The sequence below is a fragment of the Psychrobacter sp. AOP31-B2-9 genome, assembly GCF_052378005.1.
GTDB lineage: Bacteria > Pseudomonadota > Gammaproteobacteria > Pseudomonadales > Moraxellaceae > Psychrobacter.
This window is the reverse complement of the sequence record NZ_JBQSXG010000004.1, coordinates 1-57,640: the sequence shown is the minus strand read 5'-3', so window position 1 is coordinate 57,640 and position 57,640 is coordinate 1. Positions and strand designations below refer to the sequence as shown.

Sequence of the window (57,640 nt, the reverse complement as noted above, 5' to 3'; positions counted from 1 at the left end):
AAAAATTCATTGGCTATGTGTTCCAACCATTTTTATCAGCCTGTTAGGTGTCGGGATGTCACTCTCTGTCTGGTTTACCTTAGTACTTAGCGCCTTGGTTTTATTGTTTTATATGCAATTATCTACGCCACTATTCTTAGCCATGGGTATATTCATCTTACTATGCTTATCTGTGATGGCGCTGTTACCTTTAGGCTTCAAAGTTTGGGCAGGTATATTCATTGTCGCTTGGATCGGACAGTTTGTCGGTCATAAAATCGAAGGAGAAAAGCCTTCATTCTTCAAAGATCTACAGTTTTTGTTAATTGGGCCAGCATGGGTCGCCAATAGCTTAATGAGCCGCAAAAATAGTTGATATCATTTATATTTTTTGTCTTCTTAAATACAAAAATCGCTATCCAACCAACAGTTGGATAGCGATATTCGTATTACAGTTGTCTAAATAGCGTGAAGCGTAACTTGCTGTGTCTCTTTATCTATTGACTGTCTTTCTAAGACAGCAAACAACTAGCTAGGCGCGCAAACAACTACAAAACCTCAATAAAATATACATCGGTTTAAGTCTGAATCACCGCATTATACTTCTAAGCTTTTCTCTACTGACAGTACTTTGCGACGTGCTAATGCAAGGTTAGCTTTTGATTTATCAAGTACCAAATAAATAAACAAATCTTCGTGGTTATGTGTAGGACGAATGATATGAATCTGAGATTCTAAAGTGATTAACATATCGTCAATTTCACCTTTAATACCAAGCGATCTCATGGTAGCAACTTTTGCTTTTACGACTTGTGCGTTACCTGCTGCGGCAAGCTCTAAATCAATACTACCACCAGCACCGGTCATACCTAATACCATACCTGACATGTAGTCGACAATACAGGCACCCATAGCACCATCAAGACCCATTAACTCTTGTAAAGACGCATCGATATTTGACATATTTTCTCTCATTCACTTGATTGTAATTAAAAAAGATAACGCTAAAATTGTGAGATATTTTTGTTAAAAAAATATCAATGGCTAAGTATGTTTTTCATATAAATAATGCACCACACTATTTAAAAAAACTAATATCACTTAGTAGTTGCTATTATACTACTTATGCCAGAACACCGATGTTTTTGAACTGACCGTTCACCACCTAATAACTACCGTTGAGTAGGAAAAATAAAGAATTTTATGAGTTTTTAACTATTAATCGAAGTAATTACTCTAATATGAGTGAATTTCGTACATAAATCACTATATTTAAGGCATATTCTCAACCTGAATATTAAATTTTAAATAGGTTAAACGTTGCAATTCTGCATCGAATAACTTACTAATATCTGAATATTATTTGTACAGCCCTCCTTATTTGGCTGCCATTTTTTATCACTATTTTCAAAATAAGAACATGCTCTAGTTATACCTAGCATCAACATCTAAACCACGAAAAAAAAGCACCACCCAACCATTAGTTGAGTGGTGCTTTTTATTTGGCACGTAAAGCGCGCTATACTAAATTGTCCTGAGTACCCTACCTACTCTGTGATAGCAGATATCTCTCCGATCAGTTTTTTAGTTTTATATCTTGCTTCGGCCAAGGCCATCTTATTATGCGCCACAAGCGTCAAGACACAAGGTTTTCCAATATAGTCCGTTTTTACGAATAATATATTCCCAGAGGTCGCTTCAACGATAGTAATATCACACTGTCCTTGCTTCATTTGATTCGCAGACGAGTCACTCAGTGACGATAACGTACTACTCATTGCCGCAAATTTATCCGCTTGATTGCTCAGTTCACTGACGGAAAAACAACTGATAGGAAAGCCATCTGTCGTACATAGGCTGACCAGCATAATTTCTCTATTGGCATCGCACAAGGTTTTGATGTGATGTAACAGCGCAAGTTTCGCTGGTGATTTTTCATTTGGCATAGTCATATCCAACATTAGTCTTGGTTGTTAAGAGTATTGAATAGTGATAAAAGAGATACAGCCGATTCTCTACTTCTAGGATCGGTATTGATCACTGGCGCTACCACGTTATGCTGCATTAGCATAATTCTTATTTCTTGACCCAACGTTGCAAGCTTCTCTTTATCAGCATCTTCACTGTGAGTAATACCGACAATACAAGTGGTCTGGTTTTTTTCTGGTGCAAAAAACTTTAACAGTTTATCTATGTTGGCGTAGTCTGGTGTCTCGCCATACTTAATTAAAATGAGTAAGCCCCATAAAGACTGGTTGACAAACTCCCATAAAAAAGAAAAACGCTCTTGACCTGGCACCCCATAGATACCCAAGGCCATTTCATCTGATAAGGTGATACGCCCATAATCAATGCCTACCGTGGTGTATTTCTTACCGATATCGATACTAGATTCTGCTTCTGTTTCGATAGGATTGATCTCACTTAATGTGTTGACCAACTGAGTTTTTCCGGCGCCCACTTCACCAATGATAGCTAGCTTTTGATAATTCAATTTTTTACCTCATTCCTAAGAATTTTTTGATCGCACCGTAAAACTTACTAGGTTTTTTCTTGCTGACCACTTTCTCTTCTAATGGCTCTCCGTCAGTGACGCTTAGTATGCCTGATTTCTCAAACTCTCTGACCATCTGTGTGACTTGCTGGTGTGTTCCAAACTCACCACTATCCACCAAAAAATTGAAAGGATAAGGCTTTTTGGTCAGCTTTATACATAGGTTCATAACCATTTGAGGATCACTTTCATTATTCAGATCAGGCCAGGCTATCAACCTTAAGTTCTTGCCTTGATAATATTGATCAGGAACCGCATCAATCTTTTTTATGTCAATAAAAGGCTGAATACGGTCTTTCTGCTGTTCATTAAAGATATTAAAAACTGCTCTATTGCTCTCTATAAAATTATCAAAGAAAACACCTTTATCCACAAAATTGAAGACACTAACGCTCCAATTAGGAAAGATACGCTCAGTAATGCTTTCGTTTAAAAAGACCCAAAGATCTTCGTGTCTAGGATCAGCTGCTATCTTAGCCATCAATGTGTCTATTTCCAAATCAGACCCTTCTAGTATTTGAAAATACTGGCCCTCACGGTAAGAGATGATTCCAGTAATTTGCGCTTTTGGGTTATGCTTACTAGAGGCACTAATGATGTCTGATAATCCAGTAGGCATACGTACACTATTATTACTGATAAGCGCTCTACAGATAGGTGCTCTACTAACGTATGCAATACATTTCATTTTATCACCATTTAATAAGGCATCTAAGGGTTAGCTAGATCATCGTCATACAGCCAATCCTATATAAAGCTGATACAATTTTAGCCTTGCGCAGTTTGCTATTTATCACGCTTGAACTGGCTTTTAGGTATTCAAATTATATTAAACTGACTATATATAAAAAGATTATATTCGTTATATAACATATTTAGATAACAAATATAATCTTGCTACTTGTGCTTTTCAGAAAAGCAAAAGTAACAAGAGCATTTGGATTAAAAAATTCGATTATCCAAATATAAAAAATCAAATTATATTTCTATTTTAGTGTCTACTGTTTGTACTTTACGGCGTGCTAGTGCAAGGTTGGCTTTTGATTTATCAAGTATCAAATAAATAAACAAATCTTCGTGGTTATGTGTAGGACGAATGATATGAATCTGAGACTCTAAAGTGATTAACATATCTTCAATTTCACCTGTGATACCAAGCGACTTCATGGTAGCAACTTTTGCTTTTACGACTTGAGCATTACCTGCTGCGGCAAGCTCTAGGTCAACACCGCCACCAGTCATACCAAGCACCATGCCTGACATGTAATCAACAATACAAGCGCCCATAGCGCCATCAAGCGTCATTAAATCCTGTAAACAATCATTGATATTTGACATTTTTTTCCCCTATTAACTTAGTTGTTGTTCAGTAAAGCAATGCTGTTGCAATAGTTTAATACTAAACTAAATTTGATTTATAGTTAACCAGTTCCACTTATTACTTCTTTTTAGATAAATCTAAATTTGAAAAATACCGGTCATAATAAAGTCATAAATAACTAAGCATGCTTTTTAAGATAAGCCATACATCACACTTATTACAAAACTTAACATTACTTAGTAGATTTTATTATACACATATATTAACACTAAAAACATATTTATTAGAGGCTTTCATCATCAAATCAATAATACGAGATGCAGAGAAATAGAAATACCCAAGAAGTCGCAAAAGAACTTAAATAATTATTGCTACTAATAACTATTTTTATTCAAGAAACGCTATCATTAATCATCACTATTTTTTTGTTCCAAAAGATGGCCAACAGTCATTCTTATAAAACCAAAGAACAGCGTTATATAACAGAAAAATCATAGAATAAATAAGCTAGGATAGCCATAGACAGTTCAAGATATGTCGGTTCAATTTAGAGGTAGTACAAGACAACCAAATATAAAGATATATTTAATGTTTAAAGCGAGGCTAAAGCAGTCGTACTTTTATAGTGGCGGGACAGGTATCTTAACCCTCCTATGTATTGAAGCAACTATAGCCATTAGAAGAACCATGGTCGCATACTCAACATGCTCTAGTTATTTTTAATATTTCATGCACAAAAAAAAGCCTCACTGTTAAGTGAGGCTTTTTAGAATTTGGAGCGGGAAAAGAGATTCGAACTCTCGACCCCAACCTTGGCAAGGTTATGCTCTACCACTGAGCTATTCCCGCTAATTATCAAGTTATAATAGTTAACTACTACGTCTCGATAGGATGGCTATTTTAGCAAAAATTCTGAGTGTGTCAACACCTTTTTCAGTATTTATTTCTAATAAATTTACCGACGTTATTTTCTTACTATATAATATCAACTAAGCATTTGATTTAATGACAAATACCTACCGTAAGAGAGTAAAAATAATTTTACGGTAATAAAAGTAGTCTAAGACTATCTAATCAAAAAAGTACTAAATAACATGTATCGCCATCACTTGATTCTGTTTTTGAAGAGAACAAGGCATAAATATTACGTCTTTCTCCTAATTTCATGCTTATACATGGCTGTTTTGCTTACAATCATACCTTGTATTGTTACTTTTTCTACATTGGTTTTGCTGCATTCACATTATTATACTTAGATGGAGCTTGTGTCTTAAATTCGCTCGCTAATCATCTAAATAAGCTAAAAACTAAGACACGCCCTAATAACAGTTCAAGTGATTTTTTATAATTGAGGCAGAACAACATATGTTAGCCAATTATCGATAATTAACTGACTTTCGACTTATGCTACCTCCCCATACTTTGTTCAACTTTTCCTTTTATCATTTACAGCGAGGATGTTTTTATGAAAAAACTACTGACTACTACCGTCATGGCAGTATCATTATCAACATTGACTTTAGCCGGTTGTACTAGCACAACTAATACAGGTACCATTGGAGTTGATCGTCAGCAGCTGTTATTAGTTTCTAGTGAGCAAGTTTTAGAATTGTCAGCACAAAGCTATGCTAATACGATACAAGAAGCCAAGTCGAGTGGCGTACTAGATACCGACTCTGCACAACTCAATCGCCTAAAAATTATTGCCAATCGTTTGATTGGTCAGGTTGGTGTCTACCGCACAGATGCGGCAGCGTGGGATTGGGAAGTACATACCATCAAATCCGATGAGCTAAATGCTTTTGTGGTACCTGGTGGTAAGATTATGTTTTATTCAGGGATTATTGATCGCTTGAGCCTAACTGATGATGAGATTGCCGCGATTATGGGACATGAGATGTCACATGCACTACGAGAGCACTCACGTGAGCGTCTCTCTCGTGAATATGCAACGCAAACAAGTATCGGTGTGGCTGCCAGTATATTTGGTTTATCACAAGGACAAACCGAGTTAGCAGGTACTGCCGGTAATTTAGGCTTAAGCTTACCTCATAGCCGTACTCAAGAGTCTGAAGCCGACCAGATTGGTCTTGAGCTGATGGCGCGTGCAGGTTATAACCCACAAGCAGCAGTTAGTTTGTGGCAAAAAATGCAGAAGGCAAGCGAAGGCGAGCCGCCACAGTTTTTAAGCACTCACCCATCTAGTAGCAATCGTATTTCTCAGCTGCAGTCCCTAATGCCTAAAGTGATGCCACTGTATGAAAAGGCTCGTCGTTAATTTATTATGTCGTTGTAGACTCTGTACACTAAGTCAATACGAATTACGCTTTAAGAGCAGAGTGCACCTATCTATTGTGCCCTGCTCTTTTTCTTTTTTAACAAGATATGCTATTACTCAAAAGCCTTGTGGTTTATTAGGGCGTGTTGAACATTCAAATGTGGTGCTGGCAGTGACTATTTTTTAGACAATATGCAGTGAAGTTTTTGATGCCTAGTCATTCTAGGTGAAACAATTTCGCCATGTATTGGCAAAAAAGAGTACTGCCCTCCACTCGAGCATAGCTCTCGCCTTGCAAACGGGCAAAGCAGAGCTTTGCTGGATCCGTTCTCAAGGCTGATGCTAAAATCACCCCAAACGTCGTTACAAGCCTAGTTAAGGTCTCGACATTATCGTCGGCTTGCGCCTAGTTTGGTGCAATTTTAGCGATCAGCAGCCCTAATATTTGAATGTTCAACACGCCCTACTATATTTTTGACAACTTGATTCAAGTAATGATTGAACATGACAGCAGGACCTACAAATTAATAGCCCACTGTTCAAATAATGACGTCTGCTATAATACATACAATATATTATTCACATACTGCTAATGGCTATTAGGGCTTTATCCTCAACTTAATCTATAACTATCTCACTAGTCTAAAAGTGAGAGCACACTCTACGTAAAATATATAAAAGGACTGCTATGAGTACCACACCAATCGCTGATGCGCTCAATACTGAGCTACAATCTTTACAGCCAAAATATTTAGAATTGATAAATGAATCGATGGATCATGCTGGCTATTTTGATGGCAAAGAAAGCCATTTTAAGCTCACTATTGTCAGTGATGTTTTTGAAGGTAAACGATTAGTCGCACGCCATCAGTTAGTATATGAACAGGTTAATTCACTGCTAACATCACAAGGTGGTCAAGTACATGCATTGGCTATCCATGCCTATACACCAATCGAGTGGCAAGGACAAAGTCCTAATAGCCCATCATGTGCCGGACAAAGTAAAAAATAAAAAACCAAATAGATATTAGGGTCTGTTGAACGTTCAACAGACCCTATTTGAGCGACATTTTTTAGACGATAATTGAATTCTATAAACCAGCTAAGCACATGCCACTTTAAGGAAAACGATATTCAATGAAACATTTACATATGCTCATCGCCTTGCTGATCATTGTGCTATTCTTATATCAAAGTTATTTGGTATTAAGCGCGAATAGACGAGCACCACGTCCAGTTAAGATAATCTCTCATATGCTCTATGCCTTTTTGATTGTATCAGGGGCTGTCATGCTAATGCAGCTAATGAGTGTTAATGCGCCTGTACAGTGGGTGTTCGCCAAAATAATTTTACTTTTTGCAGCTATTAGCTCTAGTGTAAAAGCTTTTAAGAATCACTCCACACCCAATCAACAGAAAGCAGGTATTCTCATTGCTGGTATCGCATATCTAGGTATTATAGTACTTGCCTTTGCAAAACCTGGTAACTTATTTTAATAGCTCTTTAGCATGACGACATGCTCTATGTTTTTAAAAACAGCTATACTGCTAAAAGCATTTGACGCGTGTTGAGCATTCGACCATGGCACTGAAGAGTGCTATTTGTGAACATTCAATGCGCCCTATATGTGATAGTCGATATACTTTCAATATCTTAATTATGTTATCTTTGCTATCTTAAATGAATATAACTACAACCATTTAGCCTCATGGAGCTACGATGAAAACTCTTGCGACAGCGACACTACTTGCGATTACTGGCATTTTCGGGCTCTCAGGCTGTGCTTCTACTGGCAATGTAACGCCGCAGTATGTGCCACCAAGCACTTATCAAAGCTACGACTGCCAAGCACTTAACCAAGAATATGCTCGTGTCAATCGTTATGTAGATGCGGCACTTAATGAGCAATCAACTCTATCTAGTACTGGTGTGGGTATCGGTGTCTCGGCAGGTAGTTGGGGCATTTCTCCTAACATCAGCTTTGGTTTGGGTAAAAGCGAAAACACCAAAGCACGCGATGCAAAATTATCGCGTCTCTACGGTGAGCGTGATGCGATTGTGCAATCTGCCCGTCTTCAAAACTGTGACTTTGTCGATGGTATCAAGATTTATGGCGAGTAATATTCAAAGTAGTATCACTGATGGTTCACATTGAACTTAGCCTTATATTATCATCACTATAAAAAAGCCAATACGCGATAAGCATATTGGCTTTTTTGTATTTATATGAGGATGCTAGCAGAAAGAATGGCGTTTTATGCTAAGCGTTTTGTGTTAGGCCTTTAAACTCCGCACCCACTGGACAATTTGATCACTTGGCAACGCACCTGATTGGCGTGCTATTTCTCTGCCATGTTTAAAAGCCACCATGGTTGGCAAACTTCTAATATTATATGGTGCAGCGGCTTGTTCGTATTTATCCGTCTGCAATTTTGCAAATACTACTTGTGGTAATTGACTGGCCGCCACTTTAAACTGCGGTGCCATCATAATACATGGCTGACACCAACTTGCCCAAAAATCAACGATAGTCAATACGTCATTCTTTCGAATGACTTTATTCGTAGTTTGCGCGTTCAGTTCTTGAGGGCTAGCCGTCAGTAGTGGCTGACCACATTTACCACACTTCGGCGCCGCATCTAGTTTTACTGCTGGTACACGGTTAGTCGCTTGGCAGTGTGGACATACCAAATGATAGTCTTGCATCTTTTTTTCACTCATATGATGACTCCTATACTGAGCATATATGTTTTGAACACAGCAACTTTGATCGACACGCTTGACCTGTTTATTACTTTATCATGAAATCACCTAATAAGTGAGTCATGTTAACGTTTACAAGTATTGGCACCCAGCATTTTGTATAGTGGGCAGAAACGGAACAATCCCGTCAATAGTGGCACTAAACCAACCACACCCCACCAACTTTGATAATAAAAACCAACCGCAATGATGACGACACCAGCGATAATACGAAGTGTACGATCGGTACTACCAACATTGATACCCATGATGATCTCCTTAACAAGACTAAAAAAACAACCGTTACGATAAGCATTCAGTTGACAATCAATCGTGTTTGAATACGACAAACAGATATGATGACAACTGACGCTCACCTTGTACTTACATAAGATTTCAGTTCTTACTTACGCTTATATCCGTTCATTGTCCAAGAACATTAATTGGTACTTTCAAATAACGAGTACCATTGTCTTCTGCCTTTGGAAAATGACCTGCATCAATATTGACTTGTACTGACGGAACAATCAGACGTGGCATTTCAAGAGTGGCATCACGGCGCTCACGCATTTGTACAAACTCTGCTTCATTGATACCATCTTTTACATGGATATTGCCCATCTTTTGCGCAGCAACGGTAGTGGTTGGGCAATGCTTGCGACCTTTGCTCGGATAGTCATGGCACAGATACATAATCGTATCTTCAGGCAGTGCAAGCAGCTTTTGAATTGAGTGATACAAAGTTTTAGCATCTCCACCTGGGAAGTCACAGCGAGCCGTGCCCACATCAGGTGCAAACAAGGTATCGCCAACAAAGACCACCGTTTTTTCATTGTCAGCAGCAATATAAGCCATATCAGCCGGTGTGTGACCTGGCACATACATAACGGTAATGGTGATGTCGCCAAGCATGAAGCTCTCACCATCATCCGTTAAAATATCAAACTGACTGGCATCAGTCCGAAAGCTGGTGTCAAAGTTAAAAATTTGCTTAAATATTTTTTGTACTTCGGTGATATGCTGGCCTATGACGAGTTGCCCACTAAGTAACTCTTTTACGTGAGCAGCAGCTGATATATGATCTGCATGGGCATGGGTTTCTATGATATAGCTCAGTTTCCAACCATGCTCACGCACAAACTCAATCACTCCATCAACGCTAGTAGTACCAGTACGTCCTGACTTGGCATCAAAATCTAATACTGGATCGATGATGGCACATACTTGATTTTGAACGTCTGCGAGTACGTGAGTATAGGTTTCTGTATCGCTGTGTAAGAAAGAATGTACTTGCATGGCTACCTCTTTTCTTTTAGATGAATATTTTATTTTTTTATAAATTCTTAAGTATAATATGTGCTTGGTTATCGTATTTACCATTACATACTGACTTGCTATGTATGCTAATATAGCAATTGCCTAACAATTTATCAATTTATATAATGTAAATAAACATAACTTGATATGTCTTACAATATCATTGATAATTAAGTATGTTTATTCATAAATCTTAAACTTCACCATTTATACTCTATATAAGGAGCTCGCTCTGAATACCTCAGTACTGAGCACATCGAACATTAGCGCTAGCGAAAATATCTCGCCTAGTGAAACAGACCTTGTACCTTCAGACCTTGCTGAGCAAATGCAACAAGCCTCTATGCAAGCTAGTCAGTTACTAAAGTCACTCTCACATCCTGATCGCTTGTTACTCCTATGTCAGCTAACTCAAGGAGAATACTGCGTCAGTGAGCTTGAGAAACTGGTTGGCGTTGGGCAGCCAAGCTTGTCACAGCAGCTAGGAATCCTACGCAAGGATAAGCTCGTTTCAACACGCCGTGAAGGTAAACAAATCTACTATAGCATCGCCAGTGATGATGCTTTAGCAGTACTAGACCTACTTTATCAACGCTTTTGTGCCAAAATAGACAGATAGCTTGTACACTAGGGCGTGTCTTCAATTCATTCGATAGTTATCTCAATGGGCTAAAAATGGCTGCATCTTGTTAAACATCGTCAAATAGTTGGTTAATATCCCGATATTATCTGCGCTATTTTCCTTGTTTAACGGCAATTTATCTCATTTTTATCACCATTTTTGAAATGAAGACACGCCCTAAGTACCTAGATGTAGTTAACTTTTTTCTTATGATGACGACCTATTGTTATGCCTTCTATTGCCGCTCGTCTGATACCTGCTTGGCTACGCCAATACAAGCTATCTGCGCTGCCGACTGACGTCATCGCAGGGTTGGTAGTTGGTGTGCTTGTCATTCCACAAAGTTTGGGCTATGCAGTGTTGGCAGGACTGCCACCCGTTTATGGCCTATATGCGGCTATCGTTCCTGTCATTGTCTATGCGTGGATAGGCTCAAGTAACGTCCAAGCGATAGGGCCTGTGGCTATCACAGCAATCATGACAGCCAGCAGTCTACATCCCTACGCATCAGATGGCGCTCAGCAATATGTATTGATGGCCAGCTTACTGTCATTAATGGTGGGGGCGATGTTATGGTTAGCAGGTCGGCTCAAGCTTGGCTGGATTATGCAATTTATCAGTCGGGGTGTTTCTGCTGGTTTTATCAGTGGTGCTGCGGTGCTTATTTTTGTTAGTCAGCTTAAATACTTGACTGCTATCCCTATCTCAGGGAACGGATTATTCGGTTATTTATCGAGTATGCAACTATATTTCCATCAACTACATCCGCTAACCTTGCTTATCGGCATCATCGCTTTTACTTTACTCATTGCTAATCGTTATGGCAGTAAATGGGTATGGAAATCTTGGTTACCACTAGCTTATGCCAAATGGGCAGAACGTTTGTTTCCGCTTATCCTGCTTGGTATAACGATTATCTTAAGTATCAGCTTACATTGGCATACGAGCGGTGTGGCAACGATTGGTAGTATTCCGCAAGGGCTACCCAATTTCACGCTTCCCTATGTACCAAACTTTGATGTCGCACTGAACCTATTACCTAGCGCAGGACTGATGGCACTGATTGTATTTGTATCAAGTAGTTCAGTGGCGAGCAATTATGCGCGCTTACGCGGTGAGACCTTTGATGCCAACCGCGAGCTAACTGGACTGGGTGCTGCTAATATCGCGGGTGGATTTTTTCAGAGTTTTGCTGTCGCCGGCGGCTTTTCACGCACCGCAATCAATGCTGATTCAGGTGCCAAAACGCCTGTCGCTAGTCTAGTGACTGTGATAGTTATGCTGGCCGCTTTGATCGCTTTTGGCAATACTTTATCACCACTTCCTTATGCCATATTAGGCGCGACCATCATGGCCTCTATCATCGGCCTCATTGATATATCAACCTTAAAGTCAGCATGGCAACGTGACCGTATCGATGCGGCTAGCTTTATGGCAGCCTTTGCTGGTGTTTTAATGTTTGGACTAAATACTGGCTTAGTGATTGGTTTGATGGTGTCTTTTGCTAGCTTGATTTGGCAGTCAAGTAAACCGCACGTGGCCATCGTCGGGCAGTTAGCAGGTACAGGACACTTTCGTAATATCAATCGTCATGATGTGGTGACATTCGACAATTTATTGATGCTGCGTACCGATGAAAGCTTGTTTTTTGGTAACAGCGAAGCCGTTCATCGGCGGGTAATACAAGCGACCCAACAGTACCCACAAGCTCATGAGATTATCCTCATTATGTCAGCAGTCAATCATATTGATTTGACTGGACAAGAGATGCTGATCAGCCTTAATAAAGAGCTTCTCAGCCAAAATAAGCACTTAAATTTTAGCTTTATTAAAGGCCCTGTGATGGATATCATTGAACATACCCCTGTGATCACTCACCTCTCAGGCTATGTTTATTTGAGTACCATGGATGCAGTAGAGGCTCTAAAAGATAGTTAATTCTAGCTATACTAAAAGCTGTGTTATGCTAACGCCTAAAAGTACAGTCTAAATGACAACTTTAAAAAACATTCTATATTCAAATGCCTTTTAATATCTGCGACCGAAGTAATTTATGACCGATAACTTAACCATTTATAAGCAAATTTATCCAAGCCAATGTAACAAAATTGCCGAGCTTGGCTACCGCTCTGTGCTTAATATCCGTCCTGATGCTGAGACGGAGACGCAGCCCAATAGCTGCGACTTTGTCCATGCAACTGCAGATGCCAACTTGACCTATCATCATCTGCCGTTTGATGATGAGCGACTAAGTCTGCTAACTATAGAGCAATTTGCCGAGTTTTATCACTCTATGCCCAAGCCCATACTCATGTTTTGTGGTACTGGCGCACGTGCCAAGCTGCTGTATCAAAGTGCATTAATGCAAGGCCTGTTATAGTTGGTTCAAGATAATACTGTAATACCCTTTACACAGTACCTCTTTAGAAAGTTACACATTCAGCTTAGGCTTAGCACTGTACTCAAATAATAAACCTATCACCTACTTATATAGAAAATAATAAGGAATTCTTATGAGCCATCAAGTTAACTTCACTGGACAAATCACTCCTGACCAAGTAGCCATGATTGCCGAAAACGGTTTCAAAACCATTATTAACAATCGCCCAGATGGTGAAGAGGCAAACCAACCGACCAGTGCTGAGATTGAAGCGGCGGCTAAAGAAGCAGGCCTTGCTTATAAAGAGGTTTCTTTTGCAGGTAGTGAGCTGAACCAAAACCATGTCGAAACCTTTGCTGACTTTTTCAATCAAGCTGAGCAGCCAATATTGATGTTTTGTCGTACAGGCAACCGCTCAAACGGTATCTATGAAGCCGCCAAGCAGATGGATTTGTTAGACGACTGAGTGATCACTCATAGATTGTAAATAGTTATCACACACTATCGATAATTGCGCCCGTCCAAAATTTGGATGGGCGTTTGCCGTTATGACCATTTCGATAATAACCTCTGGCAATTTTGGTAAGACAAAAGGCAATGGATTATTAGCTTTTGTTAAGGCTGTCATCTGACCCAAGCTGCTTTTAGCCACCACAGTTATCCCTTGCCCTGTCAGTATTAAACTACTTATTGCACCAACGCTATTCGCGCTACAGACCACTTGACTAGCAACATTGATTTGGCTCAACCCTTGGATAGCTGCATGATGAAAATGGCAGCTTTCATCAAATAAAATTAAAGGCACACTAGCATTATTGTCATAGCTTTTTGCCAAGCGACTCGTATTGCCATCAAATGCCCAGACACCATTGTCTTGCTGCAAGAAATGCCCTGCCTCTTTAGCGGATGAACGTGAGACGATAGCCGCGTCCAAGACACCTGTGCTTAATAGCTCACGTAAGCGAATTGAATTGTGACAATGAATATGCACGGGTAAATTAGGTACGCATGCCTTAATATATTGGATAACTTTAGGCAAAACTACTTGTGCGTAATCATCAGGACATCCTAATTGTAAAGGTCTAATAATCTGTTTGCTCTGCTGCATTTGTCTTAATGCATCATCATGTAAGCTAATGATATGACGCGCATAGCCGAGCAAAAACTTACCGTCTTCAGTTAATTCAAGCACACGTCCTGATTTAGTAAATAATGACTTATCTACCTGTTCAGCCAATTTTTGCATTTTTTGGCTAACGGCACTTTGACTACGGTGCACCTGCTCGGCTGCCTGCGTATAACTGCCTGTCTCTACCACTGCGATAAAACAACGTAATACCTCTATGTCCATTCGCCAATCCTTTGCCTGTCGATATCTTGTATATATCAGAGAGTAGCACATTGTCATTTTTAATAAACAAAACTAATGCTGCGAATCTCTTATAGGTACTGTTAATATTTTGCGTTGGCCACTTACGGTTCGTGAAGACATAATAAAATTTCATTCAGCAGATTATAGGGAATTGATATGCAAAAACCTCTACTCATTATCGGTAATAAAAACTATTCGTCATGGTCATTGCGGGCTTGGCTATTGCTAAAAGCCTTTGACGTTGATTTTGATGAGCAATTGATTGAGCTTTTTGATGACTCTGCCCGTCCTATTCTCGATGAGCATGCGCCAACGGGAAAGGTTCCTATTTTGGTTTATGGTGAAAGTGCTGCAAAAGTCACTGTTTGGGATACCCTAGCCATCGCCATTCATGCCAATGACTATCTAACAGATATAGATATTTGGACCGGATTAAGCAAATCTGACGCTAACGCACAGAATAACAATCAACACCGAATCAACAGTGCCTACTGCCAGAGTATCGTCGCTGAAATGCATTCAGGGCTAATGGGTATTCGTAATGAGATGCCAATGAACATCCGAGCCACAGCAAAGATACAACCGAGTCGTGCTTGCTTAGCTGACCTCGCTCGCATTGAGAATATTTTTGCCGATTGCTTAACAGCTCGCTCAACAGACAGCTACTTGTTTGGTCAATTCACCGCTGCTGACGCTTTTTTTGCCCCTGTGGTTCTACGTTTGCAAACGTATGCTGACGCCTCGACCATAGAGTTAAAACCAACAACCAAACAGTACTGCGAGACGATGCTAAAAAACCCTCATATACAAGCGTGGCGCAAAGCTGCACTAACAGAAACCCGCATCATTGACGAAGATGAAGCTGGTCAGATAGTCTCATTGGTTGGGGACTTGGCCGATTAAACTTAGATGAAACATAGATCAAGCCCATATCAAACTTAAGGTCAAAGGTTTACTAAATTTTTAATAACACTTAAGATAATAGAGACACAAGGAATGTGTCTCTATTTAAAAAGCCGTTTATGGCTTTTAATTCAACAAGGAATGTTTTATGAGCGGTACTGCTCTAGCTTTACTCCCCTTGGCGCTTGCCTACATTATGTTTACCTTAGGGACAGGGCTAAAACCCAGTGACTTTAAGGTTATCATCAATTATCCCAAAGCTTTTTTGATAGGCCTGATTAATCAGGTTATTTTTGTACCTTTGATTGCTTTAGCGGTGGTCTTAGTGATGGCGCCGCCACCAGAGATTGCCTTTGGTATTATGCTGATTAGCTTTTGTCCAGGCGGTGTCACGAGCAATATGCTCACTTACTATGCCAAGGGCAATGTCGCACTATCAGTCGCCCTCACTGGCGTGGTCAGCCTGTTATCTGTCATTACCTTGCCTATTCTAATCACCTTAGCGTTTAACCACTTTATGCAAGACCAAACGGGATCTATTAGCGCGGTAAAGATTGGCGCTGTCATGTTTTTGTTGACGACGTTACCCGTGACTCTTGGTATGCTAGCTCGCTATAAATTCACTGATTTTATGGTACGCAGAAGTAGCATTCTAAATGGCTTGGCCAGTATCTTTTTTGTGCTGATAGTCTTCGCTGCGATCGCGTCTAATTGGGAGTTGCTGAAATCACAATTGACATCTATGGGGCTTGAACTGGTTCTTATTATTATGGCTTTATTTATATTTAGTATTTTGACCTCTAAATTATTAAAGCTGAGCTGGTTTGACACCAAAACCATCTCTATAGAGACGAGCATTCAGAACAGTACCACGGCGATTACTTTAGCACCTATCATTATGGGAACAGCCGTTGGTCTGCCTGCTATCGCTTTACCCGCGGCGGTATATGGGGTATTGATGTATGTGGTTGCGCTGCCAGTTATTGCGTTGATTCGGAATAAGAACTGATTTTAGTAAACATAAAAAAACCACCTCAAAAGAGGTGGCTTCTTAGATTAAGCTTAGCACTGTAGAATTTAGATTTGAGCAGCCTATTGCATCACTAAGTACTCGAACGCTGCTAATGCTGCTTTACTACCCTCACCCATCGCAATATTAATCTGCTTGAATGGCACAGTCGTTACATCACCACAAGCGAAGATACCTTTGCGATCGGTACGGCAGCGCTCATCAATCTCAATCTCACCGAAACGGTTTAAATCAACAAAACCTTTAACAAATTCAGTATTCGGTACTAGACCAATTTGTACAAACACTGCGGCTAAGTCTACTTCTTTAGTCTCACCAGAGTTGCGATCTTCGTAGACAACAGAGCTAACTTTACCGTCTGTGGCTTTGATCTCTTTCGTAGCCGCGCTGGTAATGATATCAATGTTGGCCTTTTCTTTGGCTTTATTGATCAGCACTTGGTCAGCTTTTAGATCATCGGCAAACTCAAATACCGTGACATGTTTTACGATACCTGATAAATCAATGGCAGCTTCGATACCAGAATTACCACCACCAACGACTGATACGTCTTTACCTTTAAAGAACGGACCATCACAGTGAGCACAGAACGCCACGCCTTTACCGATGTTCTCTTCTTCACCTGGTACGCCAAGCTTACGCCATTGGGCACCAGTGGCTAGGATAATACTGCGAGTCTCAAACGTCTCACCAGTGTTCAGATGAATACGATAGTTCTCATCTTCAGTTTCGCCGATTTCTTTTACGCTCACATGCTCTTTTAGGGTGATATTGTACTCATGCAAGTGCTTCACAAAGTTATTTGATAGCTCGGTACCGTTGGTTAGTGGTACTGAAATCAAGTTTTCGATGTCTTGCGTGTCTTTAACCTGCCCACCGATACGGTCAGCAACCATAGTGACTTTTAAGCCTTTACGAGCGGTATAAATCGCAGCCGCTACCCCTGCAGGACCAGCACCGATGATAGTTACATCTTGCTGCTCTAGTTGCTCAGCATCATCTTCATCAGCATCGCTTAATAAATCAGGAAACTGCTCTTGCAATTTCTCAATCAATTTGCCCGTATCAATCTTACCATTGGCAAACGGTTTACCGTTCAAGAATACCGCTGGAACACCTTGAATGTTATTGGCATCAACTTGTTCTTGGAACAATGCACCATCGATCATCTCGTTACTGATGTCATCGTTTAGTAGCGCAAACTGATTCAGCGCTTGCACGACATCTGGGCAGCTATGGCAAGAGAGCGATACATAGGTCTGAAACTGTAGCGGCTTGTTAAAACGTTTGACTAGCTTTTGGATACCTTCGTCTAGTTTTAACGTGTGACCGCCCGCTTGCAAAATTGCCAAAATCAGTGAAGTAAACTCATGACCACCAGGAATCCCGCTAAAGACGATACCCGTGTCAATCAACTCGTCATCAGCATGGCCGCGAACTGCAAAACTGATCGGGCTAGGTAGACTGTCATCGTTCGCTGTCGCATCAAAATTAATTTTATCTGTCGTACCAGCGATTTTAGTCAAAAAATCAATCAATTCGGCACGCTTACTATGCTCACCGCTACCCAATACAAAGGTAATAGGACGAGTCATATTTTCGCTGTAGCTCTTAATCGCGTCTAATAAACTTTGGTCTATCATGTTTGTTCCTTATTATTACTGAATATGTAACGGCAACTACTATATTGCACGTTTAAATAGGATTTATTTACTGCTAATAGTTTGACCTAAAATGTTGTAAGCAAGAGACTTATGCCCTTTGATGTCTCTATTATCATAGCTTTCAGGATTTCGGGCAAGCTGAGAAATTCAAACCTCATGTTTTATAAAACAAATCGTAAACCATGGTTAATATCTAATTATTAAACCATTAACAATGTGATAGTCATGGTACATAGTCCATTTTTTCGCTACAATCAAGTTAAGCAAATAAGAAAAATTCCTATTTGTCTCATTGCAGTTTGGCTTTTATGTGAACTTATTAAAGCGCTTTCTGCTAGTGCTGAACCTTATCACTATTGCATCAACTCATGATTTGGTTGAGTGAAAATCACGTCTCAAAATCATAAAAATCTTAACGATAATGCGCGAATCTTATGACTAATTTGCGCTTCACAACAAGGATGAACACATGAGAAAGACTGATACATGGCAAGACAATAAAGACATCATTGCCGAACTTAAGCTAACAGATAGCCATTTTGCGAGTGTTTTTGATGAGCACGCTCAGCTCGATCAAAAAATCAATTACCTCGAAAAAGATTTGGTAAAGCATGCCAGTCGCGATGAAGAAATAGAACAAATGAAGCGTCAAAAATTACATCTCAAAGACGAGATCTATAAAATTATTGACGCGAGTAAAGCAGATGATGCCAATCAAGCATAAGTGATACTAGGCGTACATCATGATTTGACACAAATTATGATACAGATAATACAAAATTGCATAGACGTAAAAAGACCCCATCAGTAATCGCTAATGGGGTCTTTGTTTGTATGTCAGCTGATATAACAGTCACTGCCTATCAGCCAACCTACTATTCTAGTACCTTGTAGATACTCTCTAAGACTTTATGGTCTTAGATTTTACCAACTAGATCTAGACTTGGTTTTAGCGTTTCTGCGCCTTGTTCCCAAGCTGCTGGACAAACTTCGCCATCGTTTTCACGAACATACTGTGCTGCTTTTACTTTACGTAGCATGTCTTTTGCGCTACGGCCGATACCGCCAGCATGAATCTCAGCAACTTGGATTAGGCCATCTGGGTCTACTAAGAACGTACCACGTTCGGCTAGACCAGCTTCTTCAATCATAACGTTGAAGCCACGAGTGATTTTACCAGTAGGATCGCCGATCATTGGGTAGTTTACTTTACCGATAGCGTCTGAAGAATCATGCCATGCTTTGTGCGTGAAATGAGTGTCAGTAGATACTGAGTACACTTCTACGCCAAGGCCTTTTAGCTCGTCGTAGTGAGCTGCCATGTCTTCTAACTCAGTTGGGCAAACAAACGTGAAATCAGCTGGGTAAAATAGGAAGATTGCCCAGTTGCCTTTTACGTCTTCTGAAGTAACGGTTTTGAATTCACCGTTTACATACGCATCTGCTGAAAATTCTGGGATTTCTTGATTGATAATAGACGCCATGAGTGGCTCCTTTATAGTTAAGTTAATTGGAATTTTTGGTATAAGTATCTTTGTTAAGCCTTTAATAATCTGGGCTACCTGACAAACTATACGCGAATTTTATTGTTAATCCAGTTAAAAGTTTTTAATGTGATGTTTTGTTTTATTAAACTTGTTAAACTATTATCTCTATTTTTTATCATCAGTGCGCGATATGTCATTGACTATATAACCTATAGATTACATTAAGATGAAATCGAATGCAGATATCTCATTGTTGCACTGCATGAGTTAACACATATATCGCTTTAAAAGCCCATTAATAGAGAGATTTTATGATTACTTTACGTCAGCTTGAGTTTGCCTTAGCAGTGGCTAAACACCGTCATTTTAAACGTGCAGCGGAAGACTGTAATATCTCTCAGTCTGCGCTGAGCTTGGGTATAGCCGAGTTAGAAAAACAATTGGATACGCAGATTTTTGAGCGTAATAACAAACAGGTATTAATCACTCCTATCGGTGAGGACATTCTAGCGCGAGCACAGCGTGTGTTTTCTGACGTCCATGATCTAACTACACGTGCTCATAGCCATCAATCGCCGCTTGCTTATCCGATGACTGTCGGTATCATCCCAACGATTGCACCGTATTTACTACCAAAAGTATTACCAGCCTTACGAGCCAACTATCCAGAGTTCCGTATGACCATCGTCGAACAGCAGACAGAACGCTTGTTAGAACAAGTACGTTACGGTCATATTGACACCGCTATTATTGCCCTACCCTATGCAGTAGAAGGCTTACACAGTTTTGAGTTTTGGACAGAGGATTTTTTTGCAGTATTTCCAAAAGACGATGTACATGCCCAGCTTGAAACCATCAATGCAGATGAACTGACAACAGCCAATCTTATGTTACTAGGTGAAGGGCATTGCTTGACTGATCAGACACTCTCTGTTTGTCATTTTGATCGTGCACAGATGAAATCAAGCTTTTCAGATGCCAGTTTGAACACGCTTATTCAAATGGCACTTGCCAACATGGGAACGACATTGGTACCCGAGATGGCATTAGACCAGCTTCATCTACAAAACCAAAACGCTGTCGCGGTACCACTAGCAGAGCAAGGACCACATCGCCATATCGCCTTTGTCACTCGTCTAAACTATGCTCGTGTCGATGACGTCAATTTGCTTGGCAAAGTATTTAAGCAAGCGCTTGAAGAAGATGCTAATAAAAAGTAAATATGAGTGATTTGTCTCAAATAGACATTGAGTTAAGTAATCGTTTTTACTTACACCTATCTGCTATCAATAGCGATGTCACGCCAAAAAAATCACAAATACTTTGGCAGGATATTGCTGTGCGTTATGATGAGCGCCAACGCGCTTATCATAACGCACAGCATATTCAGCAGTTATTTTCTCAGTTTGAACAAGTGAAGCACCAGCTCAGTGAGCCACATATTATCGCTTTGGCAATATATTATCATGACGTCATATATGAACCAACACGCTCAGACAATGAGTTAAAAAGCGCAGAATTTGCGGTAGAAATATTAGAGCCTTACTTAAATGCTGAACAATGCCAATATATCTACGCACTGATTATGATGACCGCCTCTCATCAACTGAATAATGAGATGGGTTCTGACAAAAATAGCGATGCGGCTTATTTATTAGATATGGACTTGAGTGTTTTGGGAATGCCGTACTCAGAGTATGAGCAGTATGCAAAAGCGGTACGCGAAGAGTATGTACATGTCACTGACAAGAACTACCAAAAAGGACGGACTCACGTATTAAATCAGCTGTTGGCACACCCCACCTTGTATATGACAAACTACTACCGTAGTAGGCTAGAGGCGCAAGCTCGGGATAATATCAAGCGCGAGATTAATTCCTTACTTTGCTCGCAGCTTAATAAATAGCTCATTACCCTGCCGTGCAGGATATGAGTTGTAGCTCAGCTCCATCAATTCAATATCGAAAAGACTCTCGAAACGCTGGTGGTACTCTCTTTTTGTACCGCCAAACGGTGGCCCGCTTTTTTCAAAAGCTCTATCAAATAGCAGACCAACCAGCTTCCCGTTCGGTTTCAATAATTCTGACATTTTTTTTGCATATTCATCACGGCGTGCTGGATTTATCGCACAAAAAAACGTCTGCTCTAGCACCCAATCAAACTGATATTGCTCTGGTGATAAATTAAAGAAGTCTGCACAAATTAAATGCTCAGTTGGAAAGTCAGGATAACGCTCGGCAAATACCTCAATCGGAGCGGGCGCAAAATCAACCAAAACAACATTAGTAAAACCTTGCTCATGTAAATAGCCGACTTCGTAGGCATTACCAGCACCAGCTACTAAAATAGATTGGTTTTTTGTAGAGGTAGGTAACTGATCAATATAAGCTTTGAGAGGTGGCGAAACCTCCCCCATATCCCAACCAATACTATCTTGCTCATAACGCTGCTGCCAAAAACCAGCCTGATTCACACTTTCCATATGACATCCTTATCTATCTAGTTTCATCATTGAAACACAAACAATTATAACAGCAAAAATACACTGTTAGCCCCTACCTTGTCAGCCTTGTTTCTTTCTGACGTATACCATCAATATAGGACGTGTCATCACTAAGGTTGTGAGGCTTATAGTCTTAGCGATGATACGCCCTAGCTACCCTGTTTTACCTGCCAGCATATTATGCCAATGCTGATAGTCTGGTATTGCTGTCGCTACTGTCTGCCAAAATTCAGGGCTATGATTGGCGTGATGCAAATGACACAGCTCATGAACAATGACATACTCAGTACATTCAATAGGATAAGCAGGTAAGTAAACAGACAACCATACTCGGCGCGCGCGTGTATTACAGCTACCCCAGCGGGTATGCATTTTTTTTAGGCGTATTTCATTGGCATAGGCACCAACGATAGGTTGCCATTTATCAAACAAAGAAGGAATAACGTTAGAGAGCTGTTGCCGATAATAGGTAATTTTTTCATCGGGGCTAAGCGTAAACGACTGCACTATACCCCATAATAGTAGAGGGCTATCACCAGTCAGGGAGTCTCTTGAGGCATGCTGTTTACGCTTATATTGTTCCAATACTTGCGCGTGGTTAGCTACTGCCCACGATACACGCTGAGCCACAGCCTGTGCAATCTGTGCTGTATTCATAGATAGTGGCACAGATACCATCAGCAGATAGGGTTTCAAACGAAAATTGATATTTTTAACACGCTTTTTAGTAACCTGCAGCTCAATGCCTGCCTGCATGAGTTGTTGCTTGGCGAGTATTGATATCGATGTCGTACTCTGTAGCGCCACCTTTATCTCCCTCCGCCTCTCTCACTTATCACAACAATGCCTGCAAATGGTTATCGAAAGACATTTTATGGCGTTTACTGTCTTTAACAACACGATCAGCTAACGCCGGTTTGACAGCTGATTCTTCGTCTGGCTGGGTTTCCATTTTCAATGATGAAACCACCGTCAAAGTTGTCAGTTGCCCTTGTCCATCACTGACGATAAAACCTGATAGCTGTTTATTTACTGTCTGGCTGCCAACGGACTGACTATCGTAAGATAATACAGATGCACCTGCGCAATCTGGCAAACTAACATCATCAATAAACTGCCGAGTATTTAAGTCGTATACCGCTGCACATCCACCAATCGGTGTCGTCACACATAACAGGTTACGCTCGCTGTCCACCGCCACACTAGCGATATACTGATGAAAACGTTGCCATTGATTGTTTGGCATCATGAGCGGCTTAAAGTCAGTATCACCGCGCTGATGCGTGAGTACTAAAGGTACGTTAATATGACGCTCACCTTGGAACTGAATGCCAATCATCACCGTACCATCGTCATGCATAGCTAAATGGCGTACGCTCATCTGATTATGTTCAGGAATGACCTGTTCGAGCAATGCCCCATTATGCCGGTTTAGATACACCAGTGATGGTCGCATCGTATCCAAATTTAGCTCTTCACGAGAAGCTTGCTCAGTTTTAATACCACCATTCGCGATAACAAGTGTCTCACCATCTGGATGCATAATCAGTTCATGTGGACCGATACCATATGAGTCAAACTCTGCAACTTTTTGATAACCTTGGCTGACATCGTAGATACCAACTTTACCCGCCAAATCAATCGTATTATTTTCGGTGACATACAATAATGTGCCATCTAAGTTGTAGCAAGCATGACCATAAAAGTGACGATGAGTAGCCGCTTTGATAGCCGTCTTTACTTGACCAGTTGCTGTGTCCAATACCCATAGCTTTTCACTAGGACGACGACCCATAACGACGACATCGCGAGTTGCTTGGCTATTAGCGTCAGCTAAAGATGGCTGAACGACAATATCATGTACACGCTCTGGCATCGTTGTTTGCCACACAATTTGACGATCGGCATCAATACCAACGACACCATAGCCATCGACGCTCTCCTCATCGCTCGTTAAAGCAGCTGACTGCGGCATTGAGGCCACGCCACTTACCCAACACACTGGTCGCCCTAACATGGTCGTAGTGTGATCTGCTGAAAAATTTGGCGCTATGTCAGCACTATCGATAGGGTTGTAACCATTAAAATCCATGTCCGATGAATAGTTTTGATAAGCTTGATGCCAAACATTGGCAGTCTGATGATAGGCATACTGCAACCTTGACAATTGCTGCGTAGCGGCTGACTGTGGTGATATTAGTAATAATAGCTGTGATGTCAATTGTGACGATAGTGCCTGAAGTTGTGTACTCACTCCTACCACATAATCTTGCAAACGCGCAGATGGATAACGCTGCTTGCGATAAAGGTGGTGCACCCCAACCAAAGCTGCCGTACTAAACGCTGTCAGTGCCGACGTTTTCAGCACCTCTTTCTGAAGGTGTCTATCCAACAGACCTACACGCTTAATACCGTTTATCATGGTGGCTTCTTTTACTGTATCACCTTGTGTCTGCATTGCTTAATCACCATCTGTACTATTAAACCCGACACGAATACCAAGTGTTGGAATCAACTGACGTTTAATCAGGCGTGTTATCGTTGTCAAATGCTCATACAGTGCTTGCTGCGTGTCTTTATCTGCAGTCGCCAAGTCCTCTGGCATTTGTGCCAGTAGCGTGGTAGTTTCAGCCAGTACAGTGGATAAGTTGTTACCGACCTCACTATCATTATTGCTATTTAGCATTTCAGTCAATACTGGATCCGTCAGCGCTTTATTCAATGTGGCGAGCTTAGCATTGATAATCGCACGACTTTGGGCAGCAGTAGCAGCGGGTAGATGCCCTTTTGCTTTACCAGTTAGGCCAAGTGGTTGATCGATAGCATTAGACTTCATAGTTTCGACCAACGATAGCAAAGAGTTGAACCATTGATTTAACCCTTCATCACTATCAGCCACTTTATCGATTGCCAATAGTTCAGTTGAGTTCTGCTGCCAGTTTTTCTCAATCTCTTTTAAACGTGTGCTCAAAGCACTGCTTGCACTGATGACATAAGCACATTGGCCAGCGTCTAAACTATCATTGGCATATAGTGCTTCTTCTAGCCCTGGAACGCCTTGGACAATCGCACTTTCGTTAGCGAGCTGCTCAGGAGTCAACTTGGGATTAGCAGCGATTAGATCTGCCACGCCACTATGTACCAAACCGCGTTCGTCGGGATAATAATTGATATACAGGTTGCTCATACTGGCAGTCGCAGGACCAAAATTGATCATCTCAGCACGTGCCCATGCCTGTGCCAAAACTAGCCACTGATCGCGCAGCGCTTGTAATTCATCTCCACTGACTGACTCTGACTGACAATGGGTTTGAGCTAAATCATGCAATAAATCACTTTGTTTGGTCACATCAGCATACGCTGGAATGACAATATCATTAGCCACATGAGTCAGATAAGCGGTTTCAGTATCAGTACTGATGTCTACTACATTAATTGTAGCAGTAATATCATTATTCTCTTCTGCTGAACTATTAACACTGTCTTGCGCGACCTCTTGGCTATCCGTCTCTGGTGCTTTATTTTCATCAGCAGGCTTGGCACAGCTGATAAGCAACCCAGCACTTAGGGCAGACAATGCCATTGCTAAAGCATGATTTATTTTCATAGGTTTCTCGGTATTTATATAAGTAATTGTATCTATAATAGATAAGGCAGATCATCTGATTAATATCTGCCTATTTAGGGATTAACAGCGAATAAACAACAGCATTTTTATAGAGACTGTAAGAACGCATTCAATTCAGCACGCCCTTGTTTATCAAGCTTAAGCACTTCTTTCTGTTGTTTTTCAGCTTCTCCACCATGCCATAGAACCGCTTCCATCAAAGTACGCGCACGACCATCGTGTAAAAATGTCGCTTGCGAGTCAACAGTCTGCGCCAGACCCACGCCCCATAAAGCAGGTGTGCGCCATTCATAAGAGTTGGCCAAAAACTCAACTTGCGCATCTTTAGGTGGTAGATTGCCAGCAATCGTACGATCAGCAAGACCATCACCCATATCATGCAACAACATATCGGTATAAGGATAGATCACTTGTCCATGCTGCTCAAGACGATCATCGTTAGTGTGTGGCAACTGATATCTAGGTGTATGGCAGCTTTGGCAGCCGATGTCATAAAAGCGTTTTTTTCCAGCTAAGACCAATTCATCATCAGCATTACGACGATGCGGCACGGCTAAATTACGTGTATAAAACTCAACAAACTTGGTCACTTCATCATTGACTTCTACAGGCGGTTTACCATTACCTTGCTCATCAGCACCCGTTGTTGCATTCACACAAGCCGTCTGCGTTGGCATACAGGACTCATTAGGACGGATATTTGATGTTAGTCCCATATCTTCATTAAAGGCACTTTGGTTTTGGGTAATCAGCTTGGTTTGACCTGCTTTCCAGCCAAAGCGTCCGAGTGCCTTCTCGCCAGTTTGTGGATCCATCACCCAGTTAAATTTTCCGCTAATATCACCGTCTGCCTGAGTAGCTTGTTGTTTAATAGCCTCCTCTGGAATTTGCTCGAGCAAACCAAGCCCAATCATAGGTAATGCCACACGTGGTGAAACCATTAATTCATCATCGAACTTACCATAACCTGGTTGGGTTAAGTTAAAAGTAGGATCACGCAACGTTTCGACATAGCCATCAGCAAAAGTAATTGGTTTGTCTGCCCACTGTACTGAAATTTTTGCCTCAGCAGGCACACCTTGAATACCACGGTCTTGAAGCTGACCACCATACATAGGGTGCACGACTTTTTCGATAAGAGAGTTATTTAGCTGTTGACGTTGTTCATCAGTGGTCGCAGGCATAGCAAGACGAATGAGCAAGCTATCGGCATCATCATCAGCATTCATTGGTGCATGCCCTCGACCATCTTTTATATGGCAAGACTGACAAGCAGCAACATTAAACAATGCACCTAGACCGTCGCGGCTATCAGTACTGGCAGGTGCAATGACCCAAGGCTGCTTAAAGAAGGCATTACCAATAAAAAACGACCCTTTACGTGAGGCGGTCAAGTTAGAAGAAGGTTTAGAGTAGCTCTCTGCACTACTGATACTGATACCTGTATCACCACCCTGTTTGACCTCTTGCGGATCAAATTTCACTAACTGCTGCATGGATACGCCAGCGAGCTTTTCTATCGTTTGGAGACGTTCAGGGACTAAAGCTTGAGATTTTTCATTACTTTCTGTAGCTTGCTCTTCATTAGTAGTATCGTCAGAATTACTGTCGTTCGGCTGACAAGCGCTGAGAGATAGGGCACACAAGATACCAAGGGTCAGTTTTGGTAGTACACCATTAATGATGGAAGCAGAATAAAATGAGGCAGATTTTTTGATTTTTAAAACGTTTGCGGTGTTCATAGAAAAAGTACCTTAGTTCTAGCGTAGAACCATTAAAATCGCATGCTGTAAAGTGTTTCACTTCTAATCAATAAGGTTCAGCGAAGTACCAACCTATCAAGCTATTTTAATACGGTAAAAAAACACGTTGCCAACTGTGGTCGACAACGTGTTTATTATACCTAAATTACTATGCTATGAAAATAATTCTCATTAGCTTATAACAAACTCTTCAGGCATTAATAAATAACATGTAGCTGTTGGAGTTCAGATGCTTCAACTTAAAACTGTGAGCCCGCATCAGCATCTAAATTGTCGATACCGACGGCTTTAGCAGCATTTTCAATACCAACGGTCAGCTCTTGCAAACCAGTGATACCAGCCTCAACCCATCCGCGGCGAACGTTTTGTTCTTCAGCAGAGATACCGTCTTTGCTCACCTGACCTACGGTAGCGATCATTTGATCAATCTTGATACCCTCTTTTTCACCTTTTTCTACGAGTACATCAAAGGCAGATTCTACTTTAGCAAAATCAGCAACCAATTGGTCAGCTACCGCTTTGTTGTCAGTATCAACGAGATAGTCTTTAAGACCGTAACCGCCAACTGTTTGACCATCGACTGTTTTATAGCTACCGTTAAAGACGTTTTGAATACCGCGAGCATTATTCGCATAGCTTAGATGTGTCAAATCACTAAAGCACTCATGCTCATCTTCAGTAGAACCAGTAACAAACGCGACCTGCATACGCTCAGATGCAAGCTCACCTAGTGCAAGACTGCCCATTTGATACATAATCTGGCGTAAACCATTATCATATTTACGTGCCATCAGATCGCTACGCAACGTGTTTTCACTTTCTGGCTGCCACTCGGCTTCCATCGCCGTTAGATCATCTACCAATAATTGAGCAGCGGCTGTTAAGAATTCACCACGACGCTCACATATACTGGCATCATCATTGACAGTATCACCACTAGTACATTGACCTGCTTCTGTTGCATAATCCGTCACAGGGCGGTTGCCTGCACCTTCGCTAACACCGTTTGTATCTTGACCCCATAGCATAAACTCGATAGCGTGGTAACCAGTTGTCACATTGGCTTCACTACCGCCAATCTCATTCATTTCTGCTAACAGTTCAGGAGTAATGCTACTGGTATCCTGCTCGACACTACCAACCGTAATACTGTCGCTATTGATGATATTGTTTTGACTATCGTACTCACCTTCGTAGCTGTCACTAACATAATCAATCAATGCTTCATCAAGTGGCCAAGCATTCACTTGTCCTTCCCAGCCATCAACGCTGCCAATTGCACGCTGATCATTGGCAGTGACGAAGCCTTCGTCAAAACGGAAAACTTCCGTTTGCGAGTACGGCTGACGGGCAACTTTATAGGCAGCTTTTGCTGCTTCTAGATTTTCCTGTGTTGGTGTGGCTACATATGCCTCTACTGCAGCTTGCAACAATTTGGCAGTATCTAAAGAGTCTTTATAAGCCGCATGTGCCATGTTTGCATAGCTATCCATCAATCTATCAGTATCGGCCTGCTCAGTGGTTGACAAGTCTGTAGTATCGGCAGATTCTGTACTTTGTACTTCTGCTTGGGCCTCAGTATTTGCATCTGTATTTTCTTCGGTTTGTTTGGTACAACCTGACACCATCAGTAACCCTGCAAGCGCAGCAGCTAAGGTAGTTGGTAAAATTTTACGGTTCGTTACTGTAGTAATCGTCATACATATCCTCGGAAATATAGCAAAAAAAGTTGATGTTTGTGACTCGTTATCAATGATATTAGTGTGTGTTGTCACAAGATATTCTAACGATGTATATGGTGTATTTATCATGTGCGATAAAAATATTGTATTGCAACGTTAAGAAAACTTTACAAATTATAATATAATTGATAATCATTATCAATATTTAATTTTAAATAATAATATACTTAATGATAGAACAATAAGGCAGTGCCTTAGAAATACGTTTTAAACAAATAACGATTATCAACAACTTCATATCAACCATGCTTTAGGCATATAAAACACGTTAAACCAAATCATCAAATGAAAGACATAAAAAAAGACCAGCTGAACGCTGATCTTTCTTATATTGGCATTTGATACATCTAGCCATCACATAACTATCGTTATGTAGTGAGTTAGTTTACACTCTGTGGCGCATTAACCGTTAGCTCAACACGACGGTTTTGCTGACGGCCATAATCTGTACTGTTGTCAGCTACTGGACGTGACTCTCCGTACGCTACAACATTAATACGGTTAGAAGCCACACCCTGAGCGGTTAGATAGTTTGCTACTGAGTAAGCTCGATCACGTGATAGACCCATGTTATAAGAATCTGAACCTTGGCTATCAGTGTGACCTGCGATAGTAATAGTATTTTGGTTATATTGATTCATGGTGCTAGCCAGCTTATCAAGTGTTGGCTTGAAAGATGAATTTAGCGTTGCATTGTCAAAAGAGAAAGTGATGCTACCTGGCATAACTAAATCAATATTACCTGTTGTGGGATCTTGCTCAACAGTCACACCTGTACCGGCCATTTGCTGCTCAAGCTGCTTAGCTTGACGCTCCATATAGTAGCCAACACCAGCACCTAGCGCAGCACCAATAGCGGCATCACGGCCAGTCTCTTCACCGCCAGTCGCTTTAGAGATAGCAGCACCACCAAGTGCACCCGCTAAACCACCAATTGCAGTCTTATTCAGACGTTGTTGACCATCTGCGGTAGTGGTACAACCACTAAGGACTAAACCTGATGCTACTGCTGCAATCATTAATTTATTACGCATAATATTTCCTCTGAATTTTAGATAAAAGTTTAAATAATTGTGAACAAGCCGTGCTTTTTTTAAATATTTTCTATTAGTTAGGGACTACTTTTTACAGGTGCTCTCCATTATTATGGCAATTACAATCTAACTATATGTAATATTTTGTCACAACTGTGTATGAGAAGTGCGGATGAATTTTTAGGTATTTACGCCCTTCTCATTTGTTATGACCCATCATAAGTTGCTATCGTAAGTCACGTTTACACTCTTACACTCTAATTGATTTCTGCTAAAATTACGTCACGCTATTTATCAGCGCTAAGCAATACAGTCGATTCAATTTAAAAGTAGTACGAGGCAAGCGAGGTCAACGCAGTAATGTTTTTATAGTGGAATGACTATACAAATTACCTTATCGACTAAATAATCGTCTTTAACGGTAGTTTCAGGTTTTTCTCTAGCCGTCTAAAAGCATAAACCTCTTTGAAAGCCTTTTGATAAAAGCAGTATCAGCAATGGATAACTTATAGACTCGTAAGATAGATCAAAAAGGATTTAGTATGCGCCTGACCTCTACTATTAAAAAAATACATCAAAGCACGCCTAAATTAGGAAAAGCTATCTCGCTAGCGACAGCCACAGGCGTCATTGCGGCCAATAGTTTTGGCGGCAGTATTCCTCTATGGTTGATGGGCATGGGGAAAATTATCACGGGCGCCCCTATTGCAGATAAAACCGTGATTAAAATTGCCACTCATTGGATTAGCAGTAATAATGCTTTAATTGATAATATGCTACCACGCAAAGACTGGCGTATCAATTTGCCTGACGAGGTGCATACCGATGGTAAATACTTACTCGTCAGTAATCATCAATCTTGGGTCGATACTAGCATCGTGCAGTATATTAGTGAAAAGCGCTTGCCATTAACGCGATTTTTTACCAAATTTGAGTTAATTTACATTCCAATTGTGGGGCAAGCCTTTTATTTTTTAGACTTTCCAATGATGCGTCGCCATTCAAAAGAAGCCGTGGCCAAGAACCCTTCATTAAAGGGTAAAGATATTGAAGAAGCAAAACGTGCTTGTGAGCTGTTAAAAGACAAACCTTTTACTTTGTTAAATTACTTAGAAGGTACCCGTTTTACCAAGGCTAAACATGCTCAGCAGCAATCACCTTATACTCATTTATTAAAACCACGAGCAGGTGGTTTATCGCTCGCCATAAATGCCTTAGGTGCAGATATCGATGGTATATTAGATATGACTATTGTCTATCCTGATGGTGTACCAACGTATACTGATCTGTGGAAAGGTAATATCAAGCGCTTGGGGGTTGATGTCAGATATATCGAGATACCTGACTCGTTGTTTGTCGGAATTCAAAACGGTGGCTACGAAAACGATGAAGCTGTAAAGAAGCAAATGTTTGATTGGGTTGAGCAAATATGGTACAACAAAGACCAACGGATTACCGAGATGTTGGCTGATTTTGAAACCAACCCTCAAGCCTAAAATAATTAAAAAAACAAAGTCAAAAAACTGCCACGTTATTTAAGACAGATTAAAGTCTGTTGAACATTGACGATGTTAATAGCGCTATACTGCGGCATGCCTTCAAGCTGACCATTGAGCTTTAAATAGGGTGAATTTTACCAAACTGCGTCAAACAGCTTGATCATACCTCGATATTATTTGTGCTATTCTGTTCGTTTGACTATAGTTTATTGTTTAACTACAGTTTATCCCAGTTTCATCATTATCTTCCAAATAAGAACACGCCCTATACCCACTGCTTATTTTTTATACCATTTATTATTTATAAGGTTTGACTGTGCCCGCCTCTATGACAACTACTAACCCGCAGCTCGACTCAGCACCAATATCTAATCAATCACATCACCTCTCGAACAATCAATCACCGCAACCCCACCACCCACAACCAAGTCGATTAAAACTTACTTATGATATTTTGATGATTATCATCATTAGTATCGACCTGTTGTTGATTAGTGTTGATGCAATATTGATGAGTAACTTTAGTACTCATGCCGCCGAATGGCTGACGATTGGTGAGTCATTAAGCTGGTATCAAAATACTGTGCATGTTCCATTACGTACTGCCGGTGGTTTTTTTACCATATTCTTAATCGCTGAGTTATTTGTGCGTTGGATGATTGCCATCACACAACAAACCTATTACCGATGGTTCTTTTTTCCTTTTGTACATTGGTATGAAGTATTGGGTTGTTTTCCGCAATTACGTGCGTTACGTTTGTTTCGAGCAGTGGTCATCGGACGTCGTTTATACCAATTAGGCTACCAAGTACTACCACAGTCTTGGATCGATCGGATTAAGTTCTATATTGATCTATTGCTAGAAGAGCTCTCTGACCGTGTCATCTTGACAACCATCCAGAACTTCCGGCAGGAATTGACCAATTCAGATACTCACAAATCATTTATCGAATCTACAGTTGCACGAAATCGCGATGAGATTGAAGCGGCATTATTGTCTGTACTACGTACCGAGCTGGTACCAAAACTACAGGCGTTAACGACCGATTCAGGCGGTGGTAATATATTAGCCAATGAAGTGGGTAACGCTATTGAAGAAGGTTTGGCTAATACACCTGAACTACGTCGTTACTTACGTATGATCCCCATTGCCGGTGGTCTGATTGAGTCACAGTTGCAACATGTAGGACATAATATAGGTGAAAACGTTGTTTATGCCTTAAACGAACGGCTCCTTGATCCTAAGATTCTAGATTCATTAATGGTAGAAATTGCTCGTGGTGTTGCACAAATAAATACTGATAATACAGCGCTAGATACCTTGATTTCTAGTATCATTGATGACAGTTTGACTGAGTTGGAAGCGCAGGTAAAAGTACAGCAATGGAAACATCAAGATATGCTCAACTTATAATGGTTACTTTCAAGGCTTGTCTTCATTCAAAAAATGAAGACGCAAATGAGAAAAACGGTTATCAAACGAAAAAATTAACACAGATAATAAAAATAGCACCGTGAACACAGCGACAGAATTACTTCTTGAGGATGTATATATGACAGTTTCAGATAACGATGACCAAACCTCGAATGCCGCACCAGCATTAGCTTTTTATGGAAAAATGCTAACTTTTTCACGTTTACAGTTCAATACAAATGATCTCAGCACGATTGAAGCACAGCTGAATGAGACTTTTAGTAATAAATCTAGCAACATACCTATTCTCATTGATAGCGAGATAGAGCAAGATTTATCAGCATTGGTAGCGTTGTTATGGTCGTATGGTCTTCAACCCATCGGTGTGGTAACCAGCACAATGGACTCACAGGCACGTGATCTGCACTTGGCAATATTTCCAGCCGACGGCAAACGCATTGAGCGTATCGTATCCACTAAAAAATCCGTTACGCAAAATAGCAAAGTCTCAGAAGATAGCGATACAAACGCTACTACTGACGACCAAACCACTATAATCAACGAGTCACCTACTGAGACAACGATATCTGAAGTCTCAACAGAGTCTCTAGTAAGTGACGAGCAGATGAGCAGTATGATTTATGATCAAATGCTACGTTCAGGACAAAGCCTCAACCACGTTGGTGGCGATCTGATTTTGACCAATAGCGTCAACAGTGGTGCTGAAGCAATCACTGATAACAGTCTGCATGTTTATGGTCGCGCTCAAGGTCGCTTGGTTGCAGGTGCTACCGGTGATAAAGATGCACGGATTTTTTGCCAGGTTTTCAACCCTTCATTAGTATCGGTTGCAGGGACCTATTGCCTACGAGACAATTTACCTCCGCATGTTGTGGACAAGGCTGTACAGGTCAGATTTGTAGAAGGCGAAGGATTGGTATTTACCGTGATAAATGAAGCATAAGCCGAAAAACTTTAAATAACATAGCAAGTTTATTTAACAAAACTGTTCTATGATGAATCATTGTTTATGACAATATTTATACTTTTCATGAGCATTTATTTTATTATTCATCATAGACAGTATTGACTAACAAATTTTAGGTAGCAAAGCCTTATAGCTTATATAGAAGTTGTTTGCTTGCTTTAATACAGACTCGCTATAAATTTTTGTTTATTTATGCTAGGCTAGCTTCGCAGGGAGTACATATATATAATATTATGAATAATATACAATTGTGCTCTTTTACAAAAGATATCCCATTGATTCATAGGAGTGTGCCATTGTGGCGAAGATAGTTGTAATCACTTCAGGTAAAGGTGGTGTGGGCAAAACCACAACAAGCGCCTCTTTTGCTGCTGGTTTAGCATTGCGTGGCTATAAAACAGTCGTTATCGATTTTGATGTAGGTCTACGTAATCTAGACTTGATCATGGGTTGTGAAAATCGAATTGTTTACGATTTTGTTGATGTTATTAACGGTAACGCGCGCTTGTCGCAAGCACTGGTTAAAGACAAACAGCTTGAAAACCTATACATATTACCTGCTAGCCAAACACGTGATAAAGATGCCTTAACAGATGAAGGTGTAACAGAAGTTATGGATGAGCTGTCTAAGCAGTTTGACTATATTATCTGTGACTCACCTGCTGGTATCGAACGTGGTGCGCAGTTAGCGATGTATCATGCTGATGAAGCGATTATCGTCACTAACCCTGAAATTTCTTCAGTGCGTGACTCGGATCGTATTATTGGTATTTTACAAAGCCAAACTAAAAAAGTTAAAGAGAATCAAGGCTCTGTACGTGAGCATTTGGTTATCACTCGTTATAATCCTGAGCGTGCAGCCGCTAATGAGATGATGGATATCGATACGATTTCTAACGACATCCTAAAAGTGCCTTTACTGGGAGTTATCCCTGAAAGCCATGCAGTACTTGAAGCTTCTAACCATGGTGAGCCAGTTATTCACTATACCGACTCTGTTGCCGGTCAATGTTATGATGACATTGTCGCCCGATTCTTAGGTGAAGAACGTCCACTACGTCATCTTGACGTGAAGAAAAAGAGTTTATTACAGCGCTGGTTTGGGGGTTAATAATGAGTAAGAAAAAAGGATTCTGGAGTAGCCTATTCGGCACTGACGACAGTAGTAGTAAAGGTAGCGCTAATTTAGCCACTGAACGTCTTAAAGTAATTGTTGCTAGCGAAAATCGCCTAAACAACCGCTTAACTGTTGATCGTATCGAAAAAATGAAACGTGAAATTTTAGAAGTCGTTAATAAATATGTCAACGGTGTACAGATTGATGATGTTAATATCAATCATCGCTCTGAAGACAGTTTGGATGTGCTAGAGATGAATATCAGTTTGCCTGAGCATAAAAAATAAAGTCGTAGTAATTGACTTAAATTATTATAAATTATCCTAAAAAAGCCCTAAGTAATTATACTTAGGGCTTTTTTTAGGATATATCATGATATTTTACAAGAATAAATTTTTGAAAGTACACTATTTCATACGTGCCATTAAATTGTCTTTTTTGACAAACTGATGATACAAGGCTGCACTGATATGAACAAACGTGAATGCCAGAATGGCTTGCCAAATAACATCCGTATGTAGATTATTATAGAATCTTGCCAAACTTCTATCAGGTGTGACAAACACAGGGATTTGAAACAAACCAAAAACATCAACAGGTCGGCCACCATAGACAGACATCAATAGACCGACCATTGGCATTGCTATCAACAAGGCATATAATCCAAAATGAGATAAATGAGACAATAATAATTGCCATTTAGGCATCGATATAGAGGGTGGCGCTTTAGTAACGACACGGTTAATTACCCGCGCTATCATCCAGAATAATAAACTCACACCAAAAGATTTATGCAATCCAATATAAAGGCTGTTATCAAAATTATTGTTCAAAAACATCATTGCCCAGGTGATCAATAATAAAAGTGCACTGATCCAGTGAAAAATACGGCTACTTACTGACCATTTTGATACGTTTGAATTCGTATTGCTCATACTCTACCTTGTTACCTTCATCGCTGGTTATTTACCATTAAAAATATATAAAAGACATCTACTTATTTAGCGACTAAAGACCATTAAGATGATTGAATCATTTACTTAATAATAAATATTTATATAAAAATTAGGCTATAGATCTACTAACTGATGCGCAATCTTATCCAAATCTGGTACCAAATAAGCGGTATCACCTATCATAACAGTTTGAAAAAGGTAGGATAGCACAACATTTTCATTAAAGGCTATCGCTGCTTCATCAATATTTGTGTCCTTAAATTGTTCGGGCATCTCAATGTCTTTGACCTCTGAAATACGAACTTGTAATTGGCGTAACTCACCTGCTGTTTGTAACGCTAAGCGATGTTCTGTAGTATTACCTTCTAAAACAATCATTTTCTCTGCTGTCATATCTTGTGCCAGTAAAGAAAATACAGCCACTTCCTGCTGCTGCCAAGTATAAGTTGAAGTGCGTTCGTTATAATCATCCACACTCAAAACTAAGCTGCTTGGAATTACCCAGTCAGGCTGGTCAAATGCCGGAATAATAGTAACATCCAACGTGCCGTTGGTCGTGGTCAACAAACTAACTGCTTCAAACGAATGTTTCAAAATTTGTTTCATACATCACTCACAATAAGTTAATGTGAAGAGGCTGCATTTGCCTTTTCACCAATATAATCTGTCAGTTTCTGTGCTAAAGCCGTTGGACTACCAATAAAACTACAATATCCTGAATCAATGATAGCCTGAGGCTGACTCGGACAGGCACTTACACTAGGATCCTGCGCCCACAATTGACTATTATTATCTTGAATGAGGTCCAAATATTGAGAGCCATCATTACCCATACCTGAAAATATAATATTAATAAGCTCACTACCATAAACATCGCTGGTATTTTTGAGAATCTGACCAATCGCGGGCTTATACTCGCCTTCCCAAGCTTGTTCTAAAAGAATAACTCGGCCTGTCGAGTCACACACAATTTGCTTATCAATAGGCGCAATAAGACACTTACCTGCTCGTAGCCGTTGCGACGATGTAATGACCTGACAATGCCAATCATTATGACGGTTGAGTATGCGTGGTAAGGTATCAATCATGGTTCTGTTAAAATGATGCGCCAATAAGATACAAACAGGCAGCTTGACTGATAAATTATCCAAAAACTCTTTGATCGCGCTAGGACCACCCATAGAAGCACCTAAAAACACCACATAATCCCAGTCTGTATCAATCTTATTGGGTTTGTGAACAGGCGTATCTATCAGCACTGGTAATTCAAGCATATGCGCAAGCTTACGCTTTAGCTTACGCTGCCATTTAGCATATTGTGTGGCTTCATTAAGATATGGTGCCTGACTAAAACCTACCAATACGGTTGCTGGTTTAGAAACAGTGGTTGCAGTCACAATACTTTCATCAAAGTCACTATCTATTAGCCATATATCAATAACTAAATCCGAGAGCACAGGTTTTTCTTGCAACTGCTCCCGTGACATACAGCCAACAAGGGTAAAGCCACAACTACGGACAGTATCAGAAAAGGCCATACGCTGATGATGCTCTTCTGCAACGACCATCACCTTGATATCAGCTTTGTCTTTATCCTTCAGTGCTAAAACACCTATATTATCCTTCATGAGTTAGACTGACCTTTTGACCCAGTATCTGTTGGATCTTACTAAGCAGCGCTTGTTCTTGGAAAGGCTTACCCATGTAATCATTCACTCCAATCTCTAGTGCACGCTGACGATGCTTTTCACCAGTACGTGATGTAATCATGATAATTGGGATATGCTGTAAGCGCTTATTGTATCTAACTTGGGTGGCGACCTCGAAACCATCCATACGTGGCATCTCAATATCTAGCAACATCACGTCGGGTATCATGTCTTGTAATATTTCAATAGCATCAACACCATCTTTCGCAACTGCCACGTTGAATCCTTGACGTTCTAAGAAGCGTGATGTCACTTTACGTACAGTAACCGAGTCATCAACCACTAAGACAGTAGGCTTAGACTCTAGGCTATTTTGTTTCACATCCTTAGTTTGCGGTATGTTTTTGACCATCTGTGCATTACGCATCAATGCAATCAGATCTAAGATCGGCATCACAGAGCCATCACCCATGATGGTCGCTGCAGAAATACCTAGTAGGTGCGATAACTGTTGTCCCAAAGGTTTTACAACCACTTCAATACGTGATCCTGCAATTTGATCAACTTGTAGGGCAATATTTTGTCCGGTACGGTTTTTAATGATGATGAGCGGTAAGCTTGTATTGGTGCTAACAACTAACTCATTTAGCTTATTACCTGACAGGATCTCATTTAAATAACGCACCCGATAATCAACATCTTCAAACGTCAACGTTGCATCACCTGACTGATAATAATCGTATAGCTTTTCTGGATTAATACGAACCACACGCTCAATCTGAACCAACGGTATCGCATAGTAACGATCTGCAGCACGAACGACCAAAGCATCAGATACGGCGACAGTCAAAGGTAAGCGCACAGTAAAGCGTGACCCTTTACCTAGCTCCGAGACCACTGATACTGAGCCGCCTAATTGACGAATCTCACTGATCACCACGTCCATGCCTACGCCGCGTCCAGAAATCTGTGTCACTTGTTTGCTGGTCGTCAATCCTGCATTAAAGATATATTGCATAATATCAAGGTCTGTGAGACTTCTATCATCTGCATCAATAAGGCCTTGAGAGATCGCTTTGGCACGAACAGCTTCTACATCAATTCCTCGACCATCATCTGATAACTGAATGACAATCTCACTACCCTCGCGATTGATTTCGAGAGTAATATGTCCACTACGTTCTTTACCTGCTTTTAGACGTGTTGAAGTATTTTCGATACCATGATCGACAGCATTACGAAGCATATGCTCAAGTGGAGATGTCATACGCTCTAGAATGGTTCTATCCATCTCGTCTTCAGCGTTGATAATCGTTAACTCAACAGACTTGTTCAATTCATTAGCAGTCTGGCGTACGATACGTTCAAGGCGCGGAGTCAAACGCGTAAACGGTACCATACGTGAGTGCATCAGACCATCTTGCAACTCAGTTTGCGTGCGTGATAGTTGCAATAAAAGACTTTCACTATCACGAGTCTTTTCTAATAGTGTTTGATTAATATCGATCAAATCCGATGCTGACTCTGTCAAAGATTTTGATAGCTGGTTCAAAGAGGAGTATTGATCCATTTCTAGAGGGTCAAAACCTTCATTCTGAATAAGTTCGTCATCTATTTGAGACAAGATTTGCGCTTCAAGCTCAATTTCCATTCGGCGTAACTGATCAGCCAGTCGCTGTACTGTCGTACCCATCTCTTCGAGGCTGTTAGTCAAACTACTCATGCCCATATCGATATGAGCACGGTTAATGGCGGACTCACCAGACAAGTTGATCATATGCTCAACTAAGCCCCCTGAAATACGAATCATCTCGCTATTACCAACACTCCGATCTTCTTCATTCGTATTGATAAGCATAGATGGTATTTCACTGATATCTTCTGCCAGATATTGTGAATCCTGCTTCTCTCTAGCAATCAAGAGTGTTTCACGTTGTGCTTTTAGAGATTCTTTAGGTACTTGCTTTAAGCTGTCAGGGTTTTTACTAAATTGCTGCAATGCTTCAATTAGTAATGCCGGCGTTGGCGGATTGACTTGTTGTCTAAGCACAGAAACTGCATCAGCTAACCAATCATGACTGGCAACCAGTAACTCTAATACTTTTTTAGTAGTCGGACGGCGGTTATCAACAAAGTCTTTATAAACCGATTCCATCTCATGCGCCAGATCTGCGATACCAGTAGCAGAAACCATTCGCGCACCACCTTTGATGGTATGCAGGTCACGCTGTAATGCTTGTAGTGCTGTTTTATTTCCTGTGTTTTCTAAGAATAGTTGTAGATACTTATTACGATTAGTAAGCTCTTCTGCTTCTTCTAAGAATACCGCTAATATATCAGGGTCTGGTAAACCATTAGCCCATGACTGCTTAATCATGCGATCCAGGCTTAAGCCATCTAATACTTCATCGCTACTGTTGTTCGTATTTTGGTCAACAGTGTTTTGTACCTCAGGTTCAAAATGATTTTTGGGTACAGGGACGGTCAGCTCTACCGCTTCTGGCAGGCTTTGTGCTTTTAAAAGCTGTTGTAACTGCTCAATGAGTTCTGAGGCAAAAAAAGATTTTTTATAACTCACAATATGCATCACTTGCAATGACATTGTGTCTTGCACTATCTGCATAATATCGAGCCACTGAGTGGTTGGTATTCGTCTGTTTTCTACAAAGGCTTCATAGACACTTTCAGCTTCGTGGGTCAGATCACCAATACTACGGATACCTGCCATCCGTGCGCCGCCTTTGATAGTATGCAAATGACGTTGCAACACTTTCAGTGCGTTAACATTACTAATATCCGAACGCCATTTATTGAAACTTTCGTCTAATGCAGCATCAAGCTCCTGCGCCTCTTCTAAAAAGATCTCTAAGAGTTCCGCATCAGTATCAATAGACTCAAGTTGCAACTCGGGTGCTGAGATGGCTCGAACCACAAAATCATCTTCAACTTCACGACTGTTATCTGCTTGACAAATACTCTGCAAGTCAGCAAGAACCTGTTGATCGATTTTTAATGATGTACTACCTGCCAATGCATCGAATAAGCCAACTAACTGAGCATGACCAGTATGCAAGATTGCTTGGTTATCTGCATCTCTTGCTTTTTCAGGATTGTCATTTAAGTAACCATAAGCGTTACCTAACGCATTGAGAATGGAAGTGAATTTTGGAAATTCTTGCGCTTTCTTAGCTAAATATTTTATTTGTGATAGTTGCTGCTCTATATATCCCTCAATATCAGCTATTTCAGCTTGATTAAGCGCATCATCCAGTTCCCATTGAGCATCCAATAATTCATCAATATTATTATCTAAGAGCTTCGCTATCGTTGGTTTATTATCAGATAGGACTTTAGTATCAGAAGCGATATCTTGCTCATCAAGCATCGCTTGCAATGATGCTATCTCTTGATCTTGTTGGTTTGGTATATCTTCTGCTAAGATATGTTTCGATTGAACATTTTTCTTATAGCTATTTAGATAACTATAAATCAGTGTAGATGACTTGGCTAAGGCCTCTAAGTGCTGAGCGTTCATAGCCTTATCTTGCTGTTGTAATAACTCTAAACTGTGCTCTATAGTCGCACTCACTTCACTAATGGCAGCAAGAGCTCTAGAGCCAGAAGAACCTCTTAAAGTATGAAAAGCACGGACAATATCATCCGTTACTTCAACATGAGATTCACCTTGATGTTCATCGACGAATTGGTCAACTTTTTGCAATAATCCCTCTGCTTCATCGATAAATATCTCACAAAATACTTTTTCTTCATCGCTTTGAGGTGCCAAAACAATAGAAGCCTCTGCAATCATTTCATTCACAGAATTGATTGTTTCCAGCGTAGCATCTATCCTTTCTTCGCCATTATTTTGGTTAAGGTTGTCCTCTTCTAAATCAGACGGTAACAATGATTCCTGCGTGGTTTTGGCAGCAGATGTATTTGACAATGTGTCATTATGATATAAATCAGAGTAACTGAAGTCATCACCATGCTGTTTACTATAAGCATTTGCACAGGCAATCCAGAGCGGTAACATACTAGGGTAATCTTGACGATTATTTTCGAATACTAGCAACATCGAAGGATAGGCTGCTAATACATCTCCAACCAGCTTTCTCATATCTACTGAGGCAGCGATACTATTATCCAAGATGCGATTAAGCATGTTTTCTATCGCCCAAGCCAACTCAGCAGTGTAGTTAGCACCTACCATACGGCCCGAACCTTTTAAGGTATGAAAACCGCGGCGGATATCTGCCAATCCACTTAAATCAGTTATTGACAGGCACCAGTTTTCATATAAAGGTAAGATTTCAACCAATACTTCATTGGCCTCTTCTATAAATATCTCTTTAATATCTGGATCTGCATCATTAGCATCAGCAGCCAACTGTTCTGGGGTCTGCATAAATGGTACGAGTACCGATGGAATCTCGATATCAGACAGTGATGCGCTCATATCTCTACTGTCACTGTCATCATTTATTTTTTGAGATTCATCAGTCGTGTCATTATCAGTTACTAACTCAGTATCATGAACTGTTACGCTTGCTTCTTCTTTTAAGCTACTTTCTGATGCAGAATCGACTGACTCAGGTTCAGGTAGACCTAACCCGCTATTAATTGGTTGCTGCGTCATTAAGTTATGGCTTTTTAGCATAATAATAGCAGGATCAAAGCTTGGTACTTGTTCCGCTTCAAAATCTGTGACCAATACTGGTAAAATTTTTGCCGTTTCCATTACTAGGCTGACGACATTATCGGTTACAGGTAATGTCTTATCTAACAAACGATTAAGCAGGTTTTCGATTGACCACGCCATCTCACTGATACTGAAGGCGCCAACCATACGGCCTGAACCTTTTAAGGTATGGAAACCTCTACGCACTTCGGTAAGTGGTGTAAGATCTTGCGCATCTTGCTCCCAAATGGGTAGGAAGTCCTCCAGATCAGTGATTACCTCTCCCGCCTCCTCAATAAAGATATCCCTGATATCTGCATCCATCTCAAACTCATCAGGCTTAACTTGCTCTCTTACTGCTGCTAACGCCTCACTCTCTATGTTATCAACTGCCGTGTCCTCTAGCTGTTGCGTCATCTCATCATCTTCATTAGAGTCAGTCACAGCTTCATCTTGAATATTCTGTTCACTAGCAGGGGCAATTTCACCACTATCATCGTAACGCAGTACATTGGTTGCCGCTGGTTTTTGAGTAAGAAAAGTATCATTGACCGTATCTGGTGCTGCAATATAATCATTAAGCAGCTGCGTCGCTTTGGCTGTATATTCATTTGCCTGAGTGAGTAGCTTTTGATCAAAGACTTGCTGCGCAAGGTAATCAAGTAACAACTCAATAGAGGTCAACCCTTCAGCCACTGCCTGTGTTACATCCCAACTAAGCGCCTCAATCTCATGATCCACCAATTGTGTAAATATATTAGACAGCGTGTTAATGGTTTCACGTACCTCTGGCACACCCATATCAGAAAAAGCGTCACCAATACTAGAAAAATGGGTAGCAGTAGGCAATAAATGGCTGTCTTGACGCTGTACATAATCATTGAAGCTTTGCTTGACGTCTTCTACTGCAGTACGCAGCTCACGCAAATCACTATTAGCAGTGCTCGTAACCTGATAACTGTCAGACGGTGTATCAGTATTATTAAGCGTGTCAGGCAATGTGACAAAGGAAGCTGCATCTCCTATCTTAAGAGATATTGTCTGTTCAGTATTATAAATGGCGTTATATAACTCTTGCAGCTGCCGCTCAATTTGCCACTTGCCTTGTGTAAAGCCATTCTCTGATGAGAGTACATCCTCGATATTAGTAAGAATTGACTCCACTTGTCCCACATAATATATCCAACCTCGACGCTCAAGCTGACGTTGAATTTTTTGTAAGTGGTTTAGCAGTGTGTCTGGCTTATCCAAGTTAAAGATAAGCATTTCCAGTTCACTAAGTATTCGCGGTAAAAAACGTGGTGCTGTACCTGTATTTTGCAATAAGTTATTTAGTATAGACTGAGTGGTTTCGTTACTTTGTGCAAGACTACTTAATTCAAAGTAGACTCTAATAATTAGATTTCTGATAGCGGTTACTGACAGTTCAGCTTGCTCAACACGAGACTCTATCACTTGTTCCAACTGACTTAGCACTGGTGCATAATGCTCAGGTAACGGGGTATCGTTATCAGCAAGATCGTTTAACCACAAGTCGGTTAAATACCAAAGTCGTTGTACGTCTTCGTCTTGAGCAGTTTGCCATAAATACTGGCTAACGCATCCTAGTACTGTTAATACAGAAGATTGGTTCGTATTGGCCACCAACAGCTCTCGTACTTGCTGTCGCCAAACCAATAATAACTGTTGATAATGATGATGAGCCAAAGGTGTAGTAATGTTACTGACTGGAACCATTACGTCTATACTATCGATAACATTATCATCGACGGCATTATTATTTGAACCCTCATGCTGATGTCTACCCACAAGGCTTACCGATGGCTCTATGACGACCCCTAGCGCTGACAATGCTTGATCAAGATCATTAGCAGCGTTATTAATTAACATCGTATTGTAGCTACTGGTACGCAAGTATTGATTCAGCTCACACTGTAGCAATCTATGCGCAAACTGACCGATACGGCGGTTGCTGACAGAAATACCATCATGATCACTTGCTTCTACCAGTGAACTCAACTTATTGGCAAGATCGGCTAACAAAGGAAGACGAATCATAGTCAGCGCACCGCTAACCTGATGATAAGACTGCACCATCTGCTCACTATCAGTGTTGCCGTTATCTAACTGCCAGCCATTAAATACCTGTGATAACTGCTGATTAAACAGTGGTAACAACCACTCAAGCGTCACTATGTCATTGGGCTGGTTTTTCATAGGGTTATCCTAACTCGTCTAAGCACTAATTTAGGCATTGATTTTCTGCCACACATTAACCTGTGGGTGCGCAATACGGCGCATATTTGAAGGACGCCAAAATAGCGCCTCACCTGGAGCCAATATAATGTACCCACCTAACACGCACTGCTCTGATAGCCTCGCTAAAATGTCACGCTGATCAAACTTGCGAAAATAGATCAACATATTTTGGCAAATTATGATCTGCTGAAGGTGCGAGGTAGGTGGGGTTTTTTCCATAATATTATGTAAAGCGAAACTAACGTTTTGTTGCAAACTTGGTGCTATCTGCCAGTGTGCTTGATGACTTGTTGTCGCTTCATTAGTTGTGGCCGAATCACAAACATTCGGCTTTCTAATCACACTATTCTCATACAATGGTTGAACAAACTGCTGATAACTAGGAGGTATCAATAACTTTTGTCTATTATTATAGTACCCTAGTTCTGCATTTATAATAGCTTGTTGGCTAACATCAGTACCTAGTATTACGTGATTTTTCAATTGCTGTGCAGCTAAACTCATAGCCAATGACCATACTTCTTCACCACTTGCACAACCAACACTCCAAATTCGAAACAACTCATCAGAAGTATTGACAACACCACTATTACCGCCTGATGCAATCCTTAATCGCTGATTGTCTAATGCACATTTTTTGACAAATTCTATAGAAGGCATATAACGGAAAAATCGACTTTCATGAATCAATACGTTATCTAATAGCTGTTGACGCATCTCATTATTTTTTGGTAGCTGATTCCATAGTTTTTTAGCAGTCAACCCATAGGATAATGCAGTATTATCAATCGCATTGATCAACCATTTCCGCTGAACATTGGGTAGCACAAAACCGATCTCTTGCTCTATGTATCGTTGCCACTGCTGCACATCAAGACTATCGTCTTGCGACGATGCATTAACTAGTGTTGGCTTGATACTCTCAGTAACATTGCCACCCATTTGAATAAATTTATCCACGTCACCTGCTATAGTTACTGCTACAAAATCACTATTCGCACAGCATTTTAATTAACATATGAATATGAAGTATGATAAGTCCTCTAACACTCACTTAATGCTAGAGCCTATCATTGCACATCTACTTATAATGTTTATTCTGTATCTGATGTTTCGCCATCTAACGACTCATCATCATCTGATATTTTAAAGCCAGTCACAGACTCTTGAAGCGCTGCTGCCATTTCACTCAACTCACCAATAGAACGTGCAGTTGCCATCGTACCAGATGAAGTTTGCGACGTAATATCTTGAATGATATTCATCGTGTGAGAAATATGGCCTGCAGACTCAGCTTGTTGTAAAGCCGCATTTGAGATGTTTTGAATCAAGTCAGCCAGCGTATTAGAAACGCTCTGTACTTCTTCTAGTGCTTCACCAGCATCTTTAGCTAATCGAGCACCACGTACAACTTCAGAAGTCGTTGATTCCATTGACACAACTGCTTCATTAGTATCTGCCTGAATGGTTTTTACCAATGTTTCAATCTGTTTGGTTGCATTGGCTGAACGTTCAGCAAGACGTTGAACCTCATCAGCAACAACCGCAAAGCCTCGACCTGCTTCACCAGCCATCGATGCCTGAATAGCAGCGTTTAATGCCAAAACGTTAGTCTGGTCAGCAATGTCATTAATCAAACTAACGATATCACCAATCTCTTGCGAAGACTCACCAAGACGTTTGATACGTTTTGATGTCTCTTGAATCTGATCACGAATAACGTTCATACCTTCAATAGAACGCTGTACAACATCTGCGCCGTTATAAGCAATAGCAACTGAACGCTGAGCAACTGTCGCAGATTCCGAAGCGTTATTTGACACTTGGTCAATTGATATCGTCATTTCATTAATAGCGGCTGATACACCAGCAATTTCTTGTGCCTGATGCTCAGATGCCTCAGCAAGCTCAACCGCATTCATCTGCGTCTGATCTGAAGACTGCGAAACACGGTCAGCGGTATTGTTAATAACCAGTACCAATTGGCGCAATTGGTCAATCGCAAAGTTCACTGAGTCAGCAATAGCACCAGTAAAATCTTCTGATACAGTTGCATTAACGGTCAAATCACCTTCTGCTAAATCGCCTAATTCATCAAGTAAGCGCAAAATAGCTATCTGGTTACGTTCGTTCTCTTCTTGAATTTGACGTGCTCGTTCAGACTCTGTTTCTGCTTCTTGACGACGACGCAACGTTTCTTTTTCAATAAGTAATCGTTCTGATCCACCGCGCTGTTTCAGTAGCTGATACGACGCAAATAAGATTCCTAATACACCTATCACAAATACAACTACTGGCAAGACAACAGACTGATTAAAATCAGGGAAATATTGACTCACTGATGATAAGGAGCTGCCCAACCAAATCAAACAAGCCACACTTATCGAAGCAAAAAGTACTAATAATAATTTCCACTCACTATTAGCATCTTTGCTAAGTGCTGCTGTATTAAGCGTACCAGCTGCAGGGTTTTTTATAACATCACTCATCGTGCGTATTCCTTTCAAACAATCATCAAAGTCTGATCTTGATTGACTTTGACAATCTTATTGTTATAAAAACAACAGTGATTAACAAAGCCTGTGTGAATGTTGACATCCAACCGTATTCTGTCATTCGCTACTATGTCATCATAGCGCTAACAGCCAGATATCTGTTATTAATAACTATACTGCAGCATCAGTATACTGCTTGTCTTGTGCGAGTAAACTTGGCATGAAAACATACCAGTCTTGCTCATCTTTAAAAAACTTACCATGATTATAAGGGGCAAAGGGCGAGTTAGGCTCAATTGCCTCTGCCCTGTATTGGTCATGTGTAAACTGCTCAATACCAATAACATGATCTACTACCAGACCCGAAAAAAGATTGTCATGATCGATGACAATAACTTTGCGTTGGCTCATTTGCGTCAAACGACTAGGGACCTGCAGAAACTTGGATAAATCTGTTATGGGCAGTAGCCGTCCACGAATATTGGCGATACCTAGCATCCAAGGCTTTACTAAAGGCAAGCTAGTATACTCTGGCATGGCTAATACTTCTGATATCTGACCCATTGGTGCAACTAAGCGTTGTCCACCAATTTCAAACACCACACCTTGCCAGTCATACTCTTGTCCACCGCGGCGACCACTTTTGCGCGCACGTGCTAAATCTGCTAGACGCAGAAGCTCAATAAACCCTCTGGAAGCCACAAGCTACTCCGTTACTTTGCGAATGATATCAACCAAGCTATTCTCTTCAACCGGTTTGTTCATATATTCTTTAGCGCCTTGGCGCTTGCCCCAAACTCTATCTGTTTCCTGGTTTTTGGTACTGATCATAATCACAGGGATATGAGCAGTGGTTTTACCACGAGTAATTTTTCTCGTGGCTTGAAAACCATTCATTTCTGGCATAACCACATCCATCAAGATGACATCTGGCAGGTGATCGGCAGCCATTTGACAACCTTGCTCACCATTTGTCGCTTCTAAAATTTGAAAGCTATGTCGAGCAAGCATATCGCGAAACTTCGCCATCTCAGATGGTGAGTCGTCAATGACCAAAACAGTAGTCATAGAAATTTCCTTTATTTTCGAATAATACCCAAAAGGATATGTTGTTATATTATTGATACAACCCGAGTAAAATCATTTACCAAAAATAGTAGTATTCATTTCTCAACAGTTGTTATTGAATATTGAGCAATTATTGTAAATTGTCACTCATATTAGGTTTTTAAATCTATCAACCCAGCCTCAAAAAATTGCAAAAATCATACCAACTAAAATCGTATATCCAGATTTTCACTTACAAAGGTACATATTCCATGGCTATTATTAGCAATTTTTGTACTAACGGTATTGATTGATTGCCTCAAACAGCTCGTCTTTGCTGAATGGTTTCGTTAAATATTCGTCAGAACCAACAATACGACCACGCGCTTTATCAAATAAGCCATCTTTAGATGACAACATAATTACTGGTTTGTTTGCATAGTCAGGATTGTTTTTTATCAATGCACAAGTCTGATAACCATCTAAACGTGGCATCATAATATCAACAAAAATAATATCTGGGTTGTTATCAACAATCTTTGCTAAAGCATCAAAGCCGTCAATAGCAGTCACTACTTCGCAACCAGCTTTTTGTAGCAGTGTTTCCGCAGTACGGCGAATGGTTTTTGAGTCATCAATTACCATCACTTTCAAACCATCAAAATCATTTTCCATTATCATTGTCCTATAAACGACTATTTATTCGTAATACTATCTATCAACACAAGACGTCAACGTGTCATACCATTTATTATTGGATTGATACGAGCCGCTAATTTTGTGTTGCCATGTGTTATGACAGTGAACCTACCATCTGTCAACATTTACCTATTAAACATGCTATCAGCATAGGTTACTATACGCACTTTTTTATTAATAAGCTTACAAAATCGTTCCTAATTTTTAGCTTTTTGAACAGACAGTTTTGTCTGACTTTAACGGTTAAAAATCCGGATTGTTTTGATTTCACCAAAAGCACGTCCCTACTGACCATGATAATTGCTATCTGAGCATAGAAAGTTCAAATCAGAATAATCATCAACTTCATGATATTTCTACATTATATAGAAACGATAAAAATATTGCTGAATAATCTTATATTGTAATAAATATGTATCAAACTTTCTCTATACTAAAGTTGTTTTTAGCACAATTATCGGCCCGTTTCCAGTCATAATCGAATCAATATTCAAACTGACTGGTAATATAAAAGTGTATCTGAAACGCTATTACTGTTATTTTTGATACTTATTTATTTTAATTGCCATATATTCATAAGTCTAGATAAGTGTTTAATGATCATTTCACCTCTATACAATTCACTATATAATAAAATAATGATTACTAAGGTGAGTGTTATGACAGCTTCCAGAATATTGAAAACCAGTAGCTACTTATCAGGCGTTTTGCTGCTTATTGCCTGTCAGCCGCCTCTACCTGTTGATGAGAATACTGCCGACGAAGACAGTACAGTAGTAGATGCGCCAGTGGTCATCACCAATGATAGCGTAACCATCACACCTGACCATATTTTAAGCATAAAATCCTCACGTTACCAGCCCAGTCTTGGCTTACAAGGTAAGATCAAACCTATAAGACAAACCACATTCATCACAGCATACCCAATCAACGTAGAAAAAGTATTAGTTACTAAAGGTCAATGGGTAGAAAAAGGTACGCCGTTACTCATTGTTCGACGTCTAAACACAGAAGCACAAACAGCGAACTTACCCAATACATCAGAAGAGTCTGCCTCACAATCAGATAACTCTGAACAAGAGACTCCCATTCAGCATACCGAGTTGACTAGCGATACAGCTAATATCAAACCAAAAAATACTGAAAGTACCGATGCAAACGTGACACGTGCAGAGACTACGACAAATAATAGTGACACAACCGAAAAGAGTAACCCCGTTGATACAGAAAGCCCGGCAACAGCGAACTCAGCGATAGAAGTAGATAATGCCGACATCAACGCTCATGATAAGCAAATAAATAGTAATAACAGCCCAAAACGCTCACAAAATCAGTACGGCTTAACGACTGTTTATGCTAGTTTTTCAGGGCGCGTAGAAGACCTATATGCCAAAGTAAATCAAACGCTAAAGGCTCGAACGCCGCTGCTAACGTTTAACGATGAAACTCATTTATACTTTACATCAATCCTACCAGTCCAAGCTGAACCGCAGCTTTCAGTAGGCCAGACGGTCAATTTCACTGTTGAAAATATGTCAGAAAAATTTACTGGACAAATCAGTAAACTAACCATAACCAGTCAACCAAAAAAACTCTTAGTTAATGTAGATGTGATTGATAACGAAGTAGGTAGTGATAAGTTATCATCTAATATGAAAGCAACAGGACGAGTTAATTATGGTCAAATAGATGTAGGTACTACTGTGCCTAAGCGTGCCCTGCACGATGTTGACTTGACAGAATTACAAACGCCACCATATAAACCACTTATGCCATTAACTGCTAATGTTTGGATTATTGGACAAGATCAACGATTGCAGCAACAGCCTATTGAAGTGGTCGAGTATAATCCTGATACCAACCAATATTTGATTGCAGGCATTAGTAATGACAGTTTGATTTGTCTGGCTGACTTACCGGTGAGCTCAAATGGCAAGATAGTCAAGGTTTCATAGTCTTCAACACAGACTGTTACATTGTATAGAAACATTAACAAAGTCTATCTTGTTTTGTAACAGCTTAATTAGGCAATATAGCCATATGTCATAGAGCATTATATTTTTTTCAATCTTAGAGGCTTAACGGTTTGCATCCTTGAACATTTAAACATCATTGATGTATTGATCATAAGTAATACATGACAGCACGTTAGACTTTTTACGAACCATAACAACAACTAGAGGACAACCCATGAGTAAGCAAATTTTATTGATTGAAGACGATCCTGATTTAGCCGAGTTGATCAGTGACTACCTAACGATGAATTATTACGATGTACATCATGCAGGTCTTGGTCAAGAAGGACTTGACTTATTAGACACTAAAGAACGCGATATAGACTTGGTTGTCCTTGATTTGATGCTACCTGATATGGATGGTATGCAGGTGTGTCAAAAAATTCGTGGTAATAAGAATAACATGACCAATAAAATCCCAATTATCATGCTAACAGCGAAAGGAGATACGACAGATCGCGTATTAGGTCTTGAGATGGGTGCTGATGATTATATCGCTAAACCTTTCGAGCCACGTGAACTACTAGCACGTATTCGTGCAGTGATTCGTCGCCACGAGCAACCCAATCAAGCAGACAGTCAGTCAGACAGTTTAACTTTCGGTCGTTTAAGTGTGTTCCCTGATAGTCATGAAGTAACCATCGATGACGAGCCTGTACGTTTGACAACGCATCAATTTCAATTACTGCATTACTTTGCTACTCACTCTGGTAAAGTACTAAATCGCGAGCAGCTTTGGCAAGCCATGCCAAATGATGATAGCTCAGACAACATCGATCGTGCTATTGACGTCCATATTTCAAGACTACGAGCTTTGATTGAAGACAATCCACGCCAACCAAAACGCATTATTACAGTACGCGGTGTTGGTTATCAATTTGCCACCGATCAAGTTTGATCATCGTAAAAAACAGCTAACCAATCGAAAAACAACCATGCTATTTGATTTGTAGGTCAAATAGCATGGGTCGATATAAGCGTCTAATAATAGAGATGGTTTAATGCAGCAATTGGGTTTTCGTTCCGTATTTGCCAAGTTATTTGCCAGCGTCATGCTAGCACTTACGCTATTTGCAGTCGCTATGGTGCTATTAGCGCAGCTTGTGCATGACAAAGATGCAAGTATTCGCTCAGAAGTATTAGCCACACAAATTTTGGGACAAATAGACCCATTTTTGCATGAGCTCAATAACTCTGTTAGCCGAGACAATCGCTTACAGTCCCGCTTCATGCTGGCAGTGGTCAAAAAAAGCTTTGATATTTTTGATGAGTCATTGCAAGCCAAGATGGGCTTATATGACAGCCAAGGTCGCTTGTTGATGCAAACAGATAACAGTGATTTACCACTAGAGCTGCCACCTCCTCCTTCTTTGTTATCACGTGCTTTTCCCTCATTTGCAGAAAAAGCTCCTACTCAACAAGCTCAAGTTTATAGCAGCACTGGCTATACCCTGTTATATGAATCACGCTTACCTCCAAAAAAACCCGTACTCTCTTCTGCACTGAATTTGTTCACTGGTACATTACTACTGCTATTCATCATGGCGGGCGTATTATGGTGGATTGCTCGTACCATTACTTGGCGCATCAATCAAATGAGCCAGCAAATGACACAATTGGGTGATGGTGACTTTACGGTACGAGTTAATGTTAGTGGTAATGATGAAATCACTTCATTGGCATGTGGATTCAATCAAGCCGCCCAAAAAATCGAACAGCTCATCGATGCCAATAATTTACTACTAGCACATGCCTCTCATGAGCTACGTACGCCCATTACTCGTATTCGCTTACAGATCGAAATGATGGATATGCTCACTAATGCTTTACCATCTGACACAAAAGCAAAATTTGATAAGCGGGCTCAGGCAGTCAATCGTGACTTATCAGGACTTAACGATTTGGTAGAGAGCATCCTATTAGTCAGCCGTATGGATGCAGGTCACGCTTTACAACAAGTTGAACGTTTAGACTTATACGACCTAGTCAATCAAGAGCGCCAACACTATCCTGAAGCTACGTTAATTGGTGAGCATGTTACTATTGATGGGCAAGCAGCGATGCTGACTCACTTAATTCGTAATCTATTGACCAATGCAATGCTGCATGGCAAACCACCTGTAACGGTATTATTGTACGGTGTGCAGATGATTGATGAGGCTGGCATCATTCCTGATTATCTGTTACAAACAGTGCTTTGTGATGGCTTCATTGATTGTAATGGTGTGGATTTTGAATCTTATGATAAGCCACTTGATACTAATGACGGCAGTGTACAAAATACTGTGCCGCTAAATAATACATCAACCACTAGTGACAACGGCAACACTGAAACAACAGATTCGATCGCTACACTACCCGCACCACTTATTTATAAAAATGGTGAAACTATTGTTGCCGATACTGATACCGATGCCGCAGATCATGAGGCTGAGGTAGCGTTATTAGGCAGTCGCACTAACAAGGATACATCTGAGACAAACGCTACTAAAAATTTAGCCACTCATGAAAACACATCGAGTACTATTAATGAACCTTTATTGAGCGCTAATTATCATCGCTTTACCAATGAATTGACTGCTAAGATTAAAAAATCTATTTGGAAGGCTGTTCCTGATACTCAAGATAGCTCAACAAACAAAAACGTTAAAAACAAAAAATCTGATGAAGCAATTATTGAGTCAACCGTTAACAGTAATAGCCCTAAAAATAGTACGAATACACAAGACGACTCTAAAAACAATGCTCCCAACACTACTGAGGCTTTAAACACTCCGCGTAAAGAAGGCTTATTTGCCAAACACATGAAAAAAGCCAAAGCAGAACCTGTACATCCCCTACCAAAATATGCAGTTTTGTCAGTCATTGATGAAGGTACAGGTATTCCGGAAGACAAACGTGAAGAAGTATTCAGTCCATTTGTGCGTTTACAGCAAAAAAATAAAGGCTCTGGTCTTGGTCTATCTTTGGTATCACAAATTGTTACTGCCCATCAAGGACGCATCCTCACCGATACCTTGAATGGTCATACTAGATTTTTAGTTATCATACCCGTTAAGCATGACCCAAATTACCAACAGAACGATTAAGGTGTATCTCCCATTCACTCGATAGTCATCTAAATGGGCTAAAAATAGCTAAACCTTGCCAAACATCGTCAAATAACTGGTCAATATCCAGATACCATTTTCGCTATTTTGCTTGTTTGACGATCATTTTTATCACTATTTTTGAAATGAACGCTTTGGCCAATCACGCTATTACCTTGATAGCATGTGTTACCCACTGGCAGAATCTTAGCTTCAGTGTTCAACGATCCTCAATACTATTATGACTGGCTAATAGCTACTGTTCATAAGCCTGTCACGGATGCGCATATCCAAAGTGCCTAATAATATGCTATATTAACGCCCCTTATTATAGGGTTGTTAACAGTTGTTTTTTTAATTGGCTTCTTAAGTAGCAAGTAGAAGCAAAACAACACGTTCATGACTATTAAAAAATTATTAAATTTTGAGCCCTCCATGAATGACATGATTGTCTTAAACGATGTGACCAAAAGCTTTTTAAGCGACCGATCAATCAAGGACAAAAACGGCAAACCACATTGGTTTACTGCTGTCGAGCCAACGTCACTGTCTATCCAACAAGGTGAAATATTTGGCCTAATGGGCTACTCTGGTGCCGGAAAGTCCACCTTATTGCGTCTGATTAATATGCTCGAACGTCCAGATTCAGGTCAAGTCATCATCGATGGTACCGACTTAACGACTTTGTCTGCCAGTGAGCTACGTATCGCTCGTCACAATATCGGTATGATATTTCAGCAATTTAATCTCATGTCTAACCAGACTGTATTTGACAACGTAGCATTTAACTTAAAAATTTCTGGTTATCCAAGTCGTGATATTCATAAACGTGTGATGGAATGCCTAGCGATTGTAGACTTAACCGACCGTGCTGGCCACTATCCTGCTCAGCTATCAGGTGGACAAAAGCAACGTGTTGGTATTGCCCGTGCCATTGCGCCAAGTCCAAAAGTACTACTAGCCGATGAGCCCACCAGTGCGCTTGATCCTGCAACGACCCGCAGCTTACTGACTTGCTTACGTGATATCAATGAGAAGCTTGGTGTGACCATTGTCATCGTAACCCATGAGATGAGTGTCATTCGTAGACTCTGTGATCGCGCAGCATTACTGCATCAAGGGAAACTATTGGAAGTGGCAAACGTAACAGAAGGTCTGATTGAAGCAACCACCACAATTGGCCAAGGCTTAGTGCACGAAGACTAATGAGAGGCAGGAGAAATAAATATGTTAACTGATAGTGGATTATCCGCCTCTATAGACAAACTGTTGGCTCTGCGCAAAGAAATTATCGATGCCTTTATCGATACCTTTATTATGCTTGGTATATCCACAGCAGTAGCCATAATTATTGGTGGGCTGTTTGGGGTATTCTTGTTTTTATCCAGTGATCGACAGTTTTTGCAAAATAAGACACTATATGGTGTGCTAGGTGGCATTACCAACTTTATGCGTGCTTTCCCATTTGTCATTTTAATGATTGCCATGAGTCCTTTTACAAAAGCGATTGTAGGCACAGGCATCGGCCCTATAGCTGCATCGCTGGTATTGGCCATTGCTGGTTCGTTTTATTTTGCCCGTTTGGTCGAGCAAAACTTACGTGAGGTACCACGCGGTATTATCGAAGCCACCGAATCTATGGGAGCCCGTCCTTTTACTATCATTAAAGTCCTACTTAATGAAGCTCGCTCAGGACTGGTGCTGTCAGTGACGATTCTTTGCATCAGCCTACTCTCTTACTCAGCAGCGGCTGGTATGATTGGTGGTGGTGGTTTGGGTGATTTGGCCATTCGCTACGGCTATTATCGTTATCAAACTGAAGTAATGATATTTATCGTGATTGTCCTTTCAATCATGGTGATTTCTATTCAAGCCACTGGTAACTGGTTGGCTACTCGTTTGGATAAACGCTAAAACCTTTATCCAAAAATAGAATAGTGTCAGAGTAAGGGCCATCTGAGCTAATGCTAATATGAATAATATTCAAGGTTTGATGCCAATTTATCCTAAGCAAAAAGCTTGACTTTGTTACTGAGACCCTTTAATTTTGTTACTAACTTAACAGCCGTTAACTCAGCAGCATTACTATTGATAATGTTGCTTTTTTAATGGTCGCTATTTAACCTTTTACATCATACCTTTATTAAGGAAATTCAATGAAATTAACAGATATCAGCCGTCAGTTGGCCACAGCATTTGCGGCAGTTGGCGTATCAAGTCTAGTCTTAGTTGGCTGTAGTAATTCATCAGCGCCAGAAGCGAGTCAAGAAGCGGTAACCGAAGGTTCAACAGCAGAAACTGCGGCAAATGACATCGATCCTGATCATACAAAAATCATTATCGGTACGACCGAAGGTGATTTTGCTGACATGGTACGTAACCAAGTAAAAGGCTCGCTTGAAGCACAAGGCTACGAAGTTGAGCTGATTCCATTTACTGATTACGTACGCCCTAACTTGGCATTGGCTGAAGGTGACTTGGACATCAACATCTTCCAACATAAGCCTTATCTTGATAACTTCAAAGCAGAAAACAATCTTGATTTGGTCGAAGTCTTCCAAGTACCAACCGCACCACTTGGTATCTACTCAGGTAAAAAGACCTCTTTTGATGACGCTTATAAAGGCATGAGTGTCTCTGCACCAAACGATCCAAGTAACTTTGCGCGCGCTTTGGTTATGATGGATGATCTTGGTTGGATTAAACTAAAAGATGATATCGATCCACTAACAGCTTCAAAATCTGACATCGCTGATAACAGCAAATACGATATCGATATCATTGAACTAGAAGCCGCTCAGTTACCACGCGCCCGTGACGAAGTAGACTTTGCCGTCATCAACGGTAACTATGCAACAGATGCTGGCATCGATCTGACCGAAGCGCTGTTCCAAGAACCTAGTTTTGCTTATGTCAACTGGTCTGCTATTAAATCTGCTGATACTGGCAAAAAATGGGTCGAGGACGTTACCAACGCTTATAACTCAGAAGCCTTTAAAAAATATGCTCATGAGACTTTCCCAGGTTATAAATATCCAAAAATTTGGGGTGCTGACGACAGTGCACATGCTGAAGGTGATGAACACGAGCACGAGCACGAACATGCAGAAACAGACGCAGCTGCCCAGTAAGTAAGCACGTATTTAGATGATAAAAAATAGCTATTTTAAATAGACAAATCATCTTTACGCTTAAATAAAAAAAGCCCATTACTTAAAATAATGGGCTTTTTTTGGTCTGATTTTTAAGGAGAATGACGTTACAGCCTGTTAGTCCTTTGTAGGAAACCGTCACTCGCTCTTTTACTTCGTGCTGATTTTTTTTATAGTAGATACGCTTAATAACAAACTATGGTGGTGTATCAAAAAGTATGCTGGAGTAATAAAAGAAGGGTGACAGCCGAAGCAAGATG

General features: G+C 40.4%; 51 protein-coding genes, 1 tRNA gene and 1 pseudogene. 25 read left to right on the top strand and 28 right to left on the bottom strand.

The window, feature by feature from the left end; genetic code table 11:
- A partial coding sequence (locus tag ACT3SX_RS01195) for an Mpo1 family 2-hydroxy fatty acid dioxygenase (protein WP_444518394.1) occupies window positions 1–355 on the top strand: 355 nt, incomplete at its 5' end.
- A 221-nt stretch (window positions 356–576) separates the two neighbouring features.
- Here ACT3SX_RS01195 and ACT3SX_RS01190 read toward each other — a convergent pair.
- From ACT3SX_RS01190 to ACT3SX_RS01165, 6 genes are all read right to left on the bottom strand, one after another.
- Complete coding sequence (locus ACT3SX_RS01190) at window positions 577–942, bottom strand: hypothetical protein (RefSeq protein WP_192992564.1); 366 nt, start codon at window positions 940–942, stop codon at window positions 577–579.
- 584 nt (window positions 943–1,526) lie between these two features.
- Entirely contained in the window at window positions 1,527–1,925 is a 399-nt protein-coding gene (locus ACT3SX_RS01185; protein ID WP_192520510.1) for a roadblock/LC7 domain-containing protein, read from the bottom strand.
- Between the two features lie 14 nt (window positions 1,926–1,939).
- Complete coding sequence (locus tag ACT3SX_RS01180; RefSeq protein WP_192992563.1) at window positions 1,940–2,473, bottom strand: GTP-binding protein; 534 nt, start codon at window positions 2,471–2,473, stop codon at window positions 1,940–1,942.
- Window positions 2,474–2,477: 4 nt separating this feature from the next.
- On the bottom strand, window positions 2,478–3,221 hold the full coding sequence (locus tag ACT3SX_RS01175) for a BLUF domain-containing protein (protein WP_192992562.1): 744 nt from the start codon (window positions 3,219–3,221) through the stop codon (window positions 2,478–2,480).
- A gap of 290 nt (window positions 3,222–3,511) precedes the next feature.
- Complete coding sequence (locus ACT3SX_RS01170) at window positions 3,512–3,871, bottom strand: hypothetical protein (protein ID WP_192520507.1); 360 nt, start codon at window positions 3,869–3,871, stop codon at window positions 3,512–3,514.
- 757 nt (window positions 3,872–4,628) lie between these two features.
- A tRNA-Gly gene (locus tag ACT3SX_RS01165) sits at window positions 4,629–4,703 on the bottom strand.
- Window positions 4,704–5,319: 616 nt separating this feature from the next.
- Here ACT3SX_RS01165 and ACT3SX_RS01160 point away from each other — a divergent pair.
- The 4 genes from ACT3SX_RS01160 to ACT3SX_RS01145 all read left to right on the top strand — a co-directional run bounded on the left by ACT3SX_RS01160 (window position 5,320) and on the right by ACT3SX_RS01145 (window position 8,254).
- On the top strand, window positions 5,320–6,132 hold the full coding sequence (locus tag ACT3SX_RS01160) for a M48 family metallopeptidase (RefSeq protein WP_192520506.1): 813 nt from the start codon (window positions 5,320–5,322) through the stop codon (window positions 6,130–6,132).
- A gap of 688 nt (window positions 6,133–6,820) precedes the next feature.
- Window positions 6,821–7,144 carry a BolA family protein gene (locus ACT3SX_RS01155; RefSeq protein ID WP_192991992.1) on the top strand — a complete coding sequence of 108 codons (324 nt, stop codon included), beginning with the start codon at window positions 6,821–6,823 and terminating at the stop codon, window positions 7,142–7,144.
- A gap of 125 nt (window positions 7,145–7,269) precedes the next feature.
- Complete coding sequence (locus ACT3SX_RS01150; RefSeq protein WP_192991991.1) at window positions 7,270–7,629, top strand: SirB2 family protein; 360 nt, start codon at window positions 7,270–7,272, stop codon at window positions 7,627–7,629.
- A 223-nt stretch (window positions 7,630–7,852) separates the two neighbouring features.
- Entirely contained in the window at window positions 7,853–8,254 is a 402-nt protein-coding gene (locus ACT3SX_RS01145; RefSeq protein WP_192520503.1) for a hypothetical protein, read from the top strand.
- A 153-nt stretch (window positions 8,255–8,407) separates the two neighbouring features.
- Here the strand turns inward: ACT3SX_RS01145 and ACT3SX_RS01140 are convergent, their stop codons facing one another.
- The 3 genes from ACT3SX_RS01140 to ACT3SX_RS01130 all read right to left on the bottom strand — a co-directional run bounded on the left by ACT3SX_RS01140 (window position 8,408) and on the right by ACT3SX_RS01130 (window position 10,171).
- Window positions 8,408–8,854, bottom strand: a complete 447-nt coding sequence (locus ACT3SX_RS01140) for a thioredoxin domain-containing protein (protein WP_192991990.1) — start codon at window positions 8,852–8,854, stop codon at window positions 8,408–8,410.
- Window positions 8,855–8,961: 107 nt separating this feature from the next.
- Window positions 8,962–9,144, bottom strand: coding sequence for a YgaP family membrane protein (locus ACT3SX_RS01135; RefSeq protein WP_192991989.1), 183 nt, complete (start codon window positions 9,142–9,144; stop codon window positions 8,962–8,964).
- Between the two features lie 154 nt (window positions 9,145–9,298).
- Window positions 9,299–10,171, bottom strand: coding sequence for an MBL fold metallo-hydrolase (locus ACT3SX_RS01130; protein WP_192991988.1), 873 nt, complete (start codon window positions 10,169–10,171; stop codon window positions 9,299–9,301).
- A gap of 349 nt (window positions 10,172–10,520) precedes the next feature.
- Here ACT3SX_RS01130 and ACT3SX_RS01125 point away from each other — a divergent pair, with 349 nt between their 5' ends.
- The 4 genes from ACT3SX_RS01125 to ACT3SX_RS01110 all read left to right on the top strand — a co-directional run bounded on the left by ACT3SX_RS01125 (window position 10,521) and on the right by ACT3SX_RS01110 (window position 13,660).
- Window positions 10,521–10,811 (top strand): ArsR/SmtB family transcription factor, encoded by a 291-nt coding sequence (locus tag ACT3SX_RS01125; protein WP_192520729.1) that lies wholly within the window; start codon window positions 10,521–10,523, stop codon window positions 10,809–10,811.
- A 231-nt stretch (window positions 10,812–11,042) separates the two neighbouring features.
- Entirely contained in the window at window positions 11,043–12,752 is a 1,710-nt protein-coding gene (locus tag ACT3SX_RS01120) for a SulP family inorganic anion transporter (protein ID WP_192520727.1), read from the top strand.
- A gap of 115 nt (window positions 12,753–12,867) precedes the next feature.
- Window positions 12,868–13,194, top strand: a complete 327-nt coding sequence (locus tag ACT3SX_RS01115) for a beta-lactamase hydrolase domain-containing protein (protein ID WP_192520726.1) — start codon at window positions 12,868–12,870, stop codon at window positions 13,192–13,194.
- A gap of 133 nt (window positions 13,195–13,327) precedes the next feature.
- Window positions 13,328–13,660 carry a TIGR01244 family sulfur transferase gene (locus ACT3SX_RS01110; protein WP_192520725.1) on the top strand — a complete coding sequence of 111 codons (333 nt, stop codon included), beginning with the start codon at window positions 13,328–13,330 and terminating at the stop codon, window positions 13,658–13,660.
- Here the strand turns inward: ACT3SX_RS01110 and ACT3SX_RS01105 are convergent.
- Window positions 13,649–14,545, bottom strand: a complete 897-nt coding sequence (locus ACT3SX_RS01105) for a LysR family transcriptional regulator (RefSeq protein ID WP_192991835.1) — start codon at window positions 14,543–14,545, stop codon at window positions 13,649–13,651. The two genes, ACT3SX_RS01110 and ACT3SX_RS01105, sit on opposite strands and share 12 nt — an antisense overlap.
- A gap of 177 nt (window positions 14,546–14,722) precedes the next feature.
- On the opposite strand from ACT3SX_RS01105, the gene ACT3SX_RS01100 reads away from it, so the two are divergent.
- Both ACT3SX_RS01100 and ACT3SX_RS01095 read left to right on the top strand, forming a co-directional pair.
- On the top strand, window positions 14,723–15,469 hold the full coding sequence (locus ACT3SX_RS01100; RefSeq protein WP_192518523.1) for a glutathione S-transferase family protein: 747 nt from the start codon (window positions 14,723–14,725) through the stop codon (window positions 15,467–15,469).
- Window positions 15,470–15,617: 148 nt separating this feature from the next.
- On the top strand, window positions 15,618–16,478 hold the full coding sequence (locus ACT3SX_RS01095; RefSeq protein WP_192991836.1) for a bile acid:sodium symporter family protein: 861 nt from the start codon (window positions 15,618–15,620) through the stop codon (window positions 16,476–16,478).
- Window positions 16,479–16,561: 83 nt separating this feature from the next.
- Here ACT3SX_RS01095 and ahpF read toward each other — a convergent pair whose 3' ends face one another.
- Window positions 16,562–18,142, bottom strand: a complete 1,581-nt coding sequence (ahpF, locus tag ACT3SX_RS01090; protein ID WP_192991837.1) for an alkyl hydroperoxide reductase subunit F — start codon at window positions 18,140–18,142, stop codon at window positions 16,562–16,564.
- Window positions 18,143–18,632: 490 nt separating this feature from the next.
- Between ahpF and ACT3SX_RS01085 the strand changes: the two genes are divergently transcribed.
- Window positions 18,633–18,887: a YdcH family protein gene (locus ACT3SX_RS01085; RefSeq protein WP_192518526.1), complete on the top strand. Its 255-nt coding sequence runs from the start codon at window positions 18,633–18,635 to the stop codon at window positions 18,885–18,887.
- Window positions 18,888–19,080: 193 nt separating this feature from the next.
- Here the strand turns inward: ACT3SX_RS01085 and ahpC are convergent, their stop codons facing one another.
- On the bottom strand, window positions 19,081–19,647 hold the full coding sequence (gene ahpC, locus ACT3SX_RS01080; RefSeq protein ID WP_192518527.1) for an alkyl hydroperoxide reductase subunit C: 567 nt from the start codon (window positions 19,645–19,647) through the stop codon (window positions 19,081–19,083).
- Window positions 19,648–19,961: 314 nt separating this feature from the next.
- On the opposite strand from ahpC, the gene ACT3SX_RS01075 reads away from it, so the two are divergent.
- Both ACT3SX_RS01075 and ACT3SX_RS01070 read left to right on the top strand, forming a co-directional pair.
- Entirely contained in the window at window positions 19,962–20,870 is a 909-nt protein-coding gene (locus ACT3SX_RS01075) for a hydrogen peroxide-inducible genes activator (protein WP_192991838.1), read from the top strand.
- A 2-nt stretch (window positions 20,871–20,872) separates the two neighbouring features.
- Window positions 20,873–21,556: an HD domain-containing protein gene (locus tag ACT3SX_RS01070; protein ID WP_192518529.1), complete on the top strand. Its 684-nt coding sequence runs from the start codon at window positions 20,873–20,875 to the stop codon at window positions 21,554–21,556.
- Here ACT3SX_RS01070 and ACT3SX_RS01065 read toward each other — a convergent pair.
- The 7 genes from ACT3SX_RS01065 to ACT3SX_RS01035 form a co-directional block, all read right to left on the bottom strand.
- Window positions 21,530–22,132, bottom strand: coding sequence for a methyltransferase domain-containing protein (locus ACT3SX_RS01065; RefSeq protein ID WP_192518530.1), 603 nt, complete (start codon window positions 22,130–22,132; stop codon window positions 21,530–21,532). The two genes, ACT3SX_RS01070 and ACT3SX_RS01065, sit on opposite strands and share 27 nt — an antisense overlap.
- A gap of 174 nt (window positions 22,133–22,306) precedes the next feature.
- The gene (locus tag ACT3SX_RS01060) at window positions 22,307–22,909 is read right to left on the bottom strand and encodes a M48 family metallopeptidase (protein ID WP_192518554.1); all 603 of its coding nucleotides are present in this window, start codon (window positions 22,907–22,909) and stop codon (window positions 22,307–22,309) included.
- 79 nt (window positions 22,910–22,988) lie between these two features.
- Entirely contained in the window at window positions 22,989–24,611 is a 1,623-nt protein-coding gene (locus ACT3SX_RS01055) for a DUF1513 domain-containing protein (protein ID WP_192991839.1), read from the bottom strand.
- Between the two features lie 3 nt (window positions 24,612–24,614).
- Window positions 24,615–25,760, bottom strand: a complete 1,146-nt coding sequence (locus tag ACT3SX_RS01050) for an imelysin family protein (protein WP_192991840.1) — start codon at window positions 25,758–25,760, stop codon at window positions 24,615–24,617.
- Between the two features lie 107 nt (window positions 25,761–25,867).
- Complete coding sequence (locus ACT3SX_RS01045) at window positions 25,868–27,523, bottom strand: di-heme oxidoreductase family protein (RefSeq protein WP_192518533.1); 1,656 nt, start codon at window positions 27,521–27,523, stop codon at window positions 25,868–25,870.
- Between the two features lie 260 nt (window positions 27,524–27,783).
- Window positions 27,784–29,244: an imelysin family protein gene (locus ACT3SX_RS01040; RefSeq protein WP_192518534.1), complete on the bottom strand. Its 1,461-nt coding sequence runs from the start codon at window positions 29,242–29,244 to the stop codon at window positions 27,784–27,786.
- Window positions 29,245–29,666: 422 nt separating this feature from the next.
- Window positions 29,667–30,320, bottom strand: coding sequence for an OmpA family protein (locus tag ACT3SX_RS01035; RefSeq protein ID WP_192518535.1), 654 nt, complete (start codon window positions 30,318–30,320; stop codon window positions 29,667–29,669).
- Window positions 30,321–30,862: 542 nt separating this feature from the next.
- On the opposite strand from ACT3SX_RS01035, the gene ACT3SX_RS01030 reads away from it, so the two are divergent.
- The 5 genes from ACT3SX_RS01030 to minE all read left to right on the top strand — a co-directional run bounded on the left by ACT3SX_RS01030 (window position 30,863) and on the right by minE (window position 35,625).
- A complete protein-coding gene (locus ACT3SX_RS01030) occupies window positions 30,863–31,816 on the top strand; it encodes an acyltransferase (protein WP_192991841.1) in 954 nt (317 codons plus the stop codon).
- Window positions 31,817–32,135: 319 nt separating this feature from the next.
- Complete coding sequence (locus ACT3SX_RS01025; protein ID WP_192518537.1) at window positions 32,136–33,233, top strand: hypothetical protein; 1,098 nt, start codon at window positions 32,136–32,138, stop codon at window positions 33,231–33,233.
- Between the two features lie 139 nt (window positions 33,234–33,372).
- Complete coding sequence (minC, locus tag ACT3SX_RS01020) at window positions 33,373–34,197, top strand: septum site-determining protein MinC (protein ID WP_192518538.1); 825 nt, start codon at window positions 33,373–33,375, stop codon at window positions 34,195–34,197.
- Window positions 34,198–34,519: 322 nt separating this feature from the next.
- A complete protein-coding gene (gene minD / locus ACT3SX_RS01015; protein WP_192518539.1) occupies window positions 34,520–35,332 on the top strand; it encodes a septum site-determining protein MinD in 813 nt (270 codons plus the stop codon).
- A 2-nt stretch (window positions 35,333–35,334) separates the two neighbouring features.
- Complete coding sequence (gene minE / locus ACT3SX_RS01010) at window positions 35,335–35,625, top strand: cell division topological specificity factor MinE (RefSeq protein ID WP_192518540.1); 291 nt, start codon at window positions 35,335–35,337, stop codon at window positions 35,623–35,625.
- 120 nt (window positions 35,626–35,745) lie between these two features.
- Here the strand turns inward: minE and ACT3SX_RS01005 are convergent, their stop codons facing one another.
- From ACT3SX_RS01005 to pilG, 9 genes and pseudogenes are all read right to left on the bottom strand, one after another.
- On the bottom strand, window positions 35,746–36,273 hold the full coding sequence (locus tag ACT3SX_RS01005; protein WP_192518541.1) for a cytochrome b: 528 nt from the start codon (window positions 36,271–36,273) through the stop codon (window positions 35,746–35,748).
- Between the two features lie 135 nt (window positions 36,274–36,408).
- Window positions 36,409–36,900 (bottom strand): hypothetical protein, encoded by a 492-nt coding sequence (locus tag ACT3SX_RS01000; RefSeq protein ID WP_192518542.1) that lies wholly within the window; start codon window positions 36,898–36,900, stop codon window positions 36,409–36,411.
- 17 nt (window positions 36,901–36,917) lie between these two features.
- Window positions 36,918–37,922: a chemotaxis protein CheB gene (locus ACT3SX_RS00995; protein ID WP_192991842.1), complete on the bottom strand. Its 1,005-nt coding sequence runs from the start codon at window positions 37,920–37,922 to the stop codon at window positions 36,918–36,920.
- A complete protein-coding gene (locus ACT3SX_RS00990) occupies window positions 37,912–44,841 on the bottom strand; it encodes an Hpt domain-containing protein (protein WP_192991843.1) in 6,930 nt (2,309 codons plus the stop codon). Before ACT3SX_RS00990 ends, ACT3SX_RS00995 begins: the two co-directional genes overlap by 11 nt.
- 30 nt (window positions 44,842–44,871) lie before the next feature.
- Entirely contained in the window at window positions 44,872–45,843 is a 972-nt protein-coding gene (locus ACT3SX_RS00985) for a CheR family methyltransferase (protein ID WP_318779512.1), read from the bottom strand.
- Between the two features lie 134 nt (window positions 45,844–45,977).
- Window positions 45,978–47,030: pseudogene (locus ACT3SX_RS00980) on the bottom strand (methyl-accepting chemotaxis protein); the annotation flags it as partial.
- A gap of 519 nt (window positions 47,031–47,549) precedes the next feature.
- On the bottom strand, window positions 47,550–48,080 hold the full coding sequence (locus ACT3SX_RS00975; protein WP_192518546.1) for a chemotaxis protein CheW: 531 nt from the start codon (window positions 48,078–48,080) through the stop codon (window positions 47,550–47,552).
- 3 nt (window positions 48,081–48,083) lie between these two features.
- Complete coding sequence (locus ACT3SX_RS00970) at window positions 48,084–48,446, bottom strand: response regulator (protein ID WP_192518547.1); 363 nt, start codon at window positions 48,444–48,446, stop codon at window positions 48,084–48,086.
- 276 nt (window positions 48,447–48,722) lie between these two features.
- Entirely contained in the window at window positions 48,723–49,100 is a 378-nt protein-coding gene (pilG, locus tag ACT3SX_RS00965; RefSeq protein ID WP_192518548.1) for a twitching motility response regulator PilG, read from the bottom strand.
- Window positions 49,101–49,783: 683 nt separating this feature from the next.
- Between pilG and ACT3SX_RS00960 the strand changes: the two genes are divergently transcribed.
- The 6 genes from ACT3SX_RS00960 (at window position 49,784) to ACT3SX_RS00935 (ending at window position 57,359) form a co-directional block, all read left to right on the top strand.
- The gene (locus tag ACT3SX_RS00960) at window positions 49,784–51,079 is read left to right on the top strand and encodes an efflux RND transporter periplasmic adaptor subunit (protein WP_192518549.1); all 1,296 of its coding nucleotides are present in this window, start codon (window positions 49,784–49,786) and stop codon (window positions 51,077–51,079) included.
- Between the two features lie 235 nt (window positions 51,080–51,314).
- Window positions 51,315–52,037 carry a response regulator transcription factor gene (locus ACT3SX_RS00955; protein ID WP_192518550.1) on the top strand — a complete coding sequence of 241 codons (723 nt, stop codon included), beginning with the start codon at window positions 51,315–51,317 and terminating at the stop codon, window positions 52,035–52,037.
- 103 nt (window positions 52,038–52,140) lie between these two features.
- Window positions 52,141–54,228 carry an ATP-binding protein gene (locus ACT3SX_RS00950; protein ID WP_442069488.1) on the top strand — a complete coding sequence of 696 codons (2,088 nt, stop codon included), beginning with the start codon at window positions 52,141–52,143 and terminating at the stop codon, window positions 54,226–54,228.
- Window positions 54,229–54,663: 435 nt separating this feature from the next.
- Window positions 54,664–55,434 (top strand): methionine ABC transporter ATP-binding protein, encoded by a 771-nt coding sequence (locus ACT3SX_RS00945; RefSeq protein WP_192518552.1) that lies wholly within the window; start codon window positions 54,664–54,666, stop codon window positions 55,432–55,434.
- Between the two features lie 21 nt (window positions 55,435–55,455).
- Window positions 55,456–56,142, top strand: coding sequence for a methionine ABC transporter permease (locus ACT3SX_RS00940; RefSeq protein ID WP_192518553.1), 687 nt, complete (start codon window positions 55,456–55,458; stop codon window positions 56,140–56,142).
- Window positions 56,143–56,384: 242 nt separating this feature from the next.
- Complete coding sequence (locus tag ACT3SX_RS00935) at window positions 56,385–57,359, top strand: MetQ/NlpA family ABC transporter substrate-binding protein (protein ID WP_225739084.1); 975 nt, start codon at window positions 56,385–56,387, stop codon at window positions 57,357–57,359.
- Window positions 57,360–57,640 lie beyond the last annotated feature (281 nt).

Excerpts from the sequence above, each read along its gene's own strand:
- ACT3SX_RS01190 (WP_192992564.1), bottom strand. The coding sequence starts at position 942 with ATGTCAAATATCGATGCGTCTTTACAAGAGTTAATGGGTCTTGATGGT.
- ACT3SX_RS01185 (WP_192520510.1), bottom strand. The coding sequence starts at position 1,925 with ATGCCAAATGAAAAATCACCAGCGAAACTTGCGCTGTTACATCACATC.
- ACT3SX_RS01175 (WP_192992562.1), bottom strand. The coding sequence starts at position 3,221 with ATGAAATGTATTGCATACGTTAGTAGAGCACCTATCTGTAGAGCGCTT.
- ACT3SX_RS01170 (WP_192520507.1), bottom strand. The coding sequence starts at position 3,871 with ATGTCAAATATCAATGATTGTTTACAGGATTTAATGACGCTTGATGGC.
- ACT3SX_RS01160 (WP_192520506.1), top strand. The coding sequence starts at position 5,320 with ATGAAAAAACTACTGACTACTACCGTCATGGCAGTATCATTATCAACA.
- ACT3SX_RS01155 (WP_192991992.1), top strand. The coding sequence starts at position 6,821 with ATGAGTACCACACCAATCGCTGATGCGCTCAATACTGAGCTACAATCT.
- ACT3SX_RS01150 (WP_192991991.1), top strand. The coding sequence starts at position 7,270 with ATGAAACATTTACATATGCTCATCGCCTTGCTGATCATTGTGCTATTC.
- ACT3SX_RS01145 (WP_192520503.1), top strand. The coding sequence starts at position 7,853 with ATGAAAACTCTTGCGACAGCGACACTACTTGCGATTACTGGCATTTTC.
- ACT3SX_RS01140 (WP_192991990.1), bottom strand. The coding sequence starts at position 8,854 with ATGAGTGAAAAAAAGATGCAAGACTATCATTTGGTATGTCCACACTGC.
- ACT3SX_RS01135 (WP_192991989.1), bottom strand. The coding sequence starts at position 9,144 with ATGGGTATCAATGTTGGTAGTACCGATCGTACACTTCGTATTATCGCT.
- ACT3SX_RS01130 (WP_192991988.1), bottom strand. The coding sequence starts at position 10,171 with ATGCAAGTACATTCTTTCTTACACAGCGATACAGAAACCTATACTCAC.
- ACT3SX_RS01125 (WP_192520729.1), top strand. The coding sequence starts at position 10,521 with ATGCAACAAGCCTCTATGCAAGCTAGTCAGTTACTAAAGTCACTCTCA.
- ACT3SX_RS01120 (WP_192520727.1), top strand. The coding sequence starts at position 11,043 with ATGCCTTCTATTGCCGCTCGTCTGATACCTGCTTGGCTACGCCAATAC.
- ACT3SX_RS01115 (WP_192520726.1), top strand. The coding sequence starts at position 12,868 with ATGACCGATAACTTAACCATTTATAAGCAAATTTATCCAAGCCAATGT.
- ACT3SX_RS01110 (WP_192520725.1), top strand. The coding sequence starts at position 13,328 with ATGAGCCATCAAGTTAACTTCACTGGACAAATCACTCCTGACCAAGTA.
- ACT3SX_RS01105 (WP_192991835.1), bottom strand. The coding sequence starts at position 14,545 with ATGGACATAGAGGTATTACGTTGTTTTATCGCAGTGGTAGAGACAGGC.
- ACT3SX_RS01100 (WP_192518523.1), top strand. The coding sequence starts at position 14,723 with ATGCAAAAACCTCTACTCATTATCGGTAATAAAAACTATTCGTCATGG.
- ACT3SX_RS01095 (WP_192991836.1), top strand. The coding sequence starts at position 15,618 with ATGAGCGGTACTGCTCTAGCTTTACTCCCCTTGGCGCTTGCCTACATT.
- ahpF (WP_192991837.1), bottom strand. The coding sequence starts at position 18,142 with ATGATAGACCAAAGTTTATTAGACGCGATTAAGAGCTACAGCGAAAAT.
- ACT3SX_RS01085 (WP_192518526.1), top strand. The coding sequence starts at position 18,633 with ATGAGAAAGACTGATACATGGCAAGACAATAAAGACATCATTGCCGAA.
- ahpC (WP_192518527.1), bottom strand. The coding sequence starts at position 19,647 with ATGGCGTCTATTATCAATCAAGAAATCCCAGAATTTTCAGCAGATGCG.
- ACT3SX_RS01075 (WP_192991838.1), top strand. The coding sequence starts at position 19,962 with ATGATTACTTTACGTCAGCTTGAGTTTGCCTTAGCAGTGGCTAAACAC.
- ACT3SX_RS01070 (WP_192518529.1), top strand. The coding sequence starts at position 20,873 with ATGAGTGATTTGTCTCAAATAGACATTGAGTTAAGTAATCGTTTTTAC.
- ACT3SX_RS01065 (WP_192518530.1), bottom strand. The coding sequence starts at position 22,132 with ATGGAAAGTGTGAATCAGGCTGGTTTTTGGCAGCAGCGTTATGAGCAA.
- ACT3SX_RS01060 (WP_192518554.1), bottom strand. The coding sequence starts at position 22,909 with ATGCAGGCAGGCATTGAGCTGCAGGTTACTAAAAAGCGTGTTAAAAAT.
- ACT3SX_RS01055 (WP_192991839.1), bottom strand. The coding sequence starts at position 24,611 with ATGCAGACACAAGGTGATACAGTAAAAGAAGCCACCATGATAAACGGT.
- ACT3SX_RS01050 (WP_192991840.1), bottom strand. The coding sequence starts at position 25,760 with ATGAAAATAAATCATGCTTTAGCAATGGCATTGTCTGCCCTAAGTGCT.
- ACT3SX_RS01045 (WP_192518533.1), bottom strand. The coding sequence starts at position 27,523 with ATGAACACCGCAAACGTTTTAAAAATCAAAAAATCTGCCTCATTTTAT.
- ACT3SX_RS01040 (WP_192518534.1), bottom strand. The coding sequence starts at position 29,244 with ATGACGATTACTACAGTAACGAACCGTAAAATTTTACCAACTACCTTA.
- ACT3SX_RS01035 (WP_192518535.1), bottom strand. The coding sequence starts at position 30,320 with ATGCGTAATAAATTAATGATTGCAGCAGTAGCATCAGGTTTAGTCCTT.
- ACT3SX_RS01030 (WP_192991841.1), top strand. The coding sequence starts at position 30,863 with ATGCGCCTGACCTCTACTATTAAAAAAATACATCAAAGCACGCCTAAA.
- minC (WP_192518538.1), top strand. The coding sequence starts at position 33,373 with ATGACAGTTTCAGATAACGATGACCAAACCTCGAATGCCGCACCAGCA.
- minE (WP_192518540.1), top strand. The coding sequence starts at position 35,335 with ATGAGTAAGAAAAAAGGATTCTGGAGTAGCCTATTCGGCACTGACGAC.
- ACT3SX_RS01005 (WP_192518541.1), bottom strand. The coding sequence starts at position 36,273 with ATGAGCAATACGAATTCAAACGTATCAAAATGGTCAGTAAGTAGCCGT.
- ACT3SX_RS01000 (WP_192518542.1), bottom strand. The coding sequence starts at position 36,900 with ATGAAACAAATTTTGAAACATTCGTTTGAAGCAGTTAGTTTGTTGACC.
- ACT3SX_RS00995 (WP_192991842.1), bottom strand. The coding sequence starts at position 37,922 with ATGAAGGATAATATAGGTGTTTTAGCACTGAAGGATAAAGACAAAGCT.
- ACT3SX_RS00990 (WP_192991843.1), bottom strand. The coding sequence starts at position 44,841 with ATGAAAAACCAGCCCAATGACATAGTGACGCTTGAGTGGTTGTTACCA.
- ACT3SX_RS00970 (WP_192518547.1), bottom strand. The coding sequence starts at position 48,446 with ATGACTACTGTTTTGGTCATTGACGACTCACCATCTGAGATGGCGAAG.
- pilG (WP_192518548.1), bottom strand. The coding sequence starts at position 49,100 with ATGGAAAATGATTTTGATGGTTTGAAAGTGATGGTAATTGATGACTCA.
- ACT3SX_RS00960 (WP_192518549.1), top strand. The coding sequence starts at position 49,784 with ATGACAGCTTCCAGAATATTGAAAACCAGTAGCTACTTATCAGGCGTT.
- ACT3SX_RS00955 (WP_192518550.1), top strand. The coding sequence starts at position 51,315 with ATGAGTAAGCAAATTTTATTGATTGAAGACGATCCTGATTTAGCCGAG.
- ACT3SX_RS00950 (WP_442069488.1), top strand. The coding sequence starts at position 52,141 with ATGCAGCAATTGGGTTTTCGTTCCGTATTTGCCAAGTTATTTGCCAGC.
- ACT3SX_RS00945 (WP_192518552.1), top strand. The coding sequence starts at position 54,664 with ATGAATGACATGATTGTCTTAAACGATGTGACCAAAAGCTTTTTAAGC.
- ACT3SX_RS00940 (WP_192518553.1), top strand. The coding sequence starts at position 55,456 with ATGTTAACTGATAGTGGATTATCCGCCTCTATAGACAAACTGTTGGCT.
- ACT3SX_RS00935 (WP_225739084.1), top strand. The coding sequence starts at position 56,385 with ATGAAATTAACAGATATCAGCCGTCAGTTGGCCACAGCATTTGCGGCA.